Source organism: Empedobacter sp. GD03739 (assembly GCF_029843245.1).
In the GTDB taxonomy this organism is placed as follows: domain Bacteria; phylum Bacteroidota; class Bacteroidia; order Flavobacteriales; family Weeksellaceae; genus Empedobacter; species Empedobacter falsenii_B.
On record NZ_JAOCHX010000020.1, the window covers coordinates 1 to 56,952 of the forward strand.

Consider the following 56,952-nt stretch of genomic DNA (forward strand, 5'->3'; position numbering starts at 1 on the left):
AGGGAACGCCATAATAATTACGCTTATCATTATGTTTTATTAATATTTGTCCATCTGCTATAATTTTAGTACATTGAAGAATAATTTAATTTTGAATAAAATTTTATTTATTCAGCAAGAGGTTTTCTATCTCTTTATATGTTGTAATCATTAGATTACTCATTCTATTCTGTTTTACACAGTTTTTATAGAAGTTAGTTTCTATATCAGGTCGTTTCAGACATAAAAATCAATTACTATCGAGAGATAGTTGAGTAGTTCATATAAGTTTAATTAAAAACAATTCATGAGTTTAAAAGTAGGCATTATCGGGGCTGGACCAAGTGGTTTGGCAATGTTAAGAGCATTTGAGTCAGAAGAGAAAAAAGGTAACAAAATTCCAGAAATTAAATGTTTTGAGAAGCAAGACAACTGGGGAGGAATGTGGAACTACACTTGGCGTACAGGAGTAGGTAAATACGGAGAGCCATTGCATGGCAGTATGTATAAATATTTATGGTCGAATGGACCAAAAGAATGCTTAGAATTTGCAGATTATACATTTTCTGAACACTTTGGGCAAACAATATCTTCTTATCCACCTAGAGAAGTATTATTCGATTATATAGAAGGGAGAATTAAACAAAGTAATGCGCGAAAGTACATTCAGTTTAATACCGTTGCAAGGTGGGTAGATTATGTAGAGGATAAAAAACAGTTTCGCGTTGTTTTTGATGATTTAAAGAAAAATGAAACGTTCGAAGAGTATTTCGATTATTTAATTGTCGGAACTGGGCATTTTTCTACACCAAATATGCCTTATTTTAAAGGTATCGAGAATTATACAGGAAATGTAATGCATGCGCATGATTTCCGTGGAGCTGATCCATTTAGAGGCAAAGAAATTTTATTGATTGGGAGTAGTTATTCGGCAGAGGATATTGCGGTACAATGCTATAAACACGGAACTAAATCGGTCACAATTTCTTATCGTACAAATCCAATTGATTGTAAATGGCCAAATGGAATAGAAGAATTGCCTTTGGTCACACATTTTGAAGATAAGAAAGCATTTTTCAAAGACGGAACATCAAAAGAATTTGATGCAGTGATTATGTGTACAGGTTATCAACACAAATTTCCGTTTTTACCAGATAATTTGCGTCTAAAAACAAAAAATTGTTTGTATCCAGAAGGAATGTATAAAGGTGTAATATCAGATGTTAATGCTCAATTGTTATTTTTGGGAATGCAGGATCAATATTACACATTTAATATGTTTGATGCACAAGCATGGTTTGCACGTGATTATATTTTGGGACGAATTGATTTACCTTCAAAACAGGATATTCAAAAAGATATTCAGAAATGGGTTGATTATGAAAAACAATCGATTTCTGCTGATGATCATGTTGATTTTCAAACTGATTATTTGAAGGATTTAATTCATTTAACTGATTATCCTATGTTCGATTTGGATAAAGTTGCTAATATGTTCAAATCTTGGTTAAAAGATAAAGAAGAAAATATTTTAACTTATCGAGATAAAACCTATACCTCAGTTATGGACGAAACGAAAGCAGAAAAACATCACACACCTTGGATGAAAGAGTTGGATGATAGTTTAGAACGCTATTTGGATGAAGATCCGATTGATGAAAAGCAATTAGAAAAAACAAATTATTATTAATATTAACAAAAAGACTAACAAATGTGTTGGTCTTTTTTTATTTTCGATTGTATATTTAAACATCGTTAAAAAAGAAAAGTGTTTATTTTTGACAGAGCACAACACAATATGATTTAATACAATAGAAATGGAGATTCAATATTTTTTCGAATTATTTGGTACACTTTTTTTTGGAATTTCGGGCGCTTTAGCAGCAGATGAAAAATCTGGTAACGATTGGTTTGGTGTAACCTTTATTGCTTTCCTAACTTCAATTGGAGGTGGTACAATTCGTGATATTTTACTTTCCGTTGAAATTATGTGGATAAAGGATGTTAATCTTATTTATGCAGTAGGGATTGGTGTTATTTTAGCGGCAATTTTCTATGAGCCTCTGTTGAAACTTCGTAAAACATTTATGCTTTTTGATACGTTAGGAATTGCTTTATTTACGATTGTTGGTTTAGAAAAAGCTCTAAATCTTGGAATTCATCCTGTAATTGCACCTGTAATGGGAATGTTTACGGCGGTTTTTGGATCCATTATTCGCGATATGATGTTGAACGAAGTTCCTATTATTTTCAAGAAAGAAATTTATGCGTTTGCATGTCTTTGTGGTGCAGTTATTTATATGATTTTATGGAAATTGGGACTTGATCGTAACATCAATTTCTTTATTTCGGGGGCTGTAATTGTCGCAATTCGTTTGACTGCAATTAAGTATAACTTATCATTACCGAAATTCAAAAGCCATTAATTTATAGATTCGTATCTTAGCGAACTAATTTTTTATAGATGGAAATTCAATACATTTTTGAATTATTTGGGACGGTTGTGTTTGCTATTTCTGGTGCTTTAGCTGGAGATGAAAGACAAAAACATGATTGGTTCGGAATTGCTTGTTTTGCTTTTATAACGGCTGTTGGTGGTGGAACTTTACGCGATCTATTTCTTAACAGTTATCCGTTAGTTTGGATAAATGATATGAATGTCATTTACGCAGTTTTTGCTGGAATTTTGTTGGCAGGATTATTTTTTAAATATTTTTCACGATTAAGAATAACATTAATGCTTTTCGATACATTGGGAATTGCTTTATTTACAATTGTAGGTTTGGAAAAAGCGCATTCTTTGGGCGCAAATGATTTTATTTCTGTGATGATGGGAATGATGACCGCTGTAATGGGAGGAATGTTAAGAGATGTTTTGATGAATAGAACGCCTACAGTTTTTGTGAAAGAAATTTATGCAATGGCATGTGTCGCAGGAGGTGTAATGTATTTAATTTTTGAAAGTTTTGGATTAGATCGTAATATCAATTTTATTGTTTCGGGAGCTATTATTGCCGCAATTCGTATTGTTACTGTAAAATATAATTTGTCGTTACCTAAATTTTATTAATCATGCAAAAAACACCATTTAATCAAGAAAATTGGACAGGAAGAATTGATTCTGAAGATGGAGAATTAGGTTTAAGAATTCATCAAGTAATTTCTGATTATGATAAATTTGAATCATCATCTGTTCAACCAAAAGTACTGTTAGGATTTTGTTCGGAAGAAGGTGTTAAACGGAATAAGGGTAGAATTGGTGCGAAAGATTCACCAGATTTGATTCGAAAAAGTTTGGCGAATTTACCTTTACATTTTTCCGAAACTGATTTTATTTTTGATGCTGGAAATATTCATTGTGATGATAATAATTTAGAATCTGCACGTGAAGAACAAATCAATCAAGTGGATAAAATTATCCAACAAAATCATTTTCCGATTGTAATTGGTGGTGGACACGAAACAGCTTTGGGTGATTTTTTGGCTTTAGCAAAATCATACAAAAATATTGGAATTATCAATCTTGATGCGCATTTTGATTTGAGAACGCCAAATCCGCAATCAACTTCTGGAACGCCTTTTTACGAAATGGCAAAGTATTGCGAAGAAAATGAAATGAAGTTCAATTATATTCCAATCGGTATTCAAGAATTAGGAAATACGAAAGCATTATTTCAACGTGCTGAAAATATAGGAGTTAATTTTATTTTGGCAGATGAAGTGCATTTCAATTTGAATAAAGTATTAGATGATTTGAAAACGATTGTTCAACAATTTGATGTGCTTTATGTTTCGTTGGATATGGATGTTTTTGATGCAGCTTATGCGCCAGGTGTAAGTGCAACGACAATTAATGGTTTGACACCTTTTCAGGTTAAATATATTTTGAAGGTTCTAATGAACTCAAACAAAGTGAAAATATTTGATTTAGTTGAATATAATTCGCTTTTTGATGTTGATAACTCGACAGCGAAACTCTCTGCTCAAATGATTTACGAAGTTTTAAGATATTAATTCTGAAATAATTTACAATATTTTGTAACCTTTTTCAGTTATCTGCGTATACATATATAGTGGTGTTGATAAAATGCCAAAAGAAATCGATAATAATCATTAATAATAGGAGGGTTTTAGTTAAATGAGACAGCTTAAAATTACAAAGCAGGTAACAAATCGTGAAACTGCGTCGTTGGATAAATACTTACAAGAGATTGGTAAAGTAGATTTGATTACAGCGGAGGAGGAAGTAGAGTTAGCACAACGTATCAAAGCAGGAGATCGTGTTGCCTTAGAAAAATTAACAAAAGCAAACTTACGTTTCGTGGTATCTGTTGCGAAACAATATCAAAATCAAGGTTTAAGTTTACCAGATTTAATTAATGAAGGAAATTTAGGTTTGATTAAAGCTGCACAACGTTTTGACGAAACACGTGGTTTCAAATTTATCTCGTATGCAGTTTGGTGGATTCGTCAATCTATCTTACAAGCATTAGCAGAGCAATCTCGTATTGTACGTTTACCATTAAATAAAATTGGATCGATCAATAAAATTAATAAAGCCTATGCTTTATTAGAGCAAGAACATGAACGTGCTCCATCTGCAGAAGAAATTTCTGAAGTTTTGGATATGTCTGAAGGTGATGTAAAAGAGTCGATGAAAAACTCTGGTCGTCACGTCTCAATGGACGCACCATTAGTAGAAGGAGAAGATTCTAACTTATACGATGTATTAAACATTGGTGAATCTCCATCTCCAGACGTTCAATTGATGATTGAATCTTTACGTGTAGAGATTGAGCGTGCATTACAAACATTAACGCCTCGCGAAGCTGATTTAATTCGTTTATACTTCGGATTAAACGGTCAACATCCAATGACGTTAGAAGAAATTGGAGAAACGTTTGATTTAACAAGAGAACGTGTTCGTCAAATTAAAGAAAAAGCAATTCGTCGTTTAAAACATACTTCAAGATCTAAGATTTTGAAAACGTATATCGGACGATAGAAACATAAGAAAGCAGCTAAATAAGCTGCTTTTTTTATAAATACTAAAACACTTTATGAGAAACTTTATTTTACTATTTACTCTTATACTTTTTTCAACTTATACTTTCGGTCAAAAGAAAGTTGATCAAAATTTAGTTGGATTTTGGTCTTCTTCAATTCCTAAAACAAAAGCTGATCCTATTGATGGAAAATGGTTAATCAACCGTAAAAATGATGGAACATTTATTTTATATTTTGAGTTGTTGAGTGGTCGAGATTCTATTTATGCAAAAGAAACAGGAACTTGGTGGACAGATAATAATCAGTATTTTGAGGAAGGAAATGAATTAAACTTCAATGATATTTATTTGTATAAAATCAATGAAAATAAAATTGAGTATAGATTAGAAAAAGGAAAATTACCAAGAGGTTTTAAAACGACTAAATATTCAGAAGAAAAAAGTAATAATTTGACAGATTATTATGAAGAAAAGTATTCTGTATATAAAGCTAAAACCATGAAAAAAATCTTTGATATGGAAAGCTCTGTAGATGGGTTTGCATATGATCAGACAGATGGTGAAGCAGACGAACGTTTTGTAGGTATTTGGATAGGTTCGGAAAAAGATAATCAAGTGAAAGGATTATCTAAAGAATGGGCAATGACAAGAAATGCAGACGGAACTTTTGTTTTGGATTTTAAAACTAAAATGAAAGGAAGAAAAACAGAAAATTCTATAGAAAAAGGAAAATGGTGGGTAAAAGATAATAAGTTTTACGAATACCACGAAGATTCTGAATCAACAGATGTTTATGAGTTTCAGATTTTAAATGAAAATCAGATAAAGTTTAAAGCATTTAATATGGCTTTTGAACAAGAAAATGAAACGTACGAATTTATTGATACAAGAAAAAAATAAATGAAAAACTCCAACTAAATTTAGTTGGAGTTTTTTGTTATAATAATTTTCCGCTTAGTAAAATTGCAGCAATTGTAAAGTAGATAATCAATCCTGAAACGTCAACCAAAGTTGCAACGAAAGGCGAGGATGCTGTTGCGGGATCAAATCCAATTTTTCTCAAAATAAATGGAACTAAAGATCCAGAAAGTGTTCCCCATAAAACAATGACGATTAAAGATAAAGCGACTGTTAAAGCTACATATAGCCAATATTCTCCATAACTATAAATTCCAGTTTTTTGCCAAATTAAGATTCTGATAAAACCAACAAATCCTAGAATTGCACCTAAGATTAATCCCGAAGCAAACTCTTTCTTCATTACATACCACCAATCTTTTAGTTTCAATTCACCCAAAGCCATTGCTCGGATAATTAGTGAAGCCGCTTGAGAACCAGAATTTCCACCACTCGAAATAATCAATGGAACAAATAAAGCCAACACAACCGCTTTTTCGATTTCTTGGTCATAATAACTCATAGCAGAAGCAGTAAACATTTCGCCAATAAATAAGATAACCAGCCAACCTGCGCGCTTTTTGATTAATTCCGCAATAGGTGTTTTAGTATACGAAACATCCAATTCTTCCATACCTCCAAATTTCTGAATATCTTCTGTATCACGCATTTTCATACGATCCAAGATATCGTCAAATGTTACAATTCCGACCAAAACATCATTTTCTGTCACAATTGGCATCGCAGAACGATCGTATTTATCAAAAACTTCTAACGCATCTTCTAAAGGAGTTGTCGTCTTGATTGAAACAAAATTATGATCGATTAAATCTTCTACTTTAGTATCTTCATCAGCCAAAAGAATTTCGCCAATTTTTAAATCATCAATCAATCTATTTTTTCCATCAACAATAAAAATATACGTTAATGTTTCGGCTTTTTTTCCATACTTTTTGATGTGAGCCAAAACTTGTTTTACTGTATAATGTTCTTTTACCTGAATATAATTTGGTGTCATTAAACGTGCAATCGAATCTTCTTTGTATCCAATCAAATTCAGTGCTGTAGCACGTTCTTCAGGATTTAAAAGATTAATGGAATGTTTGATTAATTGATCTGGGAAATTTTCAAAAAGTTCTGTTCGGTCATCAGGATCAAGATTGTTCAAAACCTCGGCTAAATCTTCGTCCGTCAAACTTTTTACAATTTCGTACTGAATATCGGGTTCAAAATAGGAGAATACTTCAACTTTATCATCATTCAAAAGCGAGTAAAAAGCGATGTTTCTTTCTTTTACGTTCAGTGCAGTTAATTGTTCGGCAATATCTGCTGGATGTTGATTAAGCATATTATTTTCCATAAATTTGTTGTTTTTTATCCCGAGCTGCAAATTAAGTCTTTTTGAGATGAGAAGAAGTATAGATTGGCTACTTTTAAGCTAATTTTAATATAGAAAATCATGATGAACAAAGCTGATCAAAACCAAATGAAAGAATATATAAAATCTATGGATGTAGATGAACGATTTGTTGGAATTTGGTCTGGAACCGATCATGGGAAATTTTTTAAAGGTGAAACAAATAGTTGGATGGTCAATAGAAAAGCTGACGGCACAATGACGGTTAACTTTAAAACGATTTATAGAGATGATCGTGTAACTTTTTCTGAAGACGAAGGTGTTTGGTGCACGATTGGTGATGAATATTACGAGTTTAGAGATTCTGATGAGATGGCAGATATTTATACTTATATTTTTATGTCAAAAGATTCGATTCATTTTATCATCAACGAAGAATTGAAAGACGAAGAACCTTATAACTTTATTGATAATAGAGTTTTCTTGGATTAAAAATAATTTTACTGAATCATTTTTTCTGTTATATTCGTATTGTATTAATTAACACTGAAAATGAAAAAACTATTATTTACTCTCTTATTATCAACTTCACTATTTGCTCAAGAAAAAGCAACAGATTTGTTTAATGCAAACGTTAGTTTTATTGGAATCGGAATTCAATATGAAAAAGCTTTATCCGAAAATTTTACAGCTGTAGGATCTTTAGACTATTTGGGAGGTTTTAAATACAGTTATAGCGATTTTTATGGGAGTGATTTTGAGTATATTTTGACAACAAATATAGCTTTAGAAGGACGTTATTATTATAATTTTGACCGAAGAATTGACAAAGGAAAAAATACCAAAAATAATTCTGGGAATTATATTGCTGTAAAAGGAACTTATACGCCAGATTGGTTAACAATTTCTAATAGTGATAATTTAGGTGTTAATCCACAAGGTTCTATTACGTTCAATTATGGATTTAAACGTTCTTTTGCTCAAAACTTTTTTTATGAGTTTTATACGGGATTAGGACTTTCTCTTTATCAAGAAACATATACAAACTATGATTTTGATAATTATACAACATCAGAAGTAAAGAGTACAAATACAGGAGTTGCCTTAGACTTAGGCTTTCGAGTTGGTTACAATTTCTAAAAAAATATAAATCGTTGAGTTTTCAACGATTTTTTTATTTCATTACCTTTGCACCACAAAATACAAACAAACAACAAATAAGATTATGCCAATAGTAGCACCATCAATTTTAGCAGCCGATTTCGGAAATTTAGCAAAAGACATCGAAATGGTTAATAATTCTCAAGCCGAATGGTTTCATTTAGATGTAATGGACGGCGTTTTTGTTCCGAATATCTCTTACGGAATGCCAATTATTGAGAAAATAAATTCGTTAACAGATAAAGTTTTGGATGTACATTTAATGATTGTTGATCCAGATCGTTACATTTCAACTTTCAAACAAGTTGGTGCAGATATTTTGACTGTTCATTACGAAGCGTGTACACATTTACATCGTACAATTCAGGCTATAAAAGCTGAAGGAATGAAAGCAGGAGTGGCGCTTAATCCGCATACACCAGTATCTGTTTTAGAAGATGTGATTAACGATTTAGATTTAGTTCTAATCATGAGTGTTAATCCAGGTTTTGGAGGTCAAAAATTCATCGAGAATACATACAACAAAGTATCAAAATTGAAAAAAATGATTACAGAAGCAAATGCAAATGTTATCATCGAAATTGATGGAGGAGTTGGAGTACAAAATGCATCAAAATTGGTAGAAGCTGGTGCAGATGCTTTAGTTGCTGGTTCGGCAGTTTTCAATGCTGAGGATCCAACAGCATATATCGCGGAATTACAAAAAGCTTAATAAAAATAGTATTGAGATGTGAGAAATTAGAATTGAGAAGTTCATATTTTTTCCTTCAACTATTTAAAATAAATAATATAAAAACTGAATCAGAAATGATTCAGTTTTTTTGTTGATTAATCCTGAACTTTTTTCAGGATCCTCATCAAGTTAATCAAACAATTTTCTTATTAAAATCTTAACTTTGTTGCATGAATTTTTCGAAAGACAACCCAAAAAAGATTTATACGATTGATGAAATCAAAGATAAAATGGCAAAATATTGCCTTTATCAAGATCGTTGTCATTGGGAAGTAGAGAAAAAACTACGCGATTTTGATTTGATTCCAGAAGCGAAAGATGAGATTCTTTTTAAGTTAATTCATTACGGATTTCTAAATGAAGAACGATTTGTTCATAATTTTGTTCGAGGAAAAGTCAATCAAAAAATGTGGGGAAGAAATCGTCTTCGTCAAGAATTAAAAATGCGTCAAATTGATCAAAAATTAATTGAAAAAGCATTTAAAGAAGAAATTGATTTGGATAAATATTGGAATAATTTATTGCATTTAACACAAAAAAAGTTCAATTTATTAGCTTCTGAGCGAGAATCTTTCAAGAAAATAAACAAAGTAAAAGCATATTTAGCGTACAAAGGCTACGAGTTTGATTTGATGAATGATGCTATAGAAACAGTGAAAACAAAAGAGTAATACAATTCATCCGTAAAATTCGACAATTCGGTTAATAATTTTTAAAATTAAAAAAGACTTCACTTAATTTTATTCCATAATAAATAAACACATTATGGAAAATTTAGTCAAAATCATTATTTACATTCACGCTTTTTTTGGAGGAATTGGTTTAGTTGCTGGTACAGCTGTTATGATTATAAAAAAAGGAAATTCGACACACAAAAAAGTGGGAAAAATATTTTCGATTGGTATGTTAGTCAGTTCTGTTCTTTCGTTAATTATTTGTGCTTTTCCAAATCACCACAATTCTTTTCTTTTAATGATTGGTATTTTCACGATTTATATGATTTTGATTGGAAATAGAATTCTAAATTATAAGCGTAAAAATTATTCTAATAATTTGGATAAAATCATTTCTGGAGCAATGTTTATCACATCTATTGTGATGATTGTTTTTGGATTACTTCCACTTTTCAAAAGCAATGCAATTGGATTATTGTATTTAATTTTTGGGTTTTTAGGAGGATTTATGTCTTATCGAGATTTTGTTTTTTACAAGAATACAGAGAATTATAAAAAATGGACAATGAATCATGTTGGAAAAATGGTTGGTGCTTATATCGCTTCAGTAACAGCGTTTTTGGTTGCAGGCGCTGGATTTGGAGATAATATTTATTTTTGGATTGTGCCTTCAATTATCGGAACGATTTATATTTTTTCTTGGTCAAAAAAACTAAATAAAAAAGTTGCAGTGAATTGATTATCTTTAATTAAAACACTTGTATGAAATATATTTATTCAGTTTTAATTCTTTTGTTTTTCTTTGGTTGTCAAACAAACAAGATTAATTCGATTCCAAAAGAAATCAAAAATAAAAATTTTTATCAAGCATTAGAACAAGCAACTATAATAGCTAAATCAAATCATCTGAATGTCGAAAATATAGGAATTATTTTTACAGAGGATAACTTGTACATTTATATTTCTGAAACAAAAGAAATTAATTTGAATAGTGATTACAAATATTTACAAACTAAAATAAATGGTATAATTTATAAATTAATAGTCAATCAAGATGATAAAATTGTTGAAGGATTTGTAGATATAAATAAAGCAATTAAAGTACCTTTTGAAGAAACTGATATTTTTGAAGATGAAATAAAAGGTTATAAAATTAGATTTCAAAGAGATTTAGAATCTAATCAATTTATTTTGCAAAGATTATCACATTATTACGAGTATGATAAAGATTTTATTTTAGAAGAAGATAAAAAATATTTTCCAAATATTAAGATAATTTTACCTGAACCAATAAATGAACCACAAACAGAATCAGAATAAACCATAAAAAAAACGAATTTCGAAACTCGAAATTCGTTTTTACTATTTCTAATATTTACCTAATTCTTTTTCAAATTCTTGCAGATAATTTGCCAAATGAAAACCATCTACAAAACCATGATTCGCCTCAACCGAAACAGGCATATACATTTTATCGTTTTGCGTATACGCTTTTCCAAAAATAATTCGCGGAATAGATTCTCCTGTTCCAAAGTTACTTGGTTGCACTAATCCCGTAAATCTCGACCATGGAAACGTAGAATGACGAACCAAGCCAATGGTAATTTCTTCATTTTTGATGTGCAAACCAACCGAATTTTCTACACTTTGTATTTGCTCTTGAAGTTGTGCGTTAAATGCATTAAAATCTTCGGTAAAATTCATCAACGCAAAACCAAAAGTTCCGTCTTTTCTACCAATTGTTGTTCCGCAATCTAAATGATCGTACACAAAAATTTCATCATCTTCGATGCGATATTTAAACTCATTAATCTTATTTTCTGCCAACATCGAGCAATGTAAATAGACTGCGAAAAAAGACAATTTATTTGCTTTGGCAAATTTGTACGCTTTAGAACATTCAACCTCCGCAACAACTCCGACATACGGATTATCCATTTTCGAGAACATATTAAAATGCTCTATACGATTCCAACCTTCAGGATTAAATTTCTGTTTCATTGATGCAAAGTTAAAAATAGGATTTACAATTACTTCAATCTTTTTTGTTGATATGCATCACCAATTACATTCAGAGTCACGCCTAGAATAATCATAAAAATTCCTAAAGCCAAACTCAACGAAAAATCTTCACCAAAGATCATAACACTTACAGCAACGGCAACCACAGGTTCTGATGCGCCAAGAATAGAAGTGGCTGTAGAACCAATGTTTTTAATTGCATAAATCAAAGCGATGCTCGAAACAACTGTCGTAACAAACGCAAATATAAAAAAGTTGAAGGTTAATTCTAATGATGGTAAAATGAAGGATTCTTTGTGAATAATCATTTTGTTGCGTAATAAATCGTTGTAAATAGAAACGAATAAAAGCTTAATGTAAAGCCTTTTATATCTCGTACTTTCGATTTGTTGACTGTCACAATATATAATCCGTAACCCAAAGCACTGATAAAAACAATTCCTAATCCGATTGGATTTAGCTCGAATTTTCCTTCTTTGAAACTTAGTAAAATTACACCAGCCAGTACAAAAACAATGGCTACAATAGTTGAAATTGTAATTCTTTCTTTGAAGAAAACAGCCATTATGATGGCAACAATCAACGGATAAACGAATAATAATGTGGAGGCAATTCCAGGAGTTAAATAATCATAACCTAAAAATAAGGCATCCGCTGAGATTCCGTACAATAATCCTAAAATGATTAAAAATGGAATCTGTTTCACATCTATTTTGAATGATTGTTTTTTGATGAATAAATATGTTCCGACAATCAATGCAGAAAAAAAGAATCGATAGAATAATGTGGTATCCATCGAAAAATTTGCTTGTTTTATAGGAAGGATAAATAATGGAATTAATCCATAAGATATGGACGATATTAGCCCATATGCGTAACCTTTGAATTTCATTTTTAATAGAAAAAACGAAGTTCGAATTTCGAACTTCGTAATTGATTAGTATTTATTAAAATTTATTTTCTCGTAAAATCTAAATCTTGGAAATCGTAACTGAAATCTGTTAACGGAGAAATGGCTCTCATTTTGAAACCTGTCATTTTTCCATCTTTCATTTCTGCATAAACAAAAGCGTCTGCATGGAAATAACGATTGTACCATTTTACTGCAAAAGTATTGTCTTTGTAAAATGACATTTCACCAGTTAATTGAGGCGAACGTTTCGATTCAAAAATGATTTTTCCTTTCTTTTCATAAATTACAACATCACCAAACCAATTGTCTTTATACGTTCCGATTACGCTTTTTGAATCAAATTTGATGGCTTTATTTTTTTGATTTGCTTCAACTGTTTTCCAAACTTCATCAGTAATAACATCGGCTTCTTCCACATTTTTCTTCATCATATCATCATACGTTTTTACCCAATCTGTAGATGGATTTTTTAAGTAAAAATCTTTGATTGTATTCGAAATTGCTCGGAAAGCTGCACCCGATTGTTGGTTAGTCAAAATCACAATTCCTAATTTTTCTTGAGGATAAAACATCGTTTGTGTTACAATTCCTTCCAATCCACCAGTATGCGAAACTTCCAATTTTCCGTTCATATCCTGCAATTGCCATCCCAAACCATACGCTTTGAATAATGAATTATAAGGTGGAGTTGTACGATTTGGTTGTAAAGTTTGTGGCGTAATCATTTCGTTCATTTGTTTTTCAGAAATAATTTGTTTTCCGTTCACTTTTCCTTTATCCAAATTGAATTGCAACCATTTTGCAAGATCATCTACATTCGAATAAATTCCTGCAGCTGCATCAAAAATGGTGTTCGTATAACGATCAATCACTTGTAATTTTCCGTCAATCGGAACGTGTGGATCAATTGCATTTTTCTTGTCTTTTACTAAGTGCCAATTCGCCGCTGTATTCGTCATTCCAATTGGTTCTAACAATCTTTTTGTTACAAAATCTGTCCAAGATTGCCCCGAAACTCGTTCAATCACAACTCCTGCAATAATGTATAATAAATTATCGTAATCATATTTGACACGAAAATCTGAAACTGGTTTTAAAAACTGAATATTAGAAATAATATCTTTAGGAGTGAAATTGTGTCCATCAGGCCAAACCATCAAATCTCCTGCGCCCAAACCTAATCCACTGCGATGCGTTAATAAATCACGAATTGTGAACTCTTTGGTTACATAATCGTTGTACATCTTGAATTCAGGAATGTGCGTAATCACTTTATCATCCCACTTTATTTTTCCTTCATCAACCAAAATTGCCAAGGCCGCTGCTGTAAAAGCTTTCGAGTTAGAAGCAATTCCAAAATTTGTATTAGACTTAACTTTTTCTCCCGTTTTAAGCGATTTTACACCATAACCTTTCGAATGTACAATTGTTCCATCTTTGATAACCGCAACAGACATTCCAGGAACATCAAAAGTTTTCATGGCATTTTCTGTGACTTGATCAATGGTTTGATTCGAAATATTTTGTCCAAAAGCTGTAAAAGAAGCTAATGTGATTGTTGATAAAAGTATATTTTTCATGTGTGAGTTTGAATTTTCACGAAGTTAGAAATTTTTATTCATCAGCTTATAGCTTTTAGTAAAATATCAAAAATAGAGGATCAATTAATTTTGAATGATTTAAAACTAAATTATAATCAAGTATAAAGTAATTTACAATTAATTAAAAACGTAAATTAGTTAAAAATAATTTAATGAAAATAGCTTTCTTTTCGTCTAAGCCTTATGACAAAACTTTTTTTGAGGCTGAAAATAAAAATTACGGTTTTGAACTTAATTTTTATGAAACACATTTAGGTCCGCATATCGTAAACGCGATTGAAGATGAACACGCTGTTTGTGTGTTTGTGAATGATAAAGTGAATCGACAAGTCATTGAAATTTTAGCAAAAAAAGGCGTTAAAATTATAGCTTTGAGATGTGCTGGTTTTAACAATGTCGATTTGGAAGCTGCGAAAGAATTTGGAATTAAAGTTTGTCGCGTCCCTGCATATTCTCCTGAGGCAGTGGCAGAGCATACAATGGCGATGTTGTTAACATTGAACCGAAAAACGCATAAAGCTTATAATCGCGTTCGTGAACAAAATTTTGCATTGAACGGTTTGCTTGGTTTCAATCTTTTTCAAAAGACAATTGGAATTGTTGGAACAGGAAAAATTGGAAAGGCTTTTGTCAATATTGCGAAAGGTTTTGGTTGCAAAATAATTGCGTATGATTTGTATCCAGATCAAGAATTGATGAATAATGGCGTGGAATATGTTGAGCTGGATAAGTTGTTTAAAAGCTCAGATATTATTTCGTTGCATTGTCCGTTGACGCCAGAAAATCATTACATGATTAATCAAGAAACGATTGCGATGATGAAAGATGGCGTAACGATTATTAATACGAGTAGAGGCGGATTAATCAATACACATGAAGCGATTGAAGCTTTGAAAAATCATAAAATTGGTTATTTGGGAATTGATGTTTACGAGCAAGAAGAAAAATTATTTTTCAAAGATTTATCGGCAGAAATTATTCAAGATGATATGATTCAACGATTGATGAGTTTTCCAAATGTTTTGGTCACTGCGCATCAAGCTTTTTTTACACAAGAAGCGTTGGAACAAATTTCAGAAATTACGATGCGAAGTATTTTAGAAATTTTAGAAAAAGGTTCAACAGATGAGGTTGTGATGTTATAAATTATCTAAATGAGTGGATTTGAAACCATCATATTTTTTGAGACCAAATCCTAAAAAACGATCTAACGCAATATGAGCGAAAAAAATTAATCCAATCATTAAACACCATTCAATGTGTAAAAAATAACCAATGAGAATCAATGAAATTGTCGTAAAATAATTATGAATAAAATTATAAGATATTGCGCCAATCTTATTTCCAAAAAGATAACCTAACATAAAAATATCGGGAGCAAGAAAAAGAATTGCAAACAAAAACCAGGAATAATCAAGTTTATAATAGATGATTAGCGTTACAATTAAAATTGCTAATTGTTCTAATTTTAATAAATTTTTCATAATGTTGATGCTTAATTTATTAGTATAAATATTTTACCAATTGTTACAAAAAAAGCCGTTCATTAGAACGGCTTTTGGTATATAAAAAGAATTTTAATCATTCAATTTCAAAACAGCTAAGAATGCAGATTGGGGAACTTCTACACGTCCAATTTGACGCATTTTCTTCTTACCAGCTTTTTGTTTTTCTAATAACTTACGTTTACGAGAAATATCACCACCATAACATTTTGCAGTAACGTCTTTACGTAATGCTTTGATTGTTTCACGCGCAATAATTTTTGCACCAATCGCTGCCTGAATTGGAATATCAAACTGTTGACGAGGAATTAATTCGCGTAATTTTTCACACATTTTCTTTCCAATATTGTAGGCATTATCAACGTGAATTAAGGCAGATAAAGCATCTACAACTTCACCGTTAATCATGATGTCAACTTTTACCAATTTTGAAGCTTTCATTCCAGAAGGTGCATAATCAAACGATGCATATCCTTTTGAAATAGATTTTAATCGATCATAAAAATCGAAAACAACTTCAGCCAAAGGCATATTGAAAATCATTTCTACTCTATGTTGAGTTAAATAGTTTTGAGATTGTAATTCACCACGTTTCTCAATACATAAACTCATTACAGGACCTACGAATTCAGATTTTGTAATGATTGCTGCTCGAATATATGGTTCTTCAACACGATTTAATCCTGATGGATCTGGTAATTCAGATGGATTATGAACCGGAATCATTTTTTCTGGATCTTTTTCCAAGTACGCTTCATACGAAACGTTAGGAACAGTTGTAATTACCGTCATGTTGAACTCACGTTCTAAACGCTCCTGAATAATTTCTAAGTGTAACATTCCTAAGAATCCACAACGGAAACCGAAACCTAAAGCAGCAGAAGATTCAGCTTCAAAAGTTAATGAAGCATCATTCAAACGTAACTTTTCGATAGAAGCACGCAAATCTTCGTAATCTTCTGTGTCAACCGGATAAATACCAGCGAAAACCATTGGTTTTACTTCCTCGAAACCATCAATAGCTTCGCTTGCAGGATTCTCAACTAATGTAATTGTATCTCCAACTTTTACCTCAGAAGCTTCTTTAATTCCAGAAATAATATAACCTACATCTCCAGTTTTAATGACTTTCTTCTCAACTTGATTCAGTTTTAATGTTCCAATTTCATCGGCACCATATTTTTTGTTGGTAGCCATGAATTTTACTTGATCTCCTTTTTTGATTTCTCCATTTACCACTTTGTAAAAAGCTTCAATTCCTCGGAAAGGATTATAAACAGAGTCAAAAATCAAGGCTTGTAACGGTGCATCTGGATCACCAACTGGTGCAGGAACTTTCTCGATAATTGTGTGTAACAATTCTAACACACCTTCACCTGTTTTTCCACTTACACGCAAAACATCTTCGGGATCACAACCAATCAAATCAACAATATCGTCTGTTACTTCTTCTGGATTTGCAGAAGGTAAATCGATTTTGTTCAAAACTGGAATGATTTCCAAATCATTTTCTAAAGCCAAATAAAGGTTAGAAATGGTTTGTGCTTGTATACTTTGTGCAGCATCTACAATTAACAAAGCTCCTTCACAAGCGGCAATCGAACGAGAAACCTCGTAAGAAAAATCCACGTGACCAGGAGTGTCAATTAAATTTAAAATATATTTTTCACCATCTTTTTCATATTCCATTTGGATGGCGTGCGATTTAATTGTGATTCCGCGTTCGCGTTCCAAATCCATATCGTCTAAAGTTTGATTTTGTAACTCACGATCAGAAATCGTGTTTGTTACTTGCAATAAACGATCGGCCAAGGTACTTTTACCATGGTCAATATGGGCGATAATACAGAAATTACGGATATTTTTCATATTCTATTTGTCGAATAGGCAAAAATAATCTTTTCCGTGCAGACTGCAAGTATTTTGAAAAATATTATGAATTATATTTTAATAAATTAACGAGAGTTGAAGTGTGTTTTTTACTAAAAAATAAATCTAGGCAATTATCCGATGAAAAAAAGTATATAATTCATCTTCTTTTACTAGACCAAATTTTTGTTTCAAACGATACTTTGTTATTCGTACACTTTTTGGTTCAATATTAAGAAGAGTTGCAATTTGTTTGGTGTCTAAACCAAGATAGATATACGAACAATATTTCAAATTAAGAGGTGTTAGTTTTTGCTTAGAATGCTCGTTTAGCGTTTTGAAAAAGTTTGAATGTAATTCTTGAATTCTAAATTTAGCACTTTCAAAATCATTATCCATTAAATTTTCTTCTCGCATAACTTGTTTTAAATTGATAGAAGAATCATTTCCATTTTTTTGTAGTTTCCGCTTGATCTTGATTGTACAAATCGGTTGAATAATCAGTTGCTTTTTTCTGAAATTCAAATATAGCCGAGTCAACCTAAGTTTAGCATATTCATTATTCCCATAATTAACGAAGCCTATATTATGTATTCAACAAAAGAAATTGTTTTTAATAATCTCTTTTGTGTTTATATGAATTTTAAACCTAATTTTATCCTTATGAAAATCAGCACAAAATGAGGAGATTACTATTTTTTGTTATTACTTTTTTTACATTTATTCAACTTTCTGCTCAAACGACTCGAAATTTGAATTTAGAGAATTGGACTTTTCAACAAAAAGGAGATTCAAAATGGCTGAAAGCTGAGATTCCTGGTTCTGTTCATACCGATTTGATGTTAAATAATATTATTCCAAATCCTTACAAAGACGTTAATGATGCAAAAGTGCAATGGGTAGAAAACGAAGATTGGAACTACAAAACTTCTTTTGATTTGACTGAAGCCGAACGAAAAGCGCAAAATATTCAGTTAAAATTTAATGGATTGGATACATATGCAAAAGTTTTTCTGAACGGAAAATTAATTCTGGATGCGAATAATATGTTTCGAATTTGGGAAGTTTCGGTCAAAGATTTACTGAAAGATAAAAATAATTTGCTCGAAATACAATTCAAATCGTCGCCTAATGAAGGAAAACGATTAGCAAATCTTCTTCCATATAAATACCAGAAGGTGAGCGTGTTTTTACTCGAAAAGCGCAATATCAGTATGGTTGGGATTGGGGACCAAGATTGGTAACGGTTGCGATTTATAAACCAATTGAACTTATTTCTTGGAATAATTTAAAACTGAATGACTTGTCTTATGAAATTGTCAAATTGGATAAAAATCAAGCGAAAGTAAAGTTTAAATTTATTATCCAATCGGAACAAAATACAGCTGTAGAAATTAATTTTAATCAGAAAATAATCACTCAAAAATTAACCAAAGGAATTAATCATTTTTCGATTGATGAAACGATTCACAATCCAAAATTATGGTGGCCAAATGGAATGGGCGAACAGTATTTATACGATTATCAATTCAAAATTAAACAAGGGAATGAACAGATATTTAAGTATTTAAAATTTGGTTTACGTACGATAGAATTGGTACAAGAAAAAGACGAAGTTGGCTCTAGGTTTTATTTTAAAGTGAATAGGGTTCCAACTTATATAAAAGGTGCAAATTATATTCCGCAAGATAATTTTGTTTCACGAGTTTCAAAAAATGATTATGAAAAGTTGATAAATAGTTCGGTTGAAGCCAATATGAATATGATTCGTATTTGGGGTGGTGGAATTTATGAGGACGATTATTTTTATGAATTATGCGACGAAAAAGGTTTGTTGGTTTGGCAAGATTTTATGTACGCTTGTGCTTTTTATCCTGGCGATCAAGATTTTCTTCACAATGTAAAACAAGAAACAATTGATCAAGTGAATCGCCTAAAAAATCATACTTCTATTGCGCTTTGGTGTGGAAATAATGAAATTGATGAAGCGTGGAAAAATTGGGGATATCAGAAACAAATGGGCTGGTCGAAACAAGATTCGTTGAGTATTTGGAAAGATTATCAAACGACTTTTCATTATATTATTCCGAATGTTTTAGATTCGATTTTACCAAAATCAGAGAATCGCTATTGGCCGTCTTCACCTTCGGTTGGTTGGGGAAGAAAAGAAAGTTTGACGCAAGGAGATTCGCATTATTGGGGCGTTTGGTGGGGAATGGAATCGTTTGAAACGTATGAAAAAAAAGTTCCACGTTTTGCTTCTGAATATGGTTTTCAAGGAATGCCAACGTTGAAAACGGTGAAATCAATGTTTTCTGAAAAAGATACATTGAGTAAAAATTCTGCAATAATTTTAGCGCATCAAAAACATCCAAAAGGTTGGGAAACAATCAACGAATATATGCAGCGAGATTATGTTGTTCCGACCGATTTTGTGCAGTATAACTACGTTTCTCAATTGTTACAAGCACGCGGAATTCAGTTGGCAATTGAAGCACATCGACGTGCAAAACCTTATAATATGGGAAGTTTGTATTGGCAATTGAATGACGTTTGGCCAGTAACTTCGTGGTCGTCTTTGGATAAATTAGGAAATTGGAAAGCGTTACATTATCAAGTGAAAAGAAGTTTCGAAAATGTGCTAATTTCAGTAGAAAAAGAAGAAAATGTGTACAAAATTTATATCGTAAATGACTTATTGAAAGATTTGAAAGGAAAAGTAAAATTTTCTGTGGTAGATTTTAATGGAAATAAACATTGGACTAATGATAAAGATGTAATTATTTTATCAAATTCTTCAACCAAGATAATGGAATTAACTGATGAAATTTTGAAAGGAACTTCTTCAACTAAAGCTTTTCTTCGAATTGAATTTGAATCAAATGGAGAAAAGTATTCGAGAAATTATTTCTTCGAAAAACCGAAAGATTTAGCTTTAACAAAATCAACAATTAAAATCAAAAAGATCAGTCATAACCAATTCGAAATTTCGACAAATGTTTTGGCAAAAGATGTTTATTTACTTGATGAAAATAATCAATTTGATGATAATTTTTTTGATTTAATTCCGAATGAATCTCGTATTATTAGTGGAAAAAACACAATTCAGAATCTAAAAATTTATTCGTTGTATGATACAATGAATGTTAAAAATCAATAATATTTTTCTCCCTATTTTTAGTGAAATTTCACAAAGGATTTGGAAATGTGAATTTTATTGACTTAAATTTGCACTGATAAAAATCATAACGTATAACAATTTAATAACGAAGAAATAAAATGTTCAAAGAAACGACATATCAGTTTTTAGCTATTGCAACAGATTTTGCAATGAGCATTCTTCGTGCTTATAAATCGTAAATAATTTACTTATTATATCAAAAGCCCGGAGGATTCTTCGGGCTTTTTCTTTTATTATTCCATTCTAGATTCAGAATAACTTCTAAAAACTTCCGAAGAAGAAATAGTTAGCGCTAATTATTTCAAAATAATTATTTGCAATTAAATAATCCATTTTATGGAAGATTCAATTTTCTTTTCTACTCAATTACGAACAAAAAGAGCGAGGAAAAGAAGTGTAAAAACAACGAAAGAAAAAAATGTAAGAGAGAAATATAAACGTCAAAAAGAAATTTTTAAAGAACAAAAAGAAATTCCGCTTGTTCTTTTAAAAGAGCCGTGTCAAAAAGGTTTTGAGCGATATTTTGTATTGAGAGAAGATATTAAAAAAGAAAATGAGATTGAGTTTTTTACTCAAATTCTAAAGAAAATAAATACTTCTCAATATGCAGAAACGCGAAAGTTTGTAAAAAAACGAAAACGAAACGGAAAGCGAATTTATGTTCAGAGAATTCAAGAGTTGAAACAATTGCAACCTTACGAATATTCAGGTCCGTATTCAATTTTGAATGATGAAGAACGTCTATATTTTGTGTGTATTCAGGTGTATGATCCCAAGACAAAACGTTTCAAAGGAATTTATGAATTTCTACAACCGTGGCGTTTTCGATTGATTATAAAACCAAATATGATTACGTATTACAAACCGCTTGATATTGATTTGAAGCGCGAAGAAGCGCAAATCGATCATTTTTTTGACAAGTATAAAAATCAAGGAATCCTTTTAAAGAAAATAGTTGGAGGAGGGTATTCGTATGAACGAAAACCAAAATTTAAAAATCCTTTTACAAAAAGGAAATTTTTTAATAATAAAAATTTAGCGATTGAAATCGCTGAAATGCTGATGGAAAAAGAACATCAGTTATCTAAAAGATATTAATCATGGGAAATAAAATCTCTGGAAAGGACTTTATAAAAATAGGCTTTCCAAAAAATAATTCGATCAATATTGCAATTGGGCAAATTCATCGATACAGAAAAAAAGAAAAGAAACAAACGATTATTAACGAAGCAAAAGAAGTTTTACTTGAGCCAGAAAAATACATCGGTCACGGAATTTGGGGAAAAGTTGCGGAAGGATTAATAAAACCAGTTGAGGTTAGATTACAAGAATTAAAAACAACGCGTTCACCTTTTTCGATTTTTGGAGAAAATGAAATTGACGAGCAAGCAAAATTTCAATTATATGATGCATTGAAATTGCCAATTTCGGTAAAAGGAGCTTTGATGCCAGATGCGCATTCGGGGTATGGATTGCCAATCGGAGGTGTCTTAGCGACGGATAATGCGGTGATTCCTTATGGAGTTGGTGTGGATATTGGTTGTAGAATGAGTCTTTCGGTTTACGATTTGCCAGCTAGTTTTTTGAAAGGAAAATCGCATAAATTGATTCAGATTTTGCAAGATCATACCAAATTCGGAATGTATGAAACGCATAAACTAAAAGCGGATCATGAAATTTTTGAACGTTCTATTTTTGATGAAATTCCAATCTTGAAAAGTTTAAAAACAAAAGCTTATCAACAATTAGGAACTTCTGGTGGAGGGAATCATTTTGTTGAATTTGGGATTGTGAAATTAGATGAGGTAAAACCTGAATGGAACTTGATTCCAGGAGAATATTTGGCTGTTTTATCGCATAGTGGTTCGCGTGGTTTGGGTGCAAATATTGCAAAACATTATACGTATTTGGCGACGAAACAATGTCCACTTCCGAAGCAAGTTCAGCATTTGGCTTGGTTAGATTTGGACACGTACGATGGCCAAGAATATTGGGCAGCGATGAATTTGGCTGGCGAATATGCCAAGGCTTGTCACGATGATATTCACCGAAGAATTGCGAAAGCTTTGGGAAAACGTATCGTTTTTAACATCGAAAATCATCACAATTTTGCGTGGAAAGAAATGGTTGAAGGAACGGAACGAATTGTTCATCGTAAAGGAGCGACGCCAGCTGGAAAAGGAATTTTAGGAATTATTCCAGGTTCGATGACCGCGAACGGTTACATTGTTGAAGGTTTGGGAAATGAATTGAGTATTAATTCGGCTTCGCATGGTGCGGGACGAAAAATGTCGCGTGCGAAATGTAAATCAACAATTACTAAAAGTTTTATGAATTCACAATTGAAAGATGCAGGAATTGAGCTGATTGGCGGAAGTGTAGATGAAGCACCTTTGGCATATAAAAACATAAAAACGGTGATGAATTTACAGACTGAATTAGTGAAAGTGTTGGGAACTTTTACACCGAAAATTGTACGAATGGATAAATAATGATGAGGAAAAAAATTATTCAACTTACATCGGGTAGAGGACCAGCGGAATGCAATTTTGTGGTGACTAATGTTTTTAAAAAGTTTTCGGAAGCGTGCACAAAATCTGAAATTAAGTTTGACATAATTGAAAGAGAAATGGATAAAGATTTTCATCAACTTTCATCTGTGATTATAGAACTTGAAGGAAATGATTTAAACACGTTTTTAAAAACTTGGCTTGGAGCAATTTTATGGATTGGTAAAAGTCCATACCGAAAATTTCATCAACGAAAAAATTGGTTTATTGGTTGTTTTGAATTAGAAATTCCGAAAGAAAATTCAATCAATCCGAATGAAATTATATACCAAACAATGCGAAGCTCTGGAAATGGTGGACAAAATGTAAACAAAGTAAATTCGGCTGTTCGTGCGATACATCAACCAAGTGGAATTTCAGTTGTTTCGATGGATTCGCGTTCACAACATCAGAACAAAAAAATTGCAACAACTCGTTTGTTATTGAAATTACAAGGATTTGAAACCAATAAATTGAAGGACTTGGTTCAAAAAAAATGGAATAATCAAACGTCTATTGCAAGAGGGAATCCTGTGAAAATATTCAGAGGAGATAAATTTAGTGAATAAAAAAAAGCCGCTCAATGAGCGGCTTTTAGTTTATTTTTTCAAAATAGCTTGGATAATTCCTTCCAAATTTTCATTGAATTCGAGCAATTGAGCAAAAACTTTATCGTCTTTATTCAAGCCACCGTGTTTGTTATTTTTTACAAAGGTTGCTTTTATCGTTTCCCAACGTTCTTTTTCTTTAGCAGTTATCAAACCTGCAATTTCTTTTAATCGCAACAAATTCGATTCTGTATCTGTTGTCAATGTTTGCGATTCACTTTCGTAATGCGCTAAAATAGTTTCGTTAATTTCTTTTTCGTTCATCATTGGAACAATTTTCGAAACCAATTTTGACATATTTCTGTACGAACCTTGCATTTTGAAAGGCGGTTCCGTTCTGTAATCATCTTGCATTGCTGCGCTCGAAATATAATTTTGATTGACTTTTACGACAATATTTCTAATCTTAATCACATGTTTTAGAACTGCAATAAAATCATCAATTTCTTGTTTCAAATAATTGCCTTCCAAATCCGGAAGTTGTTCTTGATTTTCGGTTACAAAATTTGTTAACTTGTAAAAATCTGTCAAACTTTTCGAAACAATTTTATCCAAATAAGGATTATCGCCTGTCGCATTTTCTATCAAACTTAAGTTGAACAACGTTTCAGTATCACCAATTACATCGCCCAAATTATACACATCTGCACGATTGGCTAACATATCTGGAATCTGAAATTTAGAACCGCTTTCCGTATATGGATTTCCAGCCATTACAATGCAAAAACGTTTTCCACGTAAATCGTAGGTTTTACTTTCTCCTTCGAAAATTCCATCAATTTTTCGCTGTCCATCGGCTAATGAAATAAATTTCTGTAAAAATTCTGCACTCAAATGCTGAATATCGTCCAAGTACAACATTACATTATCAGCCATTTCAAACGAAAGATTTATTTTTTTCAATTCCTCTCTTTCTCCAGAAGTTTTGGCTTCGATTGGATCGATTGACGTAATGTTGTGTCCAATTGTAGGTCCATTTACTTTCACAAAATGTAAGCCCATCGTTTTGGCCAAATATTCCATCAAGGTTGTTTTTCCATAACCTGGCGGTGAAATTAACAACAACATTCCCATGCGCGCAGTGCGTTTGTTTTCGCCTGCTGTTCCCAATTGTTTGGCTAGATTATTTCCGATTAAAGGAAAATAAACTTCGTTGATTAATTTATTTCGAACAAATGATGTTAAAACTTTTGGTTCAAATTCTGCGATTTTTAAATCCTTTTCATAAGCTTTCGAAATTTCTTCTTTTAACTTTTGGAATGATTTAAAATTTGGAACATCAACAGTTGAAAAATGCTCTAATTTAGAAATGATTTCATGATAATTTTGTGTATAAATACCATCAATTATTACGGTATGATTTCCTTTTAAATCTTCAATTATAATAGATGAATTTCCATTTATTAACTGAAATTTATCTTTAGAAAACAATAACATCGTTGCTACTTCATTTACAACATTTCTGTAAGTTGAAAAATTTTCATTTTCATCGATAAAAGAATGAATCCAGTTTTCGATCAAGTAAAATTTTTCGGTTGAAGAAAATTGTTCATCTGCAATCAACGCATTAAAATCATCTGAATTTTTATTTTTCTCTAAGTAATTAATGAATTCTTTTCGAAAATTTTCAGCTTCATTACTCATCGAAAAAGCTTGATATTTTGTGAAAGTTCTAAACAAATAATTGGCAACTTTTTCTGAAGTTGTTATTGTTTTATCCCATTCAGTTTCCCAATTTTCAAAAAGCGATTTGATTTCATTTAGAATATTTTCAAATCGAGTTGAATTCGGAAAATTTTTCAAAATTAATTGAGCCGAATTAATCATTGCATTCAACTTATCTTGCAAATTCTTTTCTAAAGAATGGCAAAAAATTTGAGCAGTTGTACGAGTTGGCGCATCAAATTGCAACACATCTAATTTCGAATTTATGTTGACCAATTCAGTAAAAATTCGAAACGCATCAAAATTGTGAACGCCTTTTATATAACCTTCCGAATAATTTTGTTCAATGATTTGATTGATAAATTTTTCAGCATCAAAATCGTTTTCATTTCTTGCTAAAAAAGCTTGATAAGCTAAATATTCAGCACGATAAACCAATTGATTTTCCGAAACAAATTCTTGGTTCCAAATATCTTGGTAACGATAAATCTCATCGTTTTTAACTTTTTGATAGAAACTTGTACCTGTTAAATGATAAAATAATTCGTTGTTACGATTCAACAATGTCAGCGCTAATTGCTGCGTATTGACCGTAAATTTATTTTGACCAAGCGCAATAATATTTTGCCCATCAACAAAAAGTTCAGTTTTATCTCGTAAAACACGAAGCGTATCTTCTTGCGATTTTTTTAATAGATTTTCAAGGTTTTCGGCTTTCGAAACATCTTTTAAATCCTTCAATTCTTGAATGATTTGACGCATTTTGTCAATCATTAAATCCGAAGAATAAAACGCTAAAATTTCTTCTTTCTCAGAAAAAGTTTTGGCTTTATTTTCGATATTTTTCAAGACGCGCAAGCCAATTTGTTCTAATGAATTGGTGCGTTTGTTGGTTTGTTCAACTAATTGTTCACGTTTCGAATTGAATGCCTTGATAATTTCGTCGCGCTTATCTGCAATTTTCAAGGCGAAATCATCAAAATCAGAAAATTTACTTTCTAATTCTTCAAGTTGAACAATTATTTTTGTATTGTATTCTTCCGTTTTTTCGGCAGTTGTTGATAATTCTAAAAAGTTAACCACACTTTGTTCTAACAACGTGATTTGAGCAGAAAATTCTGCAACAGCTTCTTTGCTTTTTAACGCAGAAGTTTGACGTGTTAATTGGGCACGAACTTCGTTAAGCGAAGCAAAAATGACAGAAATTTTTTCAATAATTTTTGTCGTTTGCGTGGCGTCTTCAATTTTTAAACTGTTCAGAATATCAATCAATAATTCTAATTCTGAGGCAATTTTAAGACAGGCTTCTTCGATAACTTTCGCATCAATGACTTTTTCGATAGAAGCTACTAAGTTTTTCTGTTCAGCAACTTTTTCTTCGTATGGAATTAGTGCTTCATCCAATAAAAGAAACTCAATTGTTTTGGTTGATAAATTTTCGTTTACCTCTTGCAATCGGTTTTCTAATTCTTGAACACGCTCTAAATTGATGTAGCGAATTGAACGTAAATCAATAACTTTTCCTTGAATTTTACGAGCCTCAGCTAAATGTTCAACCAATAAATCCAATTGATTGTACGTTGTGCTATTTACTTTGAAAACGATTTCTTCAATCGATTCTTCCGTTTTTTCTAAGGTTTCTTGCGCAAATTTTTTCTGAATTTGAACTTTAGCAAATTCATCAATCGCTGTATTGGCAACTGTTTTTATTTCTAATAAAGGAACAGCAAGCTCAAAAGTCTCTTGATCATTAATCCAAAAATAGCCATCTACAATATTATTCGCTTTTTTTACAATGTCCTCGTATAAACCTTCGTACGAATCTTCTTTGTTGATTAATTGAATAACCTCCTGAGATTCAGCCATTGCTTTCACAATGTCTTTGTTCCCAATTTTATATAATGGATGATTTGTTTTCTCTGTATTTTCAATCAAACGTTCAACATAAGGTGTTTGCCAAATTTGAACTTGATGATGTCTTGTCGCTTCTTCTTCGGTGCGGAAATAAATTAAACTTCCATCTTTAAAAATCGTAAAACCATTACAAACTATAGGTGTTTCCACAGTTTGTTGAATGATATTGTACGATAAAAGAATGTATGTATTGGTTTCATCTTGATTGAAAATGTACATAAAATCTTCTCCGTTCGGAGAATTTACACGACGGAAAAATTGAAAATGCTCTAAATTATTATTATCGAAAAGATGATACGTTCCGTTTTGTAAATAATAACCATTCGAAAAAATTAAACCTTGATTATCGGGTAACAGAACTGCTGCATCTAAAAGTGCAGGAATGTTGATAACTTCTTTGGTGCGAACATTGTAAATATAGGCTCTGAAATCTTCTTGAAACGGTTTTATTTTAACCGCAATTAGATTTCCTAAATCGGCATAATAATATTCGGCATCGTCTAATTGTTGATCTAAATGTGTCACTTTTTCAGTGAAAATTCCTTTTCCTGAATCCGTATTATCTTCAATTTTAAAAGTAATATCACCACCAATTGCTTCGATAAAAATCTTATCTAAAATAGAAATATGTGGAAACTTTCCTAATCGACGATCATCGATAGAAGTTTTTTGCCATTCAAAATCAAATTGATCTGCTTTTTTTACTTCGTGAATGCTGCGATCATCTTGATAAATTAATTTTCCGTCTTTGATTAACCATTTAAACGCTTTCAAATCTTGTGCGCTTTTACTGGTTTGGAAAACCATGTATAGATAATTATCTGTTCTACGAAATTTAGAAAAGATAGAATCGCGGTAATATTTATATAAATTCTGAAAATCTGTAAAGAAATTCTGATCGTTTATTAAGTCGAGAGGTTGAGGAATAAATTGATTTTCTTGAAACAGATAAATACTAAAAACATCGCTCAACTGAATGTCTGTGCGTAAACCGAAATGTACGTTGTACCCAAAAATACACAACTTATCGAACGCGATAATTCCACGTGAAATACAAGTGTTTTCTGTTGTAATTCTTTGGTTTGCGCTTAATGCAAAATTGGTAGAATTGAATACCTCTTTACGAGCTTCGTTCAATTTCGTTAATCTTTCCGAAAGAAAATCTTTTTGTGTAAGAAGTCTTTTTCGGATGATTTCGTACGCGCCTGCATCAAGCGTTTCGGTAACGTTAATATTTTTTTCTTCTTGCATTAAATTAAAATCTAAAAGGTGATTAAACGTGATGATAAGAGCGATTGAAACGATAAGATTTCAATCACTCTATTGTTGTTTAATGGATTAACCTATTTTTTTATTTGAAACACCTAACTGATTCGCAATTCCGAAAAGAGAATTGATAAATCCTGTGTCTTCGCTGTTTCCAGAAGCCGAAGCAGCTTGCTGTAATTTAATTAATGCCGCAGTAATTGTTAAGTTTTTGATATCGTTTGACGAAATACCATATTTATCGGCAAGACTTCTTACTTTTCCAGCTAAATCGCTTCCGCCATCTTCGTCAATCAATGCATTTTTGATGTCTGTTGCATGTTTAGAATTGTCGATTAAATGATCAAAACCTTTTGCATTCGAAACTTGTTTGACAATATTTTCGAAGAACATCGTTTCTCCACCAACAATGTCAATTTTCGCTGATTTCAATGCAGTTGATAACACCTCAGCTTGCGCTCCAGCAATATCTTTTTGAATGTTGATTTGAGCCAATTCGATATCTTTTTCTTTTTGTAATTGAAGTTTGAACTCTTCGTGCTCTTTTCCAACACCGTCCAATTTCTTCATAGCTTCTGCTTTTTCTTCGATTCCTTTCGCTTCTGCCAACGCTTTTTCACGTACAACTTCTGCTTGTGCTAAACCTTCTTTACGCAATGCTTCCGCTTTTTTCTCGATTACAGACGCTTCTACAGTTCCTTGTTTTTCTTCCGCTTCTGCTTTAGCAACCATTACTTCTGCTTCCGATAAACCAATTGCAGCTTCTTCTTTCGCTTGTGCTTCTGCAATAATTTTACGAGCTTCCGCTTCTTTTGCAGATGCCTCTTTTTTCGCCTCCGCATCAATTAATAACTCTTGCGCTTTGCGTTCTGCAACTTGTTTTTGTGCATCGGCTTCGATAACTTGACGAGCAGCTTCTTGTTCTGCTGCAATTTTAGATGCTTCCGCAGCTTTTACAGTTTCGATTAAACGCTCTTCCGCTTCTTGCGATGCAGCAATAATTCCGGCTTGTTTCTGACGCTCAACTTCTCTATAAACTTCAACGTCTTTCACGCCTTGTTGCTCTTCAATCACGCCTTTTTCTAAAAGAACACGTTCTTTGATAACGCCTTGAATATTTTTTTTCTCCACCTCGATTGATCTTTCTTTATCAATCTGAGCTAAAGTCACAATTCGTTCACGTTCTGTTTGCTCCAAAGCGCGATCTTTTTCAACGCGTTCAGTTTCGATAGCATCAGTACGAACTTTATTTTTTTCTGCGATAATAATTTGACGCAATTTATTTTCTTCTTGAACTGCTAATTGCTCTTCTGTTGTAATACGAACAGATTCAGCTTTTAGACGTTCTTCTTCACGAACTTTTGCAATTTCTGCCTCTTCGCGCGCTTTTATATTTTCGATTTCTCTGCGTTGACGCTCTTCTTTTTCGGCTAATTGTCGCTCTAATTCTAAGATTGCTTCGCGCGCTTCAACGTTTTGTTTTTTGATTACTTTTTCTTCTTCACGACGAATTAAGTTGGCGTTCATATTTTGTTGAGCCGTTAATTCCGTGATTTTTTTAATACCTTCCGAATCTAAAATATTATCAGGGCTCAAGAATTGTAATTCAGTTTGTTCTAAATAATCAATCGCACAGTCATCTAAAATATATCCATTCAAGTCTGTTCCGATGATATTTAAAATTTCATCTCTAAATTCGCGACGAGCTTCGTATAATTCGATAAAATCGAATTTTTTTCCAACTGTTTTTAAAGCTTCTGAGAATTTTGCTTCGAAAATACTTTTTAATGTTTCTGGTTCTGATGCTCGTTCTGTTCCTAAGTTTTGTGCAACATTGATTACATCATTCACCGATTTATTAACGCGAACAAAAAATGCAACTTTGATATCTGCACGAATGTTGTCTTTACAAATTAAACCATCGTGTTGTTGACGAGTAATATCAATTTTCTTAATCGAAATGTCCATAATTTCCATTTTGTGGAAAACAGGAATTACATACATTCCTTTGTTGAAAGCTACTTGCGATCCACCAACACCAGTACGAACGATGGCTTTTCCTTGCGGAACTTTTTTATAGAAAACGCTTAAAACGACGATGAAAGCAATAAAGATGAAAACGATAACACCAACTGCTAAAAGAATAAAATTTGTCATGAGATTTTTATTATATTTTGATTGATTTAGTGAATAATTAAGATTAAAATTTCTTCGATAAGAAACGAAGTAAGTTGAAATATTAGTGTCATAATAGTGTTAAATGTTGTTTAAGGTTATATGTTTGATGACGAAATAATAATGATTTGAAGGCGATTCGTCGGTGATAATAATGGTATCTCCAAAATTAATTTCTTCGCCATTTTGACTTTTGATGTTAAGCGTAATAATATCTTTCTCGATTTGAAATTCCGCAGAGCCTATTTTATCTCCTGTGATTTTAGATTTTGATTTTCCGACTCTTCCGATAAAATCAGTTTCTTCTTCACCATGATAACCTAATTCTGAATACATTTTAACTAATGGTTTAGTGATCCAATGCATCATAAAATAAGCGATGATGAAAACCGGAATTAAGATTAAAACTGAATACAATCCTAATTTGCTTAATCCAAAAACAATCGAAGAAATAATGGTAATCACCCAACTGATAAATTTGAACAAAGTAATAATCACCATTAACGGAACTTTACCAACATTGATGAATTCTAAACATTTTGCCCAAAAACCTGGTTCGTGATGCACGTCTGCATCAGCATCGTGATCAGCGTCAATTTCGTGGTGGGCATCAACATCATTGATGTCTCCGATATGAAAATCAGAATCTGTTCCAAGATCAATTCCGTCACCAGCTAACAGTTGAAATACCCAATAGACAAGAGAAAATCCCATCAAAATGGTCATAATTCCGTTGGCCAATGGATTAAAAAGAAGGTCTAAAATTTCGGTCATTTAGTGTTAATTTTTAATGTTAAATAGCTCTTCTGAATGTATAATAAATAATTTTCGTTGTGCTGTTGATGGAAAGCGGAGTGGAAGTGATTAATTCCCAGCCTTCATTTCCATATTTATTTAGTAAATCATCCAAAAATGTTTTATCTATTTTGATAGAAAATAAGCCAGCGTTAGGCATTATTTCTATTGTTTTGTATTCATATTTAGATGCCATAGTTTTGATTTTTTAAAAGAGATTAATTTACTAAAAATTTTATAGAAATAATTCACTATAAAAAGTGATTTATTCTTGATTTTTCGACTGAATTTTTAGCTTTAAAGCTTCTAATTCATTTTGAATCAAATCACCTTTCAAGGTTTCGTTAATTTCGTCATCAGCGGTTTTCGAATTGTCCGCTAAACTTCCGTAAGCTTGTGCAAGTGCTTCGTCTTCTTCTACTTTGGCTTTCATGCGTTCTAACATGCTAATTGTGCTATTCGCATCAATTTTTGCCATTTGTTTGTTTACTTGTTTTGTGGCATCAGCAACTTTTACACGAGCTTTTAATGTTGTTAATTCATTTTCCCATTTATTAATGTTGAATTTAAGAACCTCAACGTTTTTGTGCACTTCATTTGCAGATTTTTCATGAATAATCACTTGATTTTCTAATTCAGTAATTTCTTCTAACAATTGATTTTTTAAGCTCAAAGCTTCTTTCGCTAAATTTTCGGCTTGTTCAATTGTAATTTCATTTCGCTCAGCTTTTTCTAACAAAAGAATTGCTTTTCGTTCATAATCTGCAGCTTCTTCTTTCTTTTTGTCGACGCTATTTTGCGAACGAATTGCCATTGCTTTTACCTTTGCGTAAGCCTCTAATGATTGATTAAGATCGTCGCGCATTTCGCGAATTCCTTGTTCTGTCATTTTGATTGGGTCTTCCATTTTTTCGACAACCGAATGTATTTCCGCTTGTCCAATTCTAAAAATACGTTTGAAAATATTCATAGTGATATTGTTTTATTGTTTAGAAAATTCGATTAATTGAGCAGAATATTCGCTCATCAATAAGCTCAAAGAGTTTAACGTTGCTTCAAATTCGTTTTGATCAAGATTCGCAACTTGAAGTGTGTAACGATAAATGACTTTGTTTCCGTCTTCTGTTATTGCAAAAGCACCATGAATGATATCGCGATTTTTCATCAACAACGCTTTTAGCATTTCCAGATTATCATTTGTAATTGTAAATAAATACAACTCGAAAATGATAACAGGTGGTGCAATCCCTACAATCAGATTTTGAACACCATCCAATAAATTTTCAATCATAAAAACACCTTCTTTTTCGTCTTTGTAAGTGATGGTGTAATTGATGTTTTGAATAAAATTTTCAATCTTCGAAAAATAATTCATTTTGTTGTTATTAGTGTTTTTTGTAATTTGTTTCCATAAAATTAAACAATTTGCTAAAATAATTAGCAAATAAAAATGTTAAAATTTTAAATAATGACAAAAATTGGTGAAAATATAAAGAAATTAAGACAAGTTAAGAACTTAACTCAGCAAGCTTTTGCTGATTTATTCGATGTTAGTAGAGGGAATATTTCATCTTACGAAGAAAAACGTGCAGAGCCACGAATTGAAACGATTTCTCTAATTGCTAAATATTTTAGCATTCCGATTAGTCATTTAATCGAAAAAAACTTAACAGTTAACGAAATATTACACTTTGATAATTATTTTGAGGAAGCTGATACATTTCGAAATGTTAAAAATTTGAGCGCGATTCCTTTTTTATCACGAGAAATAATTCAGTTAAAAAAAGAATTATTTTCTAATATAGAAAACTATCCGTCGATCTATTTTCCAATCTATAATTCGCATCAATTTATTGCGTTAGAATATTCTTCGAATATCGCTTCACCTATCGATTTTACAGAAGAAGAATCATCTATTTTATTTTTTGAACATTTGGAAGTGGAAAATTTACATTTGGTAAATGATAAGTTTGGTTTGTATTTGAATGATGATGAAATTTTTGTTGGGAAGTTTACTCAACACGAAAATCAATTGATTTTGGAATTAAATCAATGGAAACAAATTATTTTTGATGTTGAAAATATTCAGCACTTTTATCAGTTTTATGCTGTTTATAAGAAGGTTTAGAAATAATTTTTATAAGTAAGATTGTTTTCTAAATATTAGATGTTTCTACATCGTTTGACTCGCTCAACATGACAAGAAAATCCAATCTAGGCTGATAATTAATGTCATGTCGAGGAATCGAGACATCTCTTCTAAAAACTTATAATTTACTACTCAAGACTTTTAAACTTTAATATAAATCTTCTTTTTATCTAATAAATAAGCTAACCACCAAAAGAAAGCTAAGAAAATTAGCGAATAAACAAATGAACCAATTTCTGGAATTCCAGGAATTTTAGCGCAAACATTTTCGTAGAACCAATCCAATGGTGAAATGAATTTGATTTCTCTTTTGTCGTTTAAACCAGCTTCAATTTTGATTAAACCTAATAATCGAGGTAATAATCCGCTCAAAACAAAGATGAACAAAGGATTTTTTCCAAAAACATCAAAGAATTTCATGAAACCATTTTTGATGCCTAAAATTTCGATGAACCAAATCATAGCGCCAATTGTCAAAATTGCTAAACCAGTTGTGTTGAAAACATAAGAGCTGCTCCAAATCTTTTTATTGTACGGGAAATCCCATTGCCAAACATAACCAATTGTCAATGCAATTGTTCCTAAAACAAATAAACCAGCTAACATTTTATATTGCGGATTGTCAGTTTTTGGTAAAGGACGATTCAACCAATTGATATTTCCTTGTTTCTGAATATAATCACCAACCAAATACCCAAATAAAACCTGTGGAATAGTAGAAATTGTACTGAAAATTCCTTCGGGATCAAACGGAACACCTTCTCCTTTGTAAATATGCGCTAAACCAAGCAATTGATTATCAATTTTAGTTCCGATGAAACCTTCTAATGAATAAGGGGCAGAAGTTCCAAGTCCGAAAGTTAAAACCCAATAAAGTAGAAGAATCGCACAACTTATCAATAAAACTTGTTTTTGTTTAAAATAAAAAGCAATCACCGAAGCGAAAAAATAAGCAATTGCAATTCGTTGTAAAACGCCCATAATTCGGATTCCGCTTTCTTCTGAATCTTTCCATGCTTTGAAAATAAGTTCATTATTATCCCACTTGAAAAATGGCCACCAATTGATGAATAATCCAATTCCGAAAATTAGAATTGTTCGTTTTATTACTTTTTGCCAGAAAATTTGTTGAGGTTGTTGTTGTAATTTTGGAATCACAAAAGCCATTGCATTTCCTACAGCAAACAAAAAGAACGGAAAAACCAAATCTGTAGGCGTGCATCCGTGCCATTCTGCATGCTCCAAAGGATCGAACATAGCCGACCAAGTTCCTGGATTATTTACCAAAATCATCAACGCAACAGTTGCGCCACGAAAAACGTCTAATGAATAATAACGAGCTGCTTTCATCTCTTTTGTGTTAATGTTTTAAAGATATAGATTTTTTGAATTTTTAGACAAAATGCTTTTCAAAAAGATACTAGATTATTCCTTACCTTTAATTGTCAATAACAAACAATAAATAAAATGAGAACGGAGTCTGATTTATTAGGAGAATTACAAATTCCTGAAACGGCTTATTATGGTGTGCAAACGCAACGTGCCATTAATAATTTCAAAATTTCCAATAACTATTTGTCACATTATCCCGAATTTGTAAAAGCGCTTGGTGTTGTGAAATTAGGTGCTGCGCAAGCCAATCATGAATTAGGAATTTTATCGAAAGAATTATTTGATGCGATTTCTTTTGCTTCGAATGAGTTAATTGCTGGTAAATATACAGAGCAATTTCCAATCGATATGATACAAGGTGGTGCGGGAACTTCTACAAATATGAATGCAAATGAAGTAATTGCAAATATTGCTTTGGAGTATTTAGGAAAACAAAAAGGAGAGTATCAATTTTGTTCGCCAAATGATCATGTGAACCTTTCGCAATCTACGAATGATGCCTATCCATCTGCTTTGAAATTAGCATTATTTAATATGAATAAACCTTTGGTTGAGGCATTAACTTCGTTGTATGAGGCACTTGATAAAAAAGGGAAACAATTTGGTAATGTTATAAAAATGGGACGTACGCAATTGCAAGATGCAGTTCCAATGACGCTTGGGCAAGAGTTTGAAGGTTTTTCGAATACATTACATAAAGAAGTTGATAATTTAAACCGAATTGCTGCCGAATTATTAGTAATTAATATGGGTGCAACTGCAATTGGAACTGGATTGAATGCTGTTCCAGGTTATGCACAATTGTGTACAACTAAAATAGCTGAAATCATGAATGAAGATGTTTCGTTGGCTGATAATTTAGTTGAAGCAACTTCGGATACAAGCTCGTTTGTGGATTATTCATCAGCTTTGAAACGTCTTTGTGTGAAGTTGTCGAAAATTTGTAATGATTTACGTTTGTTAACATCTGGTCCGAGAACAGGTTTGTTCGAGATTAATTTACCTCCAAAACAACCAGGATCTTCGATTATGCCAGGGAAAGTAAATCCAGTAATTCCAGAAGTAGTGAATCAAGTTTGTTTTAAAGTGATTGGAAATGATTTATCAATAACAATGGCTGCCGAAGCTGGTCAATTACAATTAAATGTAATGGAGCCAATAATTGGTTTTTCGATTATGGAATCGATTCAATATTTAACAAATGCGATGAATACGCTACGTGTTGAATGTGTGGATGGAATTACAGCAAACGCAGAACATTTGAAAAATGAAGTACAAAATAGTATTGGAATTGTTACAGCTTTAAATCCTTACATTGGTTACAAAGCAAGTACAAAAATTGCGAAAGAAGCTTTAGAAACAGGAGGAGGTGTATATCAATTGGTCTTAGATCACGGTTTATTGTCGAAAGAACGTTTGGACGAAATCCTTGATCCTAAAAATATGCTTGGTCCACATATCTAGAAGTTGTGAGTTAGTAGTTATGAGTGATAAGTTTTGAAAAAATAAATTAATAATGAAACCTTCGAATCTTCTAAAAATAGAAACATTAAACGATGAATGGCTAGATAAGGATGTGATTATTTTACATGCTTGTTTTCAGATTTTATGCGATTGTATTGAAAAAGAAAATTTATTTACAAGTCATGTTGATTGGATGTATGATGATGAACATAAAAATGCAAAAATTGAAATTGAAAACTTATATAATTGGTGGAATAAACGTAAGCTCGATAATGATAATTTAGAAAATAATCAATATGAAGAAGATAATCAAATGTTGAAAAAATTAATAGAGTTTAGACAATATCTTTGGACTTGATTTAATTAAAAAATTATGAGTAATGAGTTCAGAGAAAACTTAGAACTTGTTACTCATAACTTAAAACTTATTTTAATATCCGTGTAAATTCACATTATCAGTTGGAAGTAAATCAACTTTTTTACCCATTTTTTTCTGAATGATTTTGAAATGATGCAAATCTTCTTCTGTAATCAAACTAATGGCTTTTCCGTTTGCATTTGCACGACCTGTACGCCCGATTCTGTGCACATAATCTAAAGGCGAACGAGGTAATTCGTAATTAATAACAGTTGGTAAACCTTCGATATGAATTCCGCGTCCAATCAAATCTGTTGCAACCAAAACTTTAATATCACCTAGTTTAAAATCTTCCAAATTATCCATTCTAGCGCCTTGGGATTTCTTACTGTGAATCGCCATTGCAGAGATTTTATTCTTTTTTAATTTTTCTACTAAATTATCTGCAGTTCGTGTCGAAGAAACAAAAACCAAAACTTGTTCTAAGTTTTCAGATTTGATTAAATAACGTAAAAAAGGACCTTTTGTTTCGGCATCAACTTTATAAGCAACTTGTTCGATTTGTTCCAAATCAATTTCTTGTTTTTTGATTTCAACAACAATTGGATCAATACTTAATGTAGATTTTATTTCATCAATTTTATCATTCAAAGTTGCAGAAAATAGAATTGATTGTTTCTTTTTCGGAACACTTTTCAAAATTCGGTTCATCTCATCTCCAAATCCTAATTGGAACATTTTGTCTGCTTCGTCAATCACCAAATATTGCAATTGATCCAATGATAACGCATTATGATCCATTAAATCCAATAAACGACCAGGAGTTGCAATCAAAATTTCTGTTCCATACAAATTTTTCATCTGTGGATTAATCGAAGTTCCTCCATACACCGCTTGCGTTTGTACCTCACGGCGTAAAGCAGTTCGCAATCCTGCAAAAGTTTGTTCAATCTGAACTGCTAGTTCACGTGTTGGAACTAAAATTAACGCTTTTATGTTACGAGATTTTTCGTACGATTGATGTTGAATTTTTTGTAGCAAAGGCGCAACAAAACACAAGGTTTTTCCAGAACCAGTTTTTGCAATTCCCATCACATCTTTTCCTTTTAAAATAGATGGAATTGTTTCGGTCTGAATTTCAAAAGGTTTTAAAAATCCAAGTTTTGTAATTGCTTTTGATAAATATGGTGATAATCCTAAATTTTCGAATGACATAAATTGATATAAGACTGCAAAGGTAGAGATTAAATTTGAATGATATTTTAGGAATAATTACTCGTTTAATCATTTTTAATCGTGATGAAAATGAAAGTTTTAAAATCGTTTCTGAAATATTTCTAAAAATCTTTTTAGAAACAGTCAAATTATCGAAACAACGATTGAAAACAGAAATAATTTCTGTTTAAAACTTTATTAAAAGCTTTTTGCTTAATAAAACTATCGTTAACTTTGATTCTTATGAAAAAAGATCAGTCTAAGATAATTCGTGAGCAAGCGCCAAGATCTGCTACTCGCGAGCATTCGGTTCCATTATATTTAACATCAAGTTTTATTTTTGATAGCGCAGAGCAAGGACGTGCAATTTTTGCAGAAGAAGAGCAAGGTATGGTTTATTCACGTTATGCAAATCCAAATACAACAGAGTTTATTAATCGCGTTTGTGCTTTGGAAAAAGCAGATGCAGGTTTAGCTTTTGCTTCGGGAATGGCTGCTGTTTTTGCATCTTTTGCTTCGTATATAAAAAGTGGAGATCATATTGTATCGAGTCGTGCAATTTTTGGTTCTACACATCAATTAATTACGCAATTATTTCCGCGTTGGGGCGTAACTTATACATATGTAGAAACGCCAAATATCGAGGATTGGGAAAAAGCAATTCAATCAAATACAAAAATTGTTTTCTTAGAATCGCCTTCAAATCCTGGATTAGAATTATTTGATTTAGAAGCTTTGGCAAAATTGAAAGAAAAACATCCGAATGTTATTTTTGCAATTGACAATTGTTTCGCAACGCCATATTTACAACAACCTTTGCAATTTGGATTTGATTTATCTATTCATTCTGCAACAAAATATATGGACGGACAAGGTCGAGTTTTGGGTGGAGTAGTTGTAGGAAAAGAAGAATTAATCAATGAAATGATGTTTTTTATTCGTCATACAGGTCCAGCGATGTCAGCTTTTAATGCGTGGACAATTTCTAAAAGTTTAGAAACGTTGCCACTTCGTATGGATCGTCATTGCGAAAATGCATTGGCGTTGGCAGAAGCTTTGGAAAATCATGCTGAAATTGCAGATGTAAAATATCCATTTTTACTATCGCATCCGCAATATGAGCTGGCGAAAAAACAAATGAAAGGCGGGGGTGGAATCGTAACATTTGAAGTGAAAGGAGGAAAAGAACGTGCTTTCAGATTTATTGATGCATTAGAAATGATTTTATATACGTCTAATTTAGGGGATTCGAGATCGATTGCAACGCATCCAGCAACTACAACTCACGCAAAATTATCAGATGCAGAACGTGCAGATTTGGGAATTATGCCAGGCTCTATTCGTTTATCAGTCGGTTTGGAGGATAAAGTGGATATTATCGAAGATATTTTGCAAGCGTTAGAAAAAACTAAGGTTTAATTAATTTATTGATTAGTTGTTGGTTAAATATAAATTTTAATAATTTATTCATTTCAGCACGGACTTTGCATATTCTAAACGAAAGTTTAGAATATGAAGAAGTTTTTAATTTTTGGTTTTGCATTGTTTACAATTTCAAGTTATGCGCAAAATAGACCAAATGATGGAAATAATAGAAATGTCGATATTTTAATTGAAAGATCTGATTATTACGGAATATCATCAAGTCAAAAAAATAAAATAATTGCTTTAAAAAAACAAGCAAGTAAAGATTTCGAAAGAGTTGGAAGAGATCGTAATTTATCTGGTTACGAAAAAGGTAGAAGAAAAAGAGAGATTTCTTACAATTTACAACGTGATATTGATAAAATCTTAAACGATAATCAACGTTATAAATGGTCAAATTCTCATCGTGACGATTATTACAAAGACCGAATTGATGATCGATTAGAGCGTTTAGAAGACGAATACGAAAGAGATATCAAGCGAATAGAACGTAATTATTCTCACGATAAAAATTTGATGAAACGTAAAAAAGAAATCAGAAAAGCAGAATATAAACGCGCGAAAGAGCGTTTGAAAAATGTGAAAGATTATTATTAAAATAAAAGGATCCAATAATTTATGGATCCTTTTATTTTTTATATTGATTTGATAAAATTTTCTACTTGTTCCTCTGGTGTTGTCCAAGAAGTGACTAATCTAATTGCAGAATTTTGTTCATCAATTTTTTGCCAAATATAAAACTCAAAATCTTGTTGTAGTTTTTCGATAATTGAATTTGGTAAAATAGGGAAAATTTGATTGGAAGATGGTTCTGTCAAAAAGTTGTGACCTTTTGCTGAAATAGCATTTGCTAATTTTTCTCCCATTTGATTGGCGTGTTTTCCCATCTCGAAAAATAAATCATCTCGAAACATTTCCGAAAATTGAATTCCTATCAAACGTCCTTTCGCTAACATTCCGCCTTTTTGCTTAATATGATAACGAAAATCTTCGTCCAATTTTAAATTATTTATCACAATTGCTTCACCTAAAAGTGCACCATTTTTAGTTCCACCAATGTAAAAAACATCTGCAAAATTTGCCATATCTTCTAAGTTTAAATCACATTTAGAAGAAGTTAAAGCAGAAGCTAAACGTGCGCCATCAACAAAAAGGTATAAATTATTTTCTTGGCAAAAATGATAAAGCTTTTGCAATTCCTTTTTTGAATAAACACTTCCAACTTCCGTAGAATTAGAAATATAAACCAATTTTGGCTTTACCATATGCTCGTCCGTATGTGTGGCAAGAATAATCGAAATTTGCTCAGGAGTTATTTTTCCATTATCCGTCGCAATGGTATTTATTTTATGTCCTGTTGCTTCTATCGCGCCCGTTTCGTGAACGGCAATATGCCCGCTTTCGGCTGCAACTACAGATTCGTGTGGTTTTAGAATAGAAGAAATTACAATTAAATTGGCTTGTGTTCCACCAGAAACAAAATGAATTGCTGAATCTTTTTTCAGTCTTTTTTTGATGAACTCTCTTGCTTCATTGCAAAATTCGTCTTCGCCGTAACCAATTGTTTGTTCTAAATTTGTATCGATTAATCGTTGCAAAATTGCTGGGTGAGCACCTTCGCTATAATCATTTTTAAAGCTATATTTTTTCAAAATTGAAATCTTAAATTTTGAGAATAAAAGTAGGAGTTTTCCTAATTCTTTCCTATTTTACTATCTATTTTTACCAATTATTTAAACTGAAGTTATGAAGATTTTAGTCGTAGAAGATGAAATAAAATTGCAAGAAACAATTGTTGAGTTTTTAGAAAAGGAAAAGATGATTGTCGAAACAGCAGATAATTATCAGCAAGCTTTGGATAAAATAATTTCGTTCGATTATGATTGCATTTTATTGGATATGATGTTACCAGACGGTGATGGAATGTCTTTGTTGAAGGAATTGAAGAATCTTCATAAAGAAACTTCGGTGATTATTTTGTCGGCGAAAGATTCGGTTGATGATAAAGTAGAAGGATTATTGATTGGCGCGGATGATTATTTAGCGAAACCATTTCATTTTGCTGAATTATTGGCTCGAATTAAAGTTGCTTTGCGCAAAAATCTACAAAAAGGAGAGGATGTTTTGAGTTATAAAAATATTCAAATTTTTCCCGAAGATCGTTTGGTAAAAGTAAATAATATCGAACTGAAATTAAACAGAAAGGAATATGATTTGCTGTATTATTTTATGTTGAGACCCGAACGTGTTTTTCAGAAAACAACTTTAGCAGAAAGTGTTTGGGGAGATCATATTGAGCTATCTGATAATTTAGATTTTATTTATTCGCAAATAAAAAATCTAAGAAAAAAAATGAAAGAAGCAAATTCTGAAGCCGATTTACAAGCGGTTTATGGGATTGGTTATAAGTTGATTTAACATGAAAATATCACTAAAAAATTATACATTTCGTTACCTCACATTTTGGTTGCTTATCGTTATTGCGATTTGGGCATTTCTTTTTCATTCCTTGATTTTGGATGAAGTTTATGACAATGTAGATGACGGATTAAAGAATCAAAAAATTGAAATTATTCGAGAAGCTTATCGCGATCCGAATTTATTAAATACAACCGAATTTGGATTAAGTCAATTCAAAATTTCCAAAGTTGATCCAAGTAAATATGATGAAAGAAATCACTTTTCGAATGAGTTGGTTTACATGGGATACGATGATGATATGGAACCTTATCGTATATTGAGAACTGGTTTTTATGACAAAGAAAATCATCCGTATTCATTAGAAATAAGAACCTCAACAGTCGAAGAAGATGAATTGATTTATGATTTATCGATTTCTTTGATTGCGTTGTATGTTTTTATTTTGATTAGTATTTTATTGATTAATCATTTTGGATTGAAAAAAGCCTTCAAACCTTTTGGGCAAATTATTTCTCAATTAAGAAAATATGAAGTAGGAAATAACGAAAAACCAAAACTTGTCGAAACGAATGTGAAAGAATTTTCTTATTTGCAAAAAGAAATTGAGCGAATGATTAATCGAAATGATGAGGTTTTTAATTCACAAAAATTGTTCATCGAAAATGCTTCCCACGAATTGCAAACACCTTTGACAATTGCGCTAAACAAACTTGATTTGCTAATAGAAAATTCAGATTTAAAAGAAAAAGAGGTGATGAGTTTGGTAGAAACCAAGCAAACACTTTGGCGAATGGTGAATCTTAATAAATCGTTGTTAATGTTATCTCGAATCGAGAATAATCAATACAAAAATAATGTTGAAGTTAATTTTACAGCTTTGACAAAAGATTTGATCGAAGATTATGAAGAAATTTTAGAAGCAGAAGAAATTAAATTAGAAACGAATTTTAAGGCAGATTTTATTCTTGATTTTAATATCGATTTAGCGCGAATTTTAATTTCAAATTTGATTCGAAATGCGATCAAACATAATAATGATGAGAAAATTATTAAGATAGAAAGTGATTCAAATCAATTTATAATTTCGAATACAGGGAAAAACGCAACATTGGATTCGAATCTTATTTTTAGTCGTTTTTATAAACAAGGGACAAGTGATGGAAATAATGGATTAGGGCTTTCGATTGTGGACACGATTATCAAAAATCAACAAAATTTGACGTTACATTACAATTATGAGTTTCCTTTTCATCAATTTATTCTGAAAAAATAAATTATTCCCAAATCTTTCCTAATTCACTTTGCAACTTTGTCTTAATAATTATAAAATCAAACAAAATGAAAAAGTTTTTAAGTGTTATCATGTTAAGTGCAACGTTGATTTCTTTTGCTCAAGATAAAGCAATAAAATATAACCAAGTTCCAAAAATGGGACAGCAATTTATCAACAAATATTTTGGTGTAAAACAAGTTGGTTCTGTGATGTTGGACGACGATTATTTTTCGAAAGAATATAAAGTGTATTTGGCAAATGGAACAAAAGTAGAATTTGATGGAGACGGAGCTTGGAAAGAAGTCGATGGAAAACGAAATGCTATTCCAACAGGATTTATTCCAGCTAAAATTTCGAATTATGTGAAAAGAAGTTTTCCGAATACTACAATAACAAAAATTGAAAGAGACCGAAAAGAAATTGAAGTGAAATTGAACAATGGACTTGAATTAAAATTTGATAAAAACGGAAATTTTAAGAAAATTGATGATTAATAAATAAAATAAAAAACTCCAACTAAACTTTAGTTGGAGTTTTTTATTCTATTTATCTCGACTTTCTAACATTGGCACAAATTTGAAATCACCAAATTCGTAATGTTCAAATTGATCTTCTGATAATCTCATAATGACAATCATTCGTTGCGATTGTTCACCAACTGGAATCACCATTATTCCTCCAATATTCAATTGTTTTTTTAATTCTTCTGGAATTTCTGGCGCACCAGCCGTTACAATAATTTTATCAAAAGGAGCAAAAGAAGGTAAACCTTTGTAACCATCTCCATACGTTTGATAACGTGGCTCGAAATTGATTTTTTTCAACATGATTTTCGAGAAATCAAACAAATCTTTTTGTCTTTCAATCGTAAAAACTTCAACACCCAAAGCAACCAAAACAGCAGTTTGATAACCAGAACCAGTTCCGATTTCTAAGACTTTTTCATTAGGCTGAATGTCTAATAATTGTGTCTGAAAAGCAACTGTAAACGGATGCGAAATCGTTTGTCCAGCAGCAATCGGAAAAGCTTCGTCGCGATATGCGAATTCCGTAAATGCGCTGTCTAAAAATAAATGTCGTGGCACTAAATTAATAGCTTCCAATACGTTTTCATCTTCAATTCCTTTCGAGCGCAACAAATCAACCAACATTTTGCGTCGTCCTCTGTGTTTAAAATCGTCTACAGACATATTCCAAAATTTTTACAAAAATGCATTAAATACAACTTATTCTCATTAATTTTAACGGCAAAATCTACCAAATGTTAAAAGTAGGAGTGATCGGTGCTGGGCACCTTGGAAAAATCCATTTAAAGTTATTAAATCAATCGGAAAGATACGAATTAATTGGCTTCTTTGATTCTTTTGAAGAAAATGGAAAAAAAGTTGAAGCTGAATTTGGGTATAAATATTTTAGTTCGATGGACGAATTAATTGATGCTGTTGATGTTGTCGATATTGTGACACCAACGTTATCACATTATGAAGTGGCATTGAAAGTGATCGAAAAAAATAAACATTTTTTCATCGAAAAACCAGTTACGCATACCTTAGAAGAGGCAGATCATTTGTTGAAATTGACAAATGAAAAAGGTTTGAAAGCGCAAGTTGGACACGTAGAGCGTTTTAATCCTGCATTTACAGCGGCTGCACCTTTTATCGAAGAACCATTGTTTATTGAAACGCATCGTTTGGCAGAATTTAATCCGCGCGGTACAGATGTTCCTGTAGTTTTAGATTTGATGATTCATGATTTAGATGTGATTTTATCGATTGTAAAATCAGAAATTAAATCAATTCATTCGTCTGGAGTTTCGGTAATTAGTGATACACCTGATATTGCAAATGCTCGAATTGAGTTTGAAAATGGTTGTGTGGTGAATGTTTCGACAAGTAGAATGTCAATGAAAAATATGCGAAAAATGCGTGTTTTTCAACGAAATGCGTATATTTCAATTGATTTCTTGACGAAAAAGACTGAAATTATTAAAATGCACAAAGCGCCAGAAAATCCAAGTGAATTTGCGATGATTTTGGAAAACGATAAAGGAGATCGTAGAGAAATTTGTTTTGAACATCCAGAAATTTTACCAAATAATGCAATTTTGGATGAATTAGAAAGCTTTGCAGATTCTATTGTGAATAATTCACCAATTAAAGTTTCGTTACAAGATGGACGAAATGCATTGAAAGTTGCATTGGAGATTATTGCTTATTTTGAAAAAGAACAGCAAGTCATCAAAAATCAAACAATCGAGAAAGAATAAATCGATGTTAGATTTTAGAAGTTCGAATTTCGCTAAACGCATGAATATGATGTGATTTTGAAACAAGTTCAGAATGACGAAAATTTGTCAAGCTGAATTCATTTCAGCTTCTCATTCTGAAAAATCAAATTTCGCAAAACTCATTTCGAACTTCGAATCTCGAAAAAAAATAAATAATAAAAACAAACATACAAAAAGATGAAAAACATTACAGTTATTGGAGCTGGAACGATGGGGAATGGAATTGCTCACGTTTTCGCACAATCAGGATTTGCAGTGAATTTGGTTGACGTTTCTCAAGATAGTTTGGAGCGTGGATTGAAAACAATCGCTGGAAATTTGGAGCGTATGATCGCCAAAGAAAAAATTACGGAAGCTGACAAAACAGCAACTTTAAATAATATTACAACATTTACAGATACTGCGGAAGCGGTAAAAAATGCGGATTTAGTTGTAGAAGCTGCAACAGAAAATTTAGATTTGAAATTGAAAATCTTCAAACAAATTGATGAAGCTGCGCCAGCAAATGCAATTTTAGCGTCTAATACTTCTTCTATTTCGATTACAAAAATTGCGTCTGTTACAAGTCGTCCAAAACAAGTGATTGGAATGCATTTCATGAATCCAGTTCCGATGATGAAATTGGTTGAAATTATTCGTGGTTACGATACAACAGACGAAGTAACGAAAGCGATTATGGAAATGTCAGAAAAATTAGGAAAAGTTCCAGTTGAAGTGAATGATTATCCAGGTTTTATCGCCAATCGTATTTTAATGCCAATGATTAACGAAGCAATTTATTCTTTATATGAAGGAGTTGCGGGCGTGAAAGAAATTGACGAAGTAATGAAATTAGGTATGGCTCATCCAATGGGACCATTACAATTAGCAGATTTTATCGGTTTAGACGTTTGTTTATCAATCTTAGAAGTGTTGTACGATGGTTTCAAAAATCCTAAATATGCACCTTGTCCATTGTTAGTTAACATGGTAACTGCTGGTAAAAAAGGAGTAAAATCTGGAGAAGGATTCTATGATTATTCAGAATCTAAAAAAGCAGAAAAATTAGCTGCTCAGTTTGCGAAGTAGTTTATCTTACACAAAATAGTCAAAACAAAAAGCGTTACTTTTCGGGTAACGCTTTTTTTTATTTTGATTACTTAATTGCAGCTAAAGCATGTGTGTAATCTGGTTCTTGTCCAATTTCAGGAACTTGTTCTGCATAAGCAACTTCTCCATTTGGATTAATTACTACAACTGCGCGAGATAATAATCCATTTAATGGTCCATCAACCATTTTAACACCATAAGCATTTGCGAATTCTTCATTTTTGAAATCAGATAAAGTGACTACATTATCCAAACCTTCGGCAGCACAAAAACGAGATAAAGCGAAAGGTAAATCTTTCGAAATACATAACACAACTGTATTTGCAGCAGAAGAAACTTCTTTGTTAAAAGTTCGTACAGATTGCGCACAAACACCAGTGTCAACACTTGGAAAAATATTTAAAACAACATTTTTTCCAGCATAATCAGCCAATGTTTTGTCGCTTAAATCTCCTGCTGTTAAAGCAAAAATCGGCGCTTTTTCACCAATTATAGGTAAATCTCCGCCTGTATGAATAGGATTTCCTTTGAATGTAATTTCAGCCATAATTTTTTATTTTATTCTTAGATTTTTAATGATTAAAAGTAACAAAATTCTACGGAGAAAAAAGTATCTTCGCAATAATAAATTGTTACATTACAAATAACACACAAATATTATGCAACTTTCAAAGCGTTTACAGAATTTGAAACCATCTGCAACTATTGCAATGTCTGCGAAAGCAAGAGAATTAAAATCACAAGGAATCGATGTGATTAGTTTAAGTATTGGAGAACCAGATTTCAATACACCAGATTTTATCAAGGAGGCAGCTAAAAAAGCTATCGACGAAAATTATTCAGGATATCCTCCAATTGCAGGGTATGCAGATTTGAAGGAAACAATTTGTAAGAAGTTTAAACGTGATAACAATATTGAATATACAGCAAATCAAGTTGTTGTTTCTACTGGAGCAAAACAATCTATTTATAATGTTTTACAAGCAATTGTAGACGAAGGAACTGAAGTAATTATTCCAACACCTTATTGGGTTTCTTATTCAGATATCGTAGAATTATCAGGAGGAACGCCAGTTTTTGTGGAAGGAACTTTAGAAGCTGATTTCAAAATTACACCAGCACAGTTAGAAGCTGCAATTACAGATAAAACTCGTGCTATTATTTATTCATCTCCTTGTAATCCGTCAGGATCAGTTTACACAAGAGAAGAATTGAAAGGTTTGGCTGAGGTTTTAGCAAAATATCCAGATGTGATTATTATTTCGGACGAAATTTATGAGCACATTGTTTACGGAGAAAAAAATGTTTCGATTGCATCTTTCCCAGAAGTTTATAATCAAACAGTAACTGTAAATGGTTTAGCAAAAGCTTTCGCAATGACAGGTTGGAGAATTGGTTTCATTGGAGCGCCAGCTTGGTTAGCAAAAGCATGCGAAACGTTACAAGGACAAGTGACTTCGGGAGCAACGTCTATCGCTCAACGAGCGGCAATTACGGCTTTAGAAGCAGATCCAAGCTCAGTTCAATACATGGTTGATGCGTTTGCAGAACGTCGTGAATTGATGTTAGGTTGGGCGAAAGAAATTCCAACATTCAAAGTTAACGAACCAAAAGGAGCTTTCTATTTATTCCCAGACGTTACGGCAACTTTCGGAAATACGTACAATGGTGTTACAATTAACAATGCAGATGATTTGGCTTTATATTTATTAGAACATGCTCAAGTTGCGGTTGTTTCTGGTTCGGCTTTCGGATCTAAAAATTGTATTCGTATCTCGTATGCGGCGTCTGTAGAGGAGTTGAAAGAAGCAATGACACGTATCAAAAATGCTTTAGCATAAGTAGAAAAGCAGATAAAATATCAAAATCCTCAAGTTTTGCTTGAGGATTTTTTTGTAGATGATATTTTCTTCAAAAAAATGTGATTTTAATTTTAATGAATTTCAATTGATTAGCCTATTTAAGCGACTTTTTATTGAAAATATTTCAAAAAAGATTTGTTTTAATCGAAAATAACCTCTTATATTTGCACCACTAAAAACAAGGCGAGGTAGCTCAGATGGTTAGAGCGCAGGATTCATAACCCTGAGGTCGGCAGTTCGATTCTGCTCTTCGCTACAAATTCAAAAGACAAATTCATTATTGAATTTGTCTTTTTTATTATCAATAAATATTATTAGACTTCTGATGATAATCATCGATTAATCCTTTCAAATTCATTAAATTTGCATTCAATTTAGTAACGTTCTAAATAAAATTCAAAAAAATGATTCAAACAGATATAGTTATAATCGGAGCTGGACCAACTGGTCTTTTTGCCGTTTTCGAAGCTGGTTTATTAAAAATGAGATGTCATATTATTGATGCACTTCCTCAACCAGGAGGGCAATTGACAGAATTGTATCCAAAAAAACCAATTTTTGATATTCCTGGTTATCCTTCTGTTGGTGCAGGTGAATTGATTGATAACTTAATGGAGCAAATCAAACAATTTGAGCCAGGTTTTACATTGAACGAACAAGCTGCAACAATCGATAAGCAAGAAGACGGAACTTTTATTGTAACAACAAATAAAGGAACGCAAGTGCAAGGAAAAGCGGTTGCGATTGCAGGTGGTCTTGGATCTTTTGAGCCTCGTAAGCCAATTATCGAAAACATCGAAGCGTATGAAGAAAACGGAGTGGAGTATTTTGTAAAAAATCCTGAACTGTTCCGTGATAAAAAAATCGTAATTGCTGGTGGTGGAGATTCTGCTTTGGATTGGTCGATTTTCTTGGCTGATGTGGCTGCGGAAGTTACGTTGGTACACAGAAGAAATGAGTTCCGTGGAGCGTTAGATTCTGTTGATAAAGTAATTGAATTGAAAAAAGCTGGAAAAATTAATTTGGTTACTCCAGCTGAAATTACTGGAATCAAAGGTGAAGGAAAAGTGGAAAGTTTGGTAATTGAAAAAGAAGGTGAAACTTTTGAACTTGAAACAGATTATTTTATTCCATTGTTTGGTCTTTCTCCAAAACTAGGTCCTATTGCAAATTGGGGATTGGAGATTGAGAAAAATGCAATCAAGGTAAATAATGCGTTAGATTATCAAACAAATATCGAAGGAATTTACGCGATTGGAGACGTAAATACTTATCCAGGAAAATTGAAATTGATTTTATGTGGTTTCCATGAAGCAACGTTAATGTGTCAGTCTGTTTACAATAGAATGAATCCTGGGAAAAAATTTGTCTTGAAATACACAACTGTTTCTGGTGTTGATGGTTTCGACGGGACAAGAAAAGAAGCCGAAAAAGCGGTTGTCAAAGCTATTGACTAATTTTAACAAAATAAATAGAAATATTTTTTAAATCTTTTACGTTTTGCGTAAAAGGTTTTTTTTATTCACATTCACAAGGTTCTCTACTTCGTCTTTTGGCTTCATTGTCCCAAAAAGGATAAAATTTTAATCCAAAATAAAAGTTCGCAGAAGTTAATTTTTTCTGTTTGAAAACGATTGGAATTGCATTATCACTGCCCAAAATTAGAGGGCCAATTCTTACATAACCTCCAAACGTTACATTTTCATAATCATAGATAGAAAGTGAAGGCCCAATTCCAAATCCATCTTTTTGGATAGAATAAGAAGTTTGGAGCACATTGATACGTTTCAAACTATTCTCGAAAACTGGAATTCGTTGCATCCAATTGAAATTTAAATAATGATTTTCGATAATTTTTTTACTTAGATTAAGATGCAAACTTGTTGGTAAACCGATTGAAAAATTATTTCCAGTTTTAGATTTTGTTTCATCACCATAAACTTCTTTGCTCAAAAGTCCTAAATATTGATCAACACTTTCAAATTCAACTCCATCTAATTTTGGATTATTACGAATTTGAACTCTTTGCGAGGGATTGTAGAAATGATGGTTATCGCCTCTGAATTTTACTAATCCAACATCTAATAAATTTGCCGAAAATTTGAAATCATATAATTCATCATTCGCTCTTCTGTTCACAAAAGAAATTCCTAAATCTATTCCAACTCCATTTCCTCTATTTCGTAAAACATATTTATCGCGATCAAAATCATAATTGGTAGAATATCCTGCTTTTATATCATAATTTGACGCATAAATATTTGCATCAGGATTGTCGATTGTACTTGTTATAGTTGGTTCAGCTTCTAATTTTATCGCGTTTTTACTTTTGATATACGCGCCATCTAAACCCAAAAGATATTTAATATTTGCCCCAATAATAACTTCAGAAGTATTAGTTGTATACAAATTTGTCGCAACATTTAAGCCTAATTCAGCCCAATTCATTGCATTTGTCTTTGTAGGTTCAAACTCATAATTTTTTGGTTCTATTTCATTCTGATTACTAAAACGAAAATAATTATCTAAATCTTTAATAGAACCTTGTGTACGAAGTCGGGTGAAAATTCCAAGACGATAAGTTTGATTATTAATTTTCTTTTTAAAAGAAACGGAAGGTCCCAGAAAATCATTTTCCAAATGATAAGAAATCGTATTTCTAGTTGCGAAATCTAAAATATTAGAATGCGTTTCTCCTCTTATTCCAGCTTTTATATTTGCTGATTTTGTTTCACCTTTTATTAAACCTAATACGTTTTGATCGGATACGTAAGCGTAATCATTTCTGAATAAAATATCCTCAGAAATAATATTAATATCCCATTTATTCGGGTTAAAATATGAAGTTGTCGGAGAAAAAACACTACCGTTAATCCCGCTATATTGATCATTACTAAAAGATAAAATATTTTGTCCAAACGTAAATCCTGAACAAAAAATAACGGTTAATAAAAGTTTTTTCAAATTGTAAATCTTCAGCAAAAAGTGGACAGTTAAGACCTAAAAATTAAGTTAGTGTTTTCATTAAAACATTAACTTTAATTATGGCAAATTTTAAAAAGAAAACTCCAGAAAAATTTGTAAAAGATATCCGTAATAATACACGAAGAATTTTTACAGCTGAACAAAAGATATTAATCGTAATGGAAGCTTTACGAGCAGAGACTTCTATTGCTGAACTATGTCGAAAATATTCTATTTCACAATCTCAATTTTATAAATGGAATAAAGAGTTTTTGGAAGCTGGTAAAAAGCGACTTTCAGGTGATATAACACGTGAAGCAACGAGCGATGATGTTTCTGATTTACGTAAAGAAAACATGCGTTTAAAGGAGATTGTAGCCGATTTAGTTGTTCGCTATGATATCGTAAAAAAAACCTTGGACTCATTGGATTAATTGGTAAATTCAAGAAATATATGCGATTATCAGCAAGTGAAAAATACGAGATTATTGAAGTTGTTACACGTTCAGAAATCGGTGTTAAACGGACTTTGGATGAGTTTGGTATTTCCAGAAGTACATTTTACAAATGGTATTCTAATTATCTTGAAAATGGATTTGAAGGTTTAGAATCAAAACGTCCATCTATTCATCGAAAATGGAACAGTATTCCCGAATCTCAGAAAGATTTGATTGTAGAATTAGCCTTAGATTATCCAGAATTATCGGCTAGAGAATTAGCATTTAAAATGACGGACGAATTAGGTGTTTTTATTTCAGAATCGAGCGTTTATCGGATATTAAAGCAAAGAGATTTGATTTCTGCACCCAATCATATCTTAATTTCAGCAGCAAATGAATTCAACGACAAAACCAATTTTGTGCATGAAATGTGGCAAACAGATTTTACATATTTCAAGATTATTGGTTGGGGATGGTATTATTTGAGTACTATTTTGGACGATTACAGTCGCTATATTATTCATTGGGAGTTGTGCAGCTCGATGAAGGCTGAAGATGTAAAAAGAACCGTAAAAAAGGCAATTGAAAAGGCTCAAATTAAAACCAAACAGAGACCAAAATTATTGTCAGACAATGGACCTTGTTATGTTTCAAATGAATTAAAAGATTATTTGAAAAATACTCAAAAAATGAAACATATACGAGGAAAACCGCTTCATCCTCAAACGCAAGGAAAAATTGAACGTTATCATAGAACAATGAAAAATGTGGTAAAACTGGATCATTATTATCATCCTGAGGAACTAATTTTTGCCCTCGAACATTTTGTCGAAAATTACAACAATCGTAGATATCATGAGGCTTTGAATAATCTAACTCCTGCCGATATGTATTTCGGAAGAGCAGATAAAATATTGGAAAAAAGAGCAATTATTAAACAAAAAACAATCGCTAAAAGAAGGCAATTGTATTTTCAACAAAAAATTATAAATTTATAAAAAAAACACTCTCTTAATTTTTTAACTGAAATGTCTCATTTGTTTTGAAAACGTACAGCCATATATTTTATAATCTATTTCGTGTGAATTCATTTTTTTAATTTTACTAATTAGTCGACAAAATTCGTAATTCGTAACAGTTCTTATTTAAAATTAGTATTAAATATGAACCAATGAGGTATATTCTTTTTTTGAAAGTAAACAATCCGTATTTTTGTTTAACTTGAAAAAGTATTATGGCAGATATTAAAATTACAATTATAGATAGAGAAGGTGTTTCGCATGAAGTTGACGCGCCTACTGATATGAATATGAATATCATGGAGCTTGTGCGCGCCTACGAATTAGCACCAGAAGGAACCATTGGTATTTGTGGTGGAATGGCGATGTGTGCCTCTTGTCAATGTTATGTGTTGACTCCAGAAATTCAATTACCAGAAATGACGCCTGATGAAGATGCAATGTTAGCAGAGGCATTTAATGTGAAAGATAATTCACGTTTAGGTTGTCAGTTACATCTTTCGGATGAAATGGATGGATTGGTTGTTGAATTAGCACCAGAATATTAAATTTTAGTTTTACGTGGTACGTTATAAGTTCTACGTCACAATTTTGTTATTATCGTTTAGCGTAAAACGTTTAGCGTAATACTTAAAACTTATTAAATGAATCAATTAGATAAAAGACTTTTTTTGTTAGATGCTTATGCCTTAATTTTTAGAGGATATTATGCATTTATCAAAAATCCACGAATCAACTCAAAAGGTTTCAATACATCGGCAATTATGGGATTTACGAATTCCTTGTTCGATGTTATTCGACGTGAACAACCAACGCATTTGGCGGTTGTTTTTGATGTTGGTCAAGCAACAGTTCGTACGGTAGATTTTCCTGAATATAAAGCAAATCGTGATGAAACGCCAGAAGCAATTCGTCAAGGAGTTCCGTATATTCAAGATATTTTACGTGCGTTAAAAATTCCAGTACTTTTTGCCGAAGGTTACGAAGCAGATGATGTGATCGGAACATTAGCACAGAAAGCAGAGAAAGCTGGTTATACAACTTATATGGTGACACCCGATAAGGATTTTGCGCAATTGGTAACGGAAAAAATTAAAATGTATCGTCCTGCTGCAAATGGAAAAGGTGTTGAGATTTGGGGAATTGAAGAAGTAAAAGAAAAATTTGAAATCGACGATCCAATTCAAGTTATCGATTACCTTGGAATGATGGGTGATGCTGTGGATAATATTCCAGGTTTACCAGGTGTTGGAGCAAAAACGGCAAGTAAATATTTGAAAGAATTTGGATCATTGGAAAACCTTTTAGCGAATACAGATAAGCTGAAAGGGAAAGCTAAAGAAAAGATTGAAGAGAATAAAGAGCTTGGAATTCTTTCGAAGAAATTAGCAACGATTATTACAGATGTTCCTGTAGAATTTGATGAAGAAGATTTAACGGTTTGCCCGCCAGATATAGAAAAAGTTACTGAACTTTTCACGGAGTTAGAATTCCGTCGTATGTTAGAAACGGTTTACAGAATTTATGGTTTGGATGTTTCGGGAATTATCAAAGAAGCGCAAGAAGAAATTTCTGCGGCAAGTCAGATTTCTTCGAATCAAGTGCAAATGGCTCAACAATCATTGTTCGATTTTACGTCTGATGAAGAAATCGTTCCACAAAATTCAGCTTTTACAGATATTTCAACAACGAATCATTTATATCAATTAATCGATACGAAAAAAGGTAGAGAAATTTTATTACGAAATATTCTAAAACAAAAAGAAGTGACGTTCGATACGGAAACAACTTCTTTGGATGCTTTAGAAGCTGAATTGGTTGGAATTTCATTTTCTTGGGAAAAAGGAAAAGGTTATTATGTTCCTTTTTCAACTGATTTCGAGGAAACAAAAGCAATTATCAACGAATTTAAACCATTTTTTGAAGATGAATCAATTTCGAAAATTGGTCAAAATCTAAAATATGATATTAAAGTTTTAAACAAATATGACATTGTTGTTTTAGGTCAGAATTTTGATACGATGATTGCGCATTATTTGATTAATCCAGATATGCGTCACAATATGGATGTGTTGTCAGAAACATATTTGAGCTATCAACCAGTTTCAATCGAAAGTTTGATTGGAAAAAAAGGAAAGAATCAAAAGAATTTCCGTGATGTTCCGTTGATGGAGCAAACTGAATATGGAGTAGAAGATTCTGATATTACAAATCAATTGAAAAATCTTTTCGAACCAGAATTAATCAAAGCAAATACACACAAATTATTCACTGATCTTGAAATGCCATTGATGCAAGTTTTGGCTGATATGGAATTGGAAGGTGTTAATTTGGATGTTCCGTTCTTGAAAGAACTTTCAGTTAAACACGAAGCGAAATTAAGAGAATTGGAAGCAAAAATTCAGGAAGATGCTGGAGAAGAATTCAATCTTAACTCGCCAAAACAATTGGGAGAAATCTTATTTGATAAATTACAATTAGATCCAAAAGCGAAGAAAACCAAAACAGGTCAGTACGCAACAGGAGAAGAAATTTTATCGAAATTGAAAGATAAACATCCAATTATCAATGATATTTTAGAGTACCGTCAATTACAAAAATTAAAATCGACTTATATTGATGCGTTGCCAGAATTGGTGAATCCAAAAACTGGTCGCGTGCATACAACATACGCGCAAACGGTTGCTGCAACGGGACGTTTGTCTTCTGTAAATCCGAATTTACAAAACATTCCGATTCGTTCAGAAGAAGGTCAGCAGATTCGTAAAGCCTTTGTTGCACGAGATGAAAATCATGTGATTATTTCTGCCGATTATTCGCAAATTGAATTGCGTTTGATTGCGCAAATGTCACAAGATCCTGCAATGGTAGAGGCTTTCAAACATGGAGAAGATATTCATGCTTCTACTGCCGCAAAAGTTTTTAATGTGGCGTTGGATGAGGTGACGCGTGAACAACGTAGTCAGGCAAAAACGGTGAATTTCGGAATTATTTATGGTGTTTCGGCTTTCGGTTTGGCAGATCAAGCGAATATTTCTCGTAAAGAAGCCAAAGCATTGATTGATGCGTATTATGAAACTTACCCAACGTTGAAAGCGTATATCGAAAAACAAGTTGAGGTGGCTCGTGACCAAGGTTTTGTAGAAACGTTAATGGGACGTCGCCGTTATTTGAAAGATATCAATTCGAGAAATGCAGTAGTGCGTTCGCATGCTGAGCGAAATGCTGTAAATGCACCAATACAAGGAACTGCGGCTGATATCGTGAAAATGGCAATGATTCAAATTCAGAAAGAATTGAAGAAAAATTATAAAACCAAAATGATTTTACAAGTGCATGATGAGTTAATTTTTGATGCACCAAAAGATGAGGTTGAAAAAGTTTCTGAATTAATCAAATCGACTATGGAAGCTGCAATGCAAATGGATGTTCCGTTGATTGCAGAAGTCGGAGTAGGAGCGAATTGGTTAGAAGCTCATTAGAAAAATATTATTTACAATAATTATAAAGCGTTACTTTTTAGTAGCGTTTTTTTTTGTTAAAATATCTATAAAATATTCTGATTAACAAATTCTTAACGAGATTAAAATATATCTTTAATTCATTATTGATTTTAAATTATATGAATAAAATATTTTACTTATTTACATTGTTTACGATTTGCTTAAATGCGCAAATTGTAAATTTAAAAATATTAGATCTTTCTGATAATTTTCCATTGGAC

General features: G+C 31.9%; 52 protein-coding genes, 1 tRNA gene and 1 pseudogene. 34 read left to right on the forward strand and 20 right to left on the reverse strand.

Annotated elements, in window-relative coordinates; translation table 11 throughout:
• The first annotated feature begins 286 nt into the window (after positions 1-286).
• From N5E64_RS08150 to N5E64_RS08175, 6 genes are all read left to right on the forward strand, one after another.
• Positions 287-1,669 (forward strand): NAD(P)/FAD-dependent oxidoreductase, encoded by a 1,383-nt coding sequence (locus tag N5E64_RS08150; protein WP_280036958.1) that lies wholly within the window; start codon positions 287-289, stop codon positions 1,667-1,669.
• A 127-nt stretch (positions 1,670-1,796) separates the two neighbouring features.
• Positions 1,797-2,405 (forward strand): trimeric intracellular cation channel family protein, encoded by a 609-nt coding sequence (locus N5E64_RS08155; protein WP_280036959.1) that lies wholly within the window; start codon positions 1,797-1,799, stop codon positions 2,403-2,405.
• Between the two features lie 38 nt (positions 2,406-2,443).
• Entirely contained in the window at positions 2,444-3,049 is a 606-nt protein-coding gene (locus N5E64_RS08160) for a trimeric intracellular cation channel family protein (RefSeq protein WP_125350023.1), read from the forward strand.
• 2 nt (positions 3,050-3,051) lie between these two features.
• Positions 3,052-3,993 carry a formimidoylglutamase gene (hutG, locus tag N5E64_RS08165; RefSeq protein ID WP_219035272.1) on the forward strand — a complete coding sequence of 314 codons (942 nt, stop codon included), beginning with the start codon at positions 3,052-3,054 and terminating at the stop codon, positions 3,991-3,993.
• Positions 3,994-4,117: 124 nt separating this feature from the next.
• Complete coding sequence (locus N5E64_RS08170) at positions 4,118-4,984, forward strand: RNA polymerase sigma factor RpoD/SigA (protein WP_019975176.1); 867 nt, start codon at positions 4,118-4,120, stop codon at positions 4,982-4,984.
• A 55-nt stretch (positions 4,985-5,039) separates the two neighbouring features.
• Positions 5,040-5,885: a lipocalin family protein gene (locus N5E64_RS08175; RefSeq protein ID WP_219035271.1), complete on the forward strand. Its 846-nt coding sequence runs from the start codon at positions 5,040-5,042 to the stop codon at positions 5,883-5,885.
• Positions 5,886-5,922: 37 nt separating this feature from the next.
• On the opposite strand, the gene mgtE is transcribed toward N5E64_RS08175, so the two are convergent.
• Entirely contained in the window at positions 5,923-7,242 is a 1,320-nt protein-coding gene (gene mgtE, locus N5E64_RS08180) for a magnesium transporter (protein WP_125350025.1), read from the reverse strand.
• Between the two features lie 99 nt (positions 7,243-7,341).
• On the opposite strand from mgtE, the gene N5E64_RS08185 reads away from it, so the two are divergent.
• The 6 genes from N5E64_RS08185 (at position 7,342) to N5E64_RS08210 (ending at position 11,127) form a co-directional block, all read left to right on the forward strand.
• Entirely contained in the window at positions 7,342-7,731 is a 390-nt protein-coding gene (locus N5E64_RS08185; RefSeq protein WP_280036964.1) for a hypothetical protein, read from the forward strand.
• Between the two features lie 60 nt (positions 7,732-7,791).
• Entirely contained in the window at positions 7,792-8,379 is a 588-nt protein-coding gene (locus N5E64_RS08190) for a hypothetical protein (protein ID WP_114997834.1), read from the forward strand.
• Between the two features lie 85 nt (positions 8,380-8,464).
• Complete coding sequence (rpe, locus tag N5E64_RS08195; RefSeq protein WP_280036965.1) at positions 8,465-9,112, forward strand: ribulose-phosphate 3-epimerase; 648 nt, start codon at positions 8,465-8,467, stop codon at positions 9,110-9,112.
• A 191-nt stretch (positions 9,113-9,303) separates the two neighbouring features.
• Positions 9,304-9,804, forward strand: a complete 501-nt coding sequence (locus N5E64_RS08200) for a regulatory protein RecX (protein ID WP_280036966.1) — start codon at positions 9,304-9,306, stop codon at positions 9,802-9,804.
• A gap of 94 nt (positions 9,805-9,898) precedes the next feature.
• Entirely contained in the window at positions 9,899-10,546 is a 648-nt protein-coding gene (locus tag N5E64_RS08205) for a hypothetical protein (RefSeq protein ID WP_114997823.1), read from the forward strand.
• 23 nt (positions 10,547-10,569) lie between these two features.
• Positions 10,570-11,127 carry a hypothetical protein gene (locus tag N5E64_RS08210; RefSeq protein ID WP_280036968.1) on the forward strand — a complete coding sequence of 186 codons (558 nt, stop codon included), beginning with the start codon at positions 10,570-10,572 and terminating at the stop codon, positions 11,125-11,127.
• Between the two features lie 48 nt (positions 11,128-11,175).
• Here the strand turns inward: N5E64_RS08210 and N5E64_RS08215 are convergent, their stop codons facing one another.
• From N5E64_RS08215 to N5E64_RS08230, 4 genes are all read right to left on the reverse strand, one after another.
• A complete protein-coding gene (locus N5E64_RS08215) occupies positions 11,176-11,808 on the reverse strand; it encodes a CatA-like O-acetyltransferase (protein ID WP_125350032.1) in 633 nt (210 codons plus the stop codon).
• 29 nt (positions 11,809-11,837) lie between these two features.
• On the reverse strand, positions 11,838-12,137 hold the full coding sequence (locus tag N5E64_RS08220; protein WP_260392005.1) for a DMT family transporter: 300 nt from the start codon (positions 12,135-12,137) through the stop codon (positions 11,838-11,840).
• A complete protein-coding gene (locus N5E64_RS08225; protein ID WP_260392006.1) occupies positions 12,134-12,721 on the reverse strand; it encodes a DMT family transporter in 588 nt (195 codons plus the stop codon). The genes N5E64_RS08220 and N5E64_RS08225 overlap by 4 nt, the downstream gene beginning before the upstream one ends.
• A gap of 62 nt (positions 12,722-12,783) precedes the next feature.
• Positions 12,784-14,322: a serine hydrolase gene (locus N5E64_RS08230; RefSeq protein WP_280036972.1), complete on the reverse strand. Its 1,539-nt coding sequence runs from the start codon at positions 14,320-14,322 to the stop codon at positions 12,784-12,786.
• 173 nt (positions 14,323-14,495) lie between these two features.
• Between N5E64_RS08230 and N5E64_RS08235 the strand changes: the two genes are divergently transcribed.
• Positions 14,496-15,488 carry a 2-hydroxyacid dehydrogenase gene (locus N5E64_RS08235; protein ID WP_280036973.1) on the forward strand — a complete coding sequence of 331 codons (993 nt, stop codon included), beginning with the start codon at positions 14,496-14,498 and terminating at the stop codon, positions 15,486-15,488.
• Here the strand turns inward: N5E64_RS08235 and N5E64_RS08240 are convergent.
• The 3 genes from N5E64_RS08240 to N5E64_RS08250 form a co-directional block, all read right to left on the reverse strand.
• Positions 15,483-15,827 (reverse strand): DUF4260 domain-containing protein, encoded by a 345-nt coding sequence (locus N5E64_RS08240; RefSeq protein WP_125350035.1) that lies wholly within the window; start codon positions 15,825-15,827, stop codon positions 15,483-15,485. The two genes, N5E64_RS08235 and N5E64_RS08240, sit on opposite strands and share 6 nt — an antisense overlap.
• Positions 15,828-15,920: 93 nt before the next feature.
• Positions 15,921-17,717, reverse strand: coding sequence for a translation elongation factor 4 (lepA, locus tag N5E64_RS08245; RefSeq protein WP_038332533.1), 1,797 nt, complete (start codon positions 17,715-17,717; stop codon positions 15,921-15,923).
• A gap of 126 nt (positions 17,718-17,843) precedes the next feature.
• Positions 17,844-18,134, reverse strand: coding sequence for a LuxR C-terminal-related transcriptional regulator (locus tag N5E64_RS08250; protein WP_125350036.1), 291 nt, complete (start codon positions 18,132-18,134; stop codon positions 17,844-17,846).
• A 263-nt stretch (positions 18,135-18,397) separates the two neighbouring features.
• Here N5E64_RS08250 and N5E64_RS08255 point away from each other — a divergent pair, with 263 nt between their 5' ends.
• From N5E64_RS08255 to prfH, 5 genes are all read left to right on the forward strand, one after another.
• Positions 18,398-18,961, forward strand: a complete 564-nt coding sequence (locus N5E64_RS08255) for a glycosyl hydrolase 2 galactose-binding domain-containing protein (RefSeq protein WP_219035377.1) — start codon at positions 18,398-18,400, stop codon at positions 18,959-18,961.
• Positions 18,886-20,877, forward strand: a complete 1,992-nt coding sequence (locus N5E64_RS08260) for a glycoside hydrolase family 2 protein (protein ID WP_407933292.1) — start codon at positions 18,886-18,888, stop codon at positions 20,875-20,877. The genes N5E64_RS08255 and N5E64_RS08260 overlap by 76 nt, the downstream gene beginning before the upstream one ends.
• 357 nt (positions 20,878-21,234) lie before the next feature.
• Positions 21,235-21,996: a hypothetical protein gene (locus tag N5E64_RS08265; protein ID WP_125350038.1), complete on the forward strand. Its 762-nt coding sequence runs from the start codon at positions 21,235-21,237 to the stop codon at positions 21,994-21,996.
• 2 nt (positions 21,997-21,998) lie between these two features.
• Complete coding sequence (locus N5E64_RS08270) at positions 21,999-23,390, forward strand: RtcB family protein (RefSeq protein ID WP_125350039.1); 1,392 nt, start codon at positions 21,999-22,001, stop codon at positions 23,388-23,390.
• Positions 23,390-24,016: a peptide chain release factor H gene (gene prfH / locus N5E64_RS08275; protein ID WP_260392007.1), complete on the forward strand. Its 627-nt coding sequence runs from the start codon at positions 23,390-23,392 to the stop codon at positions 24,014-24,016. Before N5E64_RS08270 ends, prfH begins: the two co-directional genes overlap by 1 nt.
• A gap of 30 nt (positions 24,017-24,046) precedes the next feature.
• On the opposite strand, the gene N5E64_RS08280 is transcribed toward prfH, so the two are convergent.
• The 6 genes from N5E64_RS08280 to N5E64_RS08305 all read right to left on the reverse strand — a co-directional run bounded on the left by N5E64_RS08280 (position 24,047) and on the right by N5E64_RS08305 (position 33,245).
• Entirely contained in the window at positions 24,047-28,885 is a 4,839-nt protein-coding gene (locus N5E64_RS08280) for a DNA repair ATPase (RefSeq protein ID WP_280036979.1), read from the reverse strand.
• Positions 28,886-28,972: 87 nt separating this feature from the next.
• Positions 28,973-31,057, reverse strand: coding sequence for a flotillin family protein (locus N5E64_RS08285; protein ID WP_125350041.1), 2,085 nt, complete (start codon positions 31,055-31,057; stop codon positions 28,973-28,975).
• 99 nt (positions 31,058-31,156) lie between these two features.
• Positions 31,157-31,849 (reverse strand): OB-fold-containig protein, encoded by a 693-nt coding sequence (locus N5E64_RS08290; RefSeq protein ID WP_125350042.1) that lies wholly within the window; start codon positions 31,847-31,849, stop codon positions 31,157-31,159.
• A gap of 19 nt (positions 31,850-31,868) precedes the next feature.
• Positions 31,869-32,066, reverse strand: coding sequence for a DUF4177 domain-containing protein (locus N5E64_RS08295; protein ID WP_125350043.1), 198 nt, complete (start codon positions 32,064-32,066; stop codon positions 31,869-31,871).
• A 69-nt stretch (positions 32,067-32,135) separates the two neighbouring features.
• The gene (locus tag N5E64_RS08300; RefSeq protein ID WP_125350044.1) at positions 32,136-32,840 is read right to left on the reverse strand and encodes a PspA/IM30 family protein; all 705 of its coding nucleotides are present in this window, start codon (positions 32,838-32,840) and stop codon (positions 32,136-32,138) included.
• A gap of 12 nt (positions 32,841-32,852) precedes the next feature.
• Positions 32,853-33,245: a molecular chaperone Tir gene (locus N5E64_RS08305; protein ID WP_115001905.1), complete on the reverse strand. Its 393-nt coding sequence runs from the start codon at positions 33,243-33,245 to the stop codon at positions 32,853-32,855.
• Between the two features lie 93 nt (positions 33,246-33,338).
• Between N5E64_RS08305 and N5E64_RS08310 the strand changes: the two genes are divergently transcribed.
• Positions 33,339-33,998 (forward strand): helix-turn-helix domain-containing protein, encoded by a 660-nt coding sequence (locus N5E64_RS08310; RefSeq protein WP_114997774.1) that lies wholly within the window; start codon positions 33,339-33,341, stop codon positions 33,996-33,998.
• A 162-nt stretch (positions 33,999-34,160) separates the two neighbouring features.
• Here N5E64_RS08310 and N5E64_RS08315 read toward each other — a convergent pair whose 3' ends face one another.
• Positions 34,161-35,369: an acyltransferase family protein gene (locus N5E64_RS08315; RefSeq protein ID WP_114997771.1), complete on the reverse strand. Its 1,209-nt coding sequence runs from the start codon at positions 35,367-35,369 to the stop codon at positions 34,161-34,163.
• 108 nt (positions 35,370-35,477) lie between these two features.
• On the opposite strand from N5E64_RS08315, the gene aspA reads away from it, so the two are divergent.
• Both aspA and N5E64_RS08325 read left to right on the forward strand, forming a co-directional pair.
• Entirely contained in the window at positions 35,478-36,875 is a 1,398-nt protein-coding gene (gene aspA / locus N5E64_RS08320; RefSeq protein WP_114997768.1) for an aspartate ammonia-lyase, read from the forward strand.
• Positions 36,876-36,927: 52 nt separating this feature from the next.
• A complete protein-coding gene (locus tag N5E64_RS08325; protein WP_114997765.1) occupies positions 36,928-37,233 on the forward strand; it encodes a hypothetical protein in 306 nt (101 codons plus the stop codon).
• A 72-nt stretch (positions 37,234-37,305) separates the two neighbouring features.
• Here N5E64_RS08325 and N5E64_RS08330 read toward each other — a convergent pair whose 3' ends face one another.
• Positions 37,306-38,448 (reverse strand): DEAD/DEAH box helicase, encoded by a 1,143-nt coding sequence (locus N5E64_RS08330; protein ID WP_114997763.1) that lies wholly within the window; start codon positions 38,446-38,448, stop codon positions 37,306-37,308.
• A gap of 243 nt (positions 38,449-38,691) precedes the next feature.
• Here N5E64_RS08330 and N5E64_RS08335 point away from each other — a divergent pair, with 243 nt between their 5' ends.
• Positions 38,692-39,867: a PLP-dependent aspartate aminotransferase family protein gene (locus N5E64_RS08335; protein ID WP_221856611.1), complete on the forward strand. Its 1,176-nt coding sequence runs from the start codon at positions 38,692-38,694 to the stop codon at positions 39,865-39,867.
• Between the two features lie 93 nt (positions 39,868-39,960).
• Entirely contained in the window at positions 39,961-40,470 is a 510-nt protein-coding gene (locus tag N5E64_RS08340; protein ID WP_280036982.1) for a hypothetical protein, read from the forward strand.
• A 38-nt stretch (positions 40,471-40,508) separates the two neighbouring features.
• On the opposite strand, the gene N5E64_RS08345 is transcribed toward N5E64_RS08340, so the two are convergent.
• Positions 40,509-41,525 (reverse strand): low specificity L-threonine aldolase, encoded by a 1,017-nt coding sequence (locus N5E64_RS08345; RefSeq protein WP_280036984.1) that lies wholly within the window; start codon positions 41,523-41,525, stop codon positions 40,509-40,511.
• Between the two features lie 94 nt (positions 41,526-41,619).
• Between N5E64_RS08345 and N5E64_RS08350 the strand changes: the two genes are divergently transcribed.
• The 3 genes from N5E64_RS08350 to N5E64_RS08360 all read left to right on the forward strand — a co-directional run bounded on the left by N5E64_RS08350 (position 41,620) and on the right by N5E64_RS08360 (position 44,061).
• Positions 41,620-42,291 carry a response regulator transcription factor gene (locus tag N5E64_RS08350; RefSeq protein WP_114997751.1) on the forward strand — a complete coding sequence of 224 codons (672 nt, stop codon included), beginning with the start codon at positions 41,620-41,622 and terminating at the stop codon, positions 42,289-42,291.
• Position 42,292: 1 nt separating this feature from the next.
• The gene (locus N5E64_RS08355; protein WP_219034884.1) at positions 42,293-43,567 is read left to right on the forward strand and encodes a cell wall metabolism sensor histidine kinase WalK; all 1,275 of its coding nucleotides are present in this window, start codon (positions 42,293-42,295) and stop codon (positions 43,565-43,567) included.
• Positions 43,568-43,632: 65 nt separating this feature from the next.
• Positions 43,633-44,061 (forward strand): PepSY-like domain-containing protein, encoded by a 429-nt coding sequence (locus N5E64_RS08360; RefSeq protein WP_114997745.1) that lies wholly within the window; start codon positions 43,633-43,635, stop codon positions 44,059-44,061.
• A 48-nt stretch (positions 44,062-44,109) separates the two neighbouring features.
• Here N5E64_RS08360 and N5E64_RS08365 read toward each other — a convergent pair whose 3' ends face one another.
• Positions 44,110-44,757, reverse strand: a complete 648-nt coding sequence (locus N5E64_RS08365) for a protein-L-isoaspartate(D-aspartate) O-methyltransferase (RefSeq protein WP_038332579.1) — start codon at positions 44,755-44,757, stop codon at positions 44,110-44,112.
• Between the two features lie 71 nt (positions 44,758-44,828).
• Here N5E64_RS08365 and N5E64_RS08370 point away from each other — a divergent pair, with 71 nt between their 5' ends.
• Together N5E64_RS08370 and N5E64_RS08375 are read left to right on the forward strand one after the other, a co-directional pair.
• Positions 44,829-45,833 carry a Gfo/Idh/MocA family protein gene (locus tag N5E64_RS08370; protein WP_114997742.1) on the forward strand — a complete coding sequence of 335 codons (1,005 nt, stop codon included), beginning with the start codon at positions 44,829-44,831 and terminating at the stop codon, positions 45,831-45,833.
• Positions 45,834-46,031: 198 nt separating this feature from the next.
• Positions 46,032-46,922: a 3-hydroxyacyl-CoA dehydrogenase family protein gene (locus N5E64_RS08375; RefSeq protein ID WP_114997739.1), complete on the forward strand. Its 891-nt coding sequence runs from the start codon at positions 46,032-46,034 to the stop codon at positions 46,920-46,922.
• Between the two features lie 67 nt (positions 46,923-46,989).
• Here the strand turns inward: N5E64_RS08375 and tpx are convergent, their stop codons facing one another.
• Entirely contained in the window at positions 46,990-47,490 is a 501-nt protein-coding gene (gene tpx / locus N5E64_RS08380; protein WP_114997736.1) for a thiol peroxidase, read from the reverse strand.
• Positions 47,491-47,602: 112 nt separating this feature from the next.
• On the opposite strand from tpx, the gene N5E64_RS08385 reads away from it, so the two are divergent.
• From N5E64_RS08385 to N5E64_RS08395, 3 genes are all read left to right on the forward strand, one after another.
• The gene (locus tag N5E64_RS08385; RefSeq protein WP_280036997.1) at positions 47,603-48,784 is read left to right on the forward strand and encodes a pyridoxal phosphate-dependent aminotransferase; all 1,182 of its coding nucleotides are present in this window, start codon (positions 47,603-47,605) and stop codon (positions 48,782-48,784) included.
• A gap of 203 nt (positions 48,785-48,987) precedes the next feature.
• A tRNA-Met gene (locus N5E64_RS08390) sits at positions 48,988-49,061 on the forward strand.
• Between the two features lie 148 nt (positions 49,062-49,209).
• Positions 49,210-50,262 carry an NAD(P)/FAD-dependent oxidoreductase gene (locus N5E64_RS08395; RefSeq protein WP_115001902.1) on the forward strand — a complete coding sequence of 351 codons (1,053 nt, stop codon included), beginning with the start codon at positions 49,210-49,212 and terminating at the stop codon, positions 50,260-50,262.
• Positions 50,263-50,323: 61 nt separating this feature from the next.
• Here N5E64_RS08395 and N5E64_RS08400 read toward each other — a convergent pair whose 3' ends face one another.
• Positions 50,324-51,769: a DUF5723 family protein gene (locus N5E64_RS08400; protein ID WP_219034880.1), complete on the reverse strand. Its 1,446-nt coding sequence runs from the start codon at positions 51,767-51,769 to the stop codon at positions 50,324-50,326.
• Between the two features lie 80 nt (positions 51,770-51,849).
• Between N5E64_RS08400 and N5E64_RS08405 the strand changes: the two are divergent.
• The 3 genes and pseudogenes from N5E64_RS08405 (at position 51,850) to polA (ending at position 56,710) form a co-directional block, all read left to right on the forward strand.
• Positions 51,850-53,207: pseudogene (locus tag N5E64_RS08405) on the forward strand (IS3 family transposase).
• 236 nt (positions 53,208-53,443) lie between these two features.
• Positions 53,444-53,776 (forward strand): 2Fe-2S iron-sulfur cluster-binding protein, encoded by a 333-nt coding sequence (locus N5E64_RS08410; protein ID WP_180905218.1) that lies wholly within the window; start codon positions 53,444-53,446, stop codon positions 53,774-53,776.
• 96 nt (positions 53,777-53,872) lie between these two features.
• Positions 53,873-56,710 carry a DNA polymerase I gene (polA, locus tag N5E64_RS08415; RefSeq protein ID WP_280037005.1) on the forward strand — a complete coding sequence of 946 codons (2,838 nt, stop codon included), beginning with the start codon at positions 53,873-53,875 and terminating at the stop codon, positions 56,708-56,710.
• Positions 56,711-56,952 lie beyond the last annotated feature (242 nt).

Coding starts and splice junctions, on each gene's coding strand:
- N5E64_RS08150 (WP_280036958.1), top strand. CDS start 287: ATGAGTTTAAAAGTAGGCATTATCGGGGCTGGACCAAGTGGTTTGGCA.
- N5E64_RS08155 (WP_280036959.1), top strand. CDS start 1,797: ATGGAGATTCAATATTTTTTCGAATTATTTGGTACACTTTTTTTTGGA.
- N5E64_RS08160 (WP_125350023.1), top strand. CDS start 2,444: ATGGAAATTCAATACATTTTTGAATTATTTGGGACGGTTGTGTTTGCT.
- hutG (WP_219035272.1), top strand. CDS start 3,052: ATGCAAAAAACACCATTTAATCAAGAAAATTGGACAGGAAGAATTGAT.
- N5E64_RS08170 (WP_019975176.1), top strand. CDS start 4,118: ATGAGACAGCTTAAAATTACAAAGCAGGTAACAAATCGTGAAACTGCG.
- N5E64_RS08175 (WP_219035271.1), top strand. CDS start 5,040: ATGAGAAACTTTATTTTACTATTTACTCTTATACTTTTTTCAACTTAT.
- mgtE (WP_125350025.1), bottom strand. CDS start 7,242: ATGGAAAATAATATGCTTAATCAACATCCAGCAGATATTGCCGAACAA.
- N5E64_RS08185 (WP_280036964.1), top strand. CDS start 7,342: ATGATGAACAAAGCTGATCAAAACCAAATGAAAGAATATATAAAATCT.
- N5E64_RS08190 (WP_114997834.1), top strand. CDS start 7,792: ATGAAAAAACTATTATTTACTCTCTTATTATCAACTTCACTATTTGCT.
- rpe (WP_280036965.1), top strand. CDS start 8,465: ATGCCAATAGTAGCACCATCAATTTTAGCAGCCGATTTCGGAAATTTA.
- N5E64_RS08200 (WP_280036966.1), top strand. CDS start 9,304: ATGAATTTTTCGAAAGACAACCCAAAAAAGATTTATACGATTGATGAA.
- N5E64_RS08205 (WP_114997823.1), top strand. CDS start 9,899: ATGGAAAATTTAGTCAAAATCATTATTTACATTCACGCTTTTTTTGGA.
- N5E64_RS08210 (WP_280036968.1), top strand. CDS start 10,570: ATGAAATATATTTATTCAGTTTTAATTCTTTTGTTTTTCTTTGGTTGT.
- N5E64_RS08215 (WP_125350032.1), bottom strand. CDS start 11,808: ATGAAACAGAAATTTAATCCTGAAGGTTGGAATCGTATAGAGCATTTT.
- N5E64_RS08220 (WP_260392005.1), bottom strand. CDS start 12,137: ATGATTATTCACAAAGAATCCTTCATTTTACCATCATTAGAATTAACC.
- N5E64_RS08225 (WP_260392006.1), bottom strand. CDS start 12,721: ATGAAATTCAAAGGTTACGCATATGGGCTAATATCGTCCATATCTTAT.
- N5E64_RS08230 (WP_280036972.1), bottom strand. CDS start 14,322: ATGAAAAATATACTTTTATCAACAATCACATTAGCTTCTTTTACAGCT.
- N5E64_RS08235 (WP_280036973.1), top strand. CDS start 14,496: ATGAAAATAGCTTTCTTTTCGTCTAAGCCTTATGACAAAACTTTTTTT.
- N5E64_RS08240 (WP_125350035.1), bottom strand. CDS start 15,827: ATGAAAAATTTATTAAAATTAGAACAATTAGCAATTTTAATTGTAACG.
- lepA (WP_038332533.1), bottom strand. CDS start 17,717: ATGAAAAATATCCGTAATTTCTGTATTATCGCCCATATTGACCATGGT.
- N5E64_RS08250 (WP_125350036.1), bottom strand. CDS start 18,134: ATGCGAGAAGAAAATTTAATGGATAATGATTTTGAAAGTGCTAAATTT.
- N5E64_RS08255 (WP_219035377.1), top strand. CDS start 18,398: ATGAGGAGATTACTATTTTTTGTTATTACTTTTTTTACATTTATTCAA.
- N5E64_RS08265 (WP_125350038.1), top strand. CDS start 21,235: ATGGAAGATTCAATTTTCTTTTCTACTCAATTACGAACAAAAAGAGCG.
- N5E64_RS08270 (WP_125350039.1), top strand. CDS start 21,999: ATGGGAAATAAAATCTCTGGAAAGGACTTTATAAAAATAGGCTTTCCA.
- prfH (WP_260392007.1), top strand. CDS start 23,390: ATGATGAGGAAAAAAATTATTCAACTTACATCGGGTAGAGGACCAGCG.
- N5E64_RS08280 (WP_280036979.1), bottom strand. CDS start 28,885: ATGCAAGAAGAAAAAAATATTAACGTTACCGAAACGCTTGATGCAGGC.
- N5E64_RS08285 (WP_125350041.1), bottom strand. CDS start 31,057: ATGACAAATTTTATTCTTTTAGCAGTTGGTGTTATCGTTTTCATCTTT.
- N5E64_RS08290 (WP_125350042.1), bottom strand. CDS start 31,849: ATGACCGAAATTTTAGACCTTCTTTTTAATCCATTGGCCAACGGAATT.
- N5E64_RS08295 (WP_125350043.1), bottom strand. CDS start 32,066: ATGGCATCTAAATATGAATACAAAACAATAGAAATAATGCCTAACGCT.
- N5E64_RS08300 (WP_125350044.1), bottom strand. CDS start 32,840: ATGAATATTTTCAAACGTATTTTTAGAATTGGACAAGCGGAAATACAT.
- N5E64_RS08305 (WP_115001905.1), bottom strand. CDS start 33,245: ATGAATTATTTTTCGAAGATTGAAAATTTTATTCAAAACATCAATTAC.
- N5E64_RS08310 (WP_114997774.1), top strand. CDS start 33,339: ATGACAAAAATTGGTGAAAATATAAAGAAATTAAGACAAGTTAAGAAC.
- N5E64_RS08315 (WP_114997771.1), bottom strand. CDS start 35,369: ATGAAAGCAGCTCGTTATTATTCATTAGACGTTTTTCGTGGCGCAACT.
- N5E64_RS08325 (WP_114997765.1), top strand. CDS start 36,928: ATGAAACCTTCGAATCTTCTAAAAATAGAAACATTAAACGATGAATGG.
- N5E64_RS08330 (WP_114997763.1), bottom strand. CDS start 38,448: ATGTCATTCGAAAATTTAGGATTATCACCATATTTATCAAAAGCAATT.
- N5E64_RS08335 (WP_221856611.1), top strand. CDS start 38,692: ATGAAAAAAGATCAGTCTAAGATAATTCGTGAGCAAGCGCCAAGATCT.
- N5E64_RS08340 (WP_280036982.1), top strand. CDS start 39,961: ATGAAGAAGTTTTTAATTTTTGGTTTTGCATTGTTTACAATTTCAAGT.
- N5E64_RS08350 (WP_114997751.1), top strand. CDS start 41,620: ATGAAGATTTTAGTCGTAGAAGATGAAATAAAATTGCAAGAAACAATT.
- N5E64_RS08355 (WP_219034884.1), top strand. CDS start 42,293: ATGAAAATATCACTAAAAAATTATACATTTCGTTACCTCACATTTTGG.
- N5E64_RS08360 (WP_114997745.1), top strand. CDS start 43,633: ATGAAAAAGTTTTTAAGTGTTATCATGTTAAGTGCAACGTTGATTTCT.
- N5E64_RS08365 (WP_038332579.1), bottom strand. CDS start 44,757: ATGTCTGTAGACGATTTTAAACACAGAGGACGACGCAAAATGTTGGTT.
- N5E64_RS08370 (WP_114997742.1), top strand. CDS start 44,829: ATGTTAAAAGTAGGAGTGATCGGTGCTGGGCACCTTGGAAAAATCCAT.
- N5E64_RS08375 (WP_114997739.1), top strand. CDS start 46,032: ATGAAAAACATTACAGTTATTGGAGCTGGAACGATGGGGAATGGAATT.
- tpx (WP_114997736.1), bottom strand. CDS start 47,490: ATGGCTGAAATTACATTCAAAGGAAATCCTATTCATACAGGCGGAGAT.
- N5E64_RS08385 (WP_280036997.1), top strand. CDS start 47,603: ATGCAACTTTCAAAGCGTTTACAGAATTTGAAACCATCTGCAACTATT.
- N5E64_RS08395 (WP_115001902.1), top strand. CDS start 49,210: ATGATTCAAACAGATATAGTTATAATCGGAGCTGGACCAACTGGTCTT.
- N5E64_RS08410 (WP_180905218.1), top strand. CDS start 53,444: ATGGCAGATATTAAAATTACAATTATAGATAGAGAAGGTGTTTCGCAT.
- polA (WP_280037005.1), top strand. CDS start 53,873: ATGAATCAATTAGATAAAAGACTTTTTTTGTTAGATGCTTATGCCTTA.